Below are 57671 nucleotides of genomic sequence, written 5' to 3'. Positions count from 1 at the left end.
AAATTCCCCGCTTCTTCCACCAGCCAGTCATGCACCGCGCGCACGCCCGGATGGCTCAGCGCACCCGGCGCATAGAGCAGCACGTAGCGCTTGTGATTGGGCACCGCCAGGCCAAACGGCACGATCAGCGTCCCCCGTTCCAACTCATCGTTAAGCAGCGTTCGCCGCGCGATCGCTACGCCCATGCCAGCAATCGCTGCTTCGATGGTCAGGTGATTGCGGTTGAAGGTGTGCCCACGCCGTACGTCCGCGCCTTCGAAGCCGATGGCGTTGAGGTAAAACTCCCATTCCGCGTATTCGTAACTGCCGCGCCAGGCGGTGATGTCGTGCAACAACGCAAAGTGCATCAAGTCTGCCGGCCCGTGCAGCGGCGGACGCCCTCGCAACAGGCTCGGGGCGCATACCGGGAATATCTGTTCGTCGAGCAAGGTTGTGGATAACAACCCAGGATAGCTGCCATCGTTCAGATCGATCGCCAGGTCGAAATCCCCCTCGTGCAACGGCACGCTGCTGTCCTCCGCCACCAGGCGCAATTGAATGTCCGGGAAGCGCTGCTGCAAACGTGGTAAACGCGGGGTCAGCCATTTGCTCAGAAACGAGGGAATCGAACGCACCCGCAAAATCCCGCTGATCATTCCTGCATCCAGCCGTCGCAATTCCGCATCGATGCTGCCGTAGGCCTCGTTGACGGTGATGGCCAGGCGTTGGCCTTCGGCGCTCAATTCCACGCCACGGGCGCGACGATGGAACAGGCGAAAACCCAGCCGTTCCTCCAGTTGACGAATTTGCTGACTGACCGCACCCGGGGTGATGTGCAGTTCTTCGGCGCAACGGGTAAAGGATAAGTGCCGCGCGGCACAGGAAAACACGTGCAGCCAGACGTAAGTCTGGGCGTGCAATTGACGACTCATCGTTTAGTCCCGCTAAAGGCTGTCTTAGGAAATTTCGTTGGTCACGTAGGACCTAGGTAGGCAGTATCGCCGACATTGCGCTTGGCCTACAAAAATGGCGGCGATTTCTCTTCCATTGCTTGTATAGGCTTTAGCATGGCTATCAGTGTTTTCGATCTCTTCAAAGTCGGCATCGGTCCGTCCAGTTCCCACACCGTTGGCCCGATGCGTGCCGCGGCGACCTTCGCCCAAGCCCTGATCGATCAAGCTTTGCTGGATGACGTACGGCGGGTAGAAATCCGGCTTTACGGTTCGCTTTCAGCCACCGGCGTCGGCCATGCCACCGACCGCGCCTGTGTCATGGGCTTGATGGGTGAATGGCCGGACAGCATCGATCCGAGCAGCATCGATTCGCGCATCCAGCACCTGCGGGAAACCGGCAAGTTGTCCCTGGCCGGCAAAGCGACCATCGCCTTCAACTGGCAGCACGATCTCCTGCTGCTCAACGAGAGCCTGCCCTACCACCCGAACGCCATGTCCCTGACAGCCTTGGGCGAAACCGGTGAGCTGTTCGAGCAGACGTACTACTCGGTAGGTGGTGGTTTCATCATCGAAGCGGCCGAAGCCGAGTCCGGCATTGCACCGGCCAGCGACGTCGTGCTGCCGTACGATTTCTCCAGCGCCGCCGAATTGCTCAAGCTCTGCAACCAGCACGGTCTGCGGGTTTGCGAGCTGATGATGGCCAATGAATTGGCCTGGCGCAGCGAAGCCGAAATCCGTCAGGGCCTGCTGCACATCTGGTCGGTGATGCGCGAGTGTGTCGAGCAAGGCTTGCGTCACGAAGGCATCCTGCCCGGCGGCCTGAATGTTCCGCGCCGCGCCGCGAAATTGCACCGCAGCCTGTTGGAAATCGGCAAACCGAACGTCATCACCTCCACCCTGTCGGCCATGGAGTGGGTCAACCTGTTCGCCCTCGCCGTGAACGAAGAAAACGCGGCGGGCGGACGGATGGTTACCGCGCCTACAAACGGGGCGGCGGGGATCATTCCGGCGGTGCTGCACTACTACATGAAATTCAACCCGGACGCGTCGGACGATGACGTCGTGGCGTTCTTTTTGGGCGCGGCCGCTGTAGGCATTCTCTGCAAGAAAAACGCCTCGATCTCCGGTGCCGAAGTCGGCTGCCAGGGCGAAGTCGGTTCGGCCTGTGCCATGGCTGCGGCCGGTTTGGCCGACGTGCTCGGAGCCACCCCGGAGCAATTGGCAAACGCCGCCGAGATCGGCCTGGAACACAACCTCGGCCTGACCTGCGACCCGGTCGGCGGCCTGGTACAAGTGCCGTGCATCGAGCGCAACGCGATTGCCGCGGTGAAGGCGATCAACGCCACGCAAATGGCCCTGCGCGGCGACGGCAAACACTTCATTTCCCTGGACCGGGTGATCCGTACCATGCGCGATACCGGCGCCGACATGCACGACAAATACAAAGAAACTTCACGGGGCGGCCTGGCTGTCAGCTGGGTGGAGTGCTGAGGAGCATTTCCTGACCGTCCGCAACACGTGAGCCCGAGTAAAAATAATAACGAGGCAAAAACGATGACCGAAATACGTACACCTGCTGCCGATAATCCCGTTGTAGACCTCACACGCAATAACGAAATAACCCACAAAGGCTGGAGTAAACACGACACCACCTGGATGCTTGGCCTCTATGGCACAGCGATTGGCGTCGGCACGCTGTTCCTGCCGATCAACGCCGGCGTGGGTGGTTTCTGGCCGCTGCTGATCCTGGCCGTGCTGGCGTTTCCGATGACATTCTTTGCCCACCGCGGCCTGACGCGTTTCGTGCTGTCCGGCCGCTCCGGGGACATCGCCGAAGTGGTGGAAGAACACTTCGGCATCGGTGCCGGCAAACTGATCACACAGCTGTATTCTTTGCGATTTTCCCGATTCTGCTGGTGTACAGCGTAGCGCTGACCAACACCCTGAGCAGCCTCATGGAACACCAGTTGCAGATGACGCCGCCGCGTCACTGCGCTGTTCATGATCCTCAGTTGCCGGGCCGTGGCGACCTTCAACCCGAGCATCCCGGGCATGATCGAAACCCTCGGCGGGCCGATCATCGCGTGCCTGTTGTTCCTGATGCCGATGTACGCCATCCGTCGCGTGCCAGCCTTGCGCCAGTACTCGGGCCAGGCCTCGAACGTGTTTGTGGTGCTGGTCGGTTTGGTTGCACTGTCTGCGATCATCTATTCATTTATGCCCTGAAACGGGCAGGCAAAAAGAAGGCGGGCCTGATTGCCAGGCCTGAGTGCCCGCCGTTTTTTTGCCGTGTTTATTGGGAGACAGTTTTTCCGGCATGCCCCTTGCTATCTCCCTTACGCGGCACGGATGAAATCACATGAACATGGAAGGCCGGTGGTCTGGTGTTGCGAACTAATCCCGATCATGGCCGTCAACAACTGCACGTTCAATCAGGCGGTGACGCATTATGGACAACCCTTTTCAGATCATTACCGATGCCTTTGCAGCGGATTATCAAATCAACCTGAGCATCCAGGGCCTGGACGGCAGCATCATGCTGACCCTCTCCAAAAGTGGCCGCGCGGTGGCCAAACGAATGATCAGCGCCGAACAACGCAATGACCCCAAGCGCCTCAAACGCCTGGTGCAAAGCATTCAGTTCGGCATCGCCATCGAACAGGGTCAATGCGCCGTGGCCATCCTCGAAGCCATGACCGATGGCGACAACCGTAAGCTGCCGCCACCTGTCAAAGCCCGGCCCCGACCTGAAATCGGACTTTAAAGCTCGCCCTTCTCCACTTCGGGATGCTCACCGGAACCCGCACCGATCTTGCGCTGCGGGTGTTCGATCTTCACCGAAGGAAATTGCGACGAGGCGTAACGCACCACCAGAATCGAAAACGCCAGCAGCAGAATCCCGCCGCACAGGTAGATGATCCCCAGGTCCGGCGGATTGTGGTGCGAGACGTTGGAGATCAGCAGTCGCGTCAGCGCGGTGATCGCCACGTAGATCAGGAACCGCACCGGCATGTGGTTGGTCTTGAAGTAAATCCCGACCATCGCCCCCAGTTCCAGGTAGATGAACAGCAACAGGATGTCATCGATCTTGATGTCGCCCTGTTCCAGCATCCCGAGAAACTCCATGACCGCCGCCCAGGCAGTCACCGCACCGATGGCGAACAGCGCCAGGTAGTGGAACGTCTCGACGAACAGGTTGCCCAGGGACTCGGCCAGTTGATGCACGTTCTGCCGCAGGTTCTCGGCCCAGTTGATTTTCACGATGATGGTTCCTTAGCTCGGTTCGAGCGGATGATGCGGGTTGGACGTGACGGTTGTTCTGCATGCAGAAAAAAGGCCAGAGGTTACGTGCCACATGATGGCGAGGTGCTTTAAAACACGCTCCGTGGCGTTTGGTCGCACCCGTCCCGTTCACCTGACAAACCCCGAATCCGGTCTACATTAAAAAGCCACTACCCAAAGCGCAGGGATTCGCTTATCCTTTTCGCTGTATATAGATACAGTAGTCGAAACAGACAACCAATGTGAAGGCATGTGAGGTGGTGAATGGCCGTCGAAGTGGTATACCGCAGCAGCCGAGATCTGGAGCGCTTGTTCATGGATAAAGCCGAAGCTGACCGTCATGACAAAATGCTCGAACTGGCTGAATTGCTGGCTGAAGTGTTGCAAAAAGCCGTTCCGTCCCTGACCGAACAGCAAGTGGAAGAAGCCGGGATCTACATGGCGAAAAATCGCGATGTGTTCGCCAAGGCATTCAAGAGCCAGCCGGACGCACTGTCCGAACTGCTGAATGTGCCAGCCGAAGTTGCTGAACCTGTTGCAGTCGCCGAACCTGTTGAAGAGCCCCCCGCTGAGCCGACCAAGCCAGCCAAAGCCGCCAAGACACCAAAGTAAGCAACGCCCGAATTGAATAGGCCCTGAGTCCAATGGCTCAGGGCCTTTTTCATGCCTGTAGGAAACCTGAGGAGTGGCAAGTGCGTAGTTAACTTCCCCCTGACGGTCTCACTGCTTATTTCAGTCAATCAGTGACGCAATAACCTACGCAGCGGAACCCCGTCCTTCAGTACGGGTGATTTGATAACGATGTAACTGAAGTATTTGGATATACCAATGTTCTTGTCCAGCAGGCCTTCGATCACTTCCTGATAATGCTGGATGCTGCAGGTCATGAAACGCACCAGGTAATCGTAGCCGCCGCTGATCAAGTGACACTCGAGCACCTCATCGACCAGACGGATATTGGATTCGAACTTGGCGAAGTCCTCCCGCTTGTGGTCGCTGAGTGTGATCTCGGTGAATACCGTGACCGAGTCGGTGATCTTGGCAAGATTGAGATGGGCTCTATATCCGGAAATATAGCCGGCCGCTTCAAGTCGCTTGACCCGTTGCAAGCATGGGCTGGACGACAGACCCACGGCATCGGCCAGACTGACGTTGGTCATTCGGCCGTCTTTTTGAAGTTCAACCAGGATACTGATATCAATTCGGTCTAGTTTAATTAAACCTTCCATCACGTACCTCTTGATTGCCATTCAGATAGACAGTGGTTTTAGCAAAGTCAGCGTCGCAAAGATAGCTGATGCTGAGCGACCAGATCGGCCATGCTCTTAATGCAAAAATCCGCGGGGCATTGATGAGTATAATTCCCATGGCCACGACAGATCAGGCACAAACCAGCCGATTCTGGCGGCTCGTCAGGAGGCCCGGAGACCTGCAGAATATCCTTCGGCTCCAGGTTGTTGGCCAGCAACCAGGCGCTGTCCTCCAATGGTTTGCTGGCTCGGGAAAACAGGTCTTCGGGCACAATCCCCAAACGCTCACAGAGTTGCTCGCGATCCTCGGCATCACGATCGCAGTACACCAGCAGCCGATAGAACTTGCGCAGATACAACATGGCGCCGGGCGCATCCTCGAACAGCGACCAGTTGCCCACCGAACGGGCGAAGCTCATGCCCTCTTCCCAACTGGCCTTGAGCCCAAAACGCTCTGCCAACTGACGATGGGCGAAGCACAACAAACCACTGAAACCCAGCTCGGAAAAACGTGGATAGAGCGTATGCACCGCATCGTTGAACTCGGCTAATACCTCTTCCTTGCCCAACGTGCCCAGACGGTTTTCGAGCAACGGTTGCAGTGCCGTCCAGATGCCGGAATCCCGATCGACCAGGACTTCATCGCAATCGATCAGCAGTGCACGATAATCAGTCAGGTACATGGTGTGTAGCCTCCCCTCCATGCGTTCCAAACACCTCGGTCAGCGCCTTGCTACGTTGCGCCAACCGAGGCCTGAGATCAATTCAACACGCGTAACAATGCGGCTTCAAGAATCGCCAGCGCTTCGTCGATCTGATCCTCTTCGGTTACCAGAGGCGCAAGGAAGCGCAGCACATTGCGGTACACGCCACATTTGATCACCAACAGCCCGCCAACCCTGGCCTGATCGATCAGTTGTTGGGTGAGTTCGGCATCGGGGCTGCGAGCCTCATCGTCCTTGATCAGTTCGATCGCCAGCATGAAACCGGTGCCGCGTACGTCACCAATACGAGAGTGACGTGCCTGCAAACGCAACAGGCCCTGGCGCAGCCGCTCGCCCAGTACCTCACCACGCACAAGCAACTGCTCCTGCTCGTAGGTTTCGATCACCGCCAACGCGGCTGCGCAAGCCAGGGCGTTACCGCCGTAAGTACCGCCGAGACCACCGGGTAACGGCGCATCCATGATGTGTGCACGCCCCACCACGCCCGATATCGGCAAACCACCGGCCAGGCTCTTGGCGACGGTGACCAGATCCGGCTGAATGCCAGCGTGCTGGAAGCCGAACCATTTGCCGGTGCGGCCGAAGCCAGTCTGAATCTCATCGCAAATGAGCACAATGCCATGTTGCTCGGTCAGCGCCCGCAGCGCCTGGAGAAACTCCGGCGGCGCGGACAGGAAGCCGCCATCGCCTTGCACCGGCTCGATGATGATTGCCGCTACTCGGTCCGGAGCGACTTGGGTCGCCAGCAATTCGTTCAGGGCTTGCAGCGCCATCTCGCTGCTGAAGCCACGATAAGCATTAGGGTATGGGGTATGGAAGACCTCGGGAGCGAAGGGCCCGAAGTTCTGTTTGTAGGGTTGGCTCATGCCGGTCAAGGTCGTACCGAGCAAGGTGCGCCCATGGAAACCGCCACGAAAGGAGATGACCGCTGGACGATTGGTGTGCGCGCGGGCGATCTTCACCGCGTTCTCCACCGCCTCTGCACCGGAGGTAAACAGCGCCGCCTTGTAGGCTTCGCGACCACCGACCAATTCGCACAATCGCTGGACCAGGTCGAGATAGGGTTTGTAGGCCACGACCTGGAAGCAAGCATGGCTGATCTTTTGCAATTGGGCTTGCACTGCCGCGACCACTTTCGGGTGATTGTGGCCAATGTTCAACACGCCGATGCCGCCGACGAAGTCCAGGTAACGTGTCCCATCCACGTCCCAGACCTCGGAACCCTGGGCCCGGTCGATGACCAGCGGGTGTGCCGTGACCAAACCCCGTGGCACGAATTGATCGCGCTGACGGAGCAAACTCGGGGTTTCTTCGACTTTACTGTTCATGGCATCTCCCATAGTGAGCCTGGCAACCGGAAAGCGGCTGCGATGTGCTCCACAGGTTAAGCTTTCGACGCAATTGTCTAAGCCGAACTTGGCCTCTGAGAAATTCGGATCGACTGTTTTCACCCCGGCAAACAGCAGATTCCTTCAACCCATGGCCTGCCCCATGGAATCTGCCGACATGTGCTCCATACAACGCAGCGTAATGCGTTTACGCAGAATCTTTCGACATATCCTGCTCTGCCACTCGGGCATGCTTGATGCTCCCTATTTAATGCGAGAAGTTACCCATGGCCCTGCTCTATAAAGCTGACCCGGTGCGCGGCGAACACTGGAAGCGCCTATTCGCCGAGCACGCTCCAGATATCGAATGGCGTGCCTGGCCGGACATCGGCGATCCGAAGGATATTCGCTACCTGGCGGCCTGGCAGGCGCCGGACGATCTTGAAACCTTGTTGCCAAACCTGCAGGTACTGTTCGCCTTGTCGGCCGGAGTCGATCAACTCGACCTTGACCGCTTGCCAACGACCCTGCCGGTGGTACGTTTACTAGACCCGGGCATCACTCGGGGCATGTGCGAATACGCCAGTTTTGCGGTACTGACCCTGCACCGGGACATGCTCCGTTATCGCCAGCAACAAATGGCTCGGTGCTGGCAGGCTCACCCGCTGCAACCGGCCGCCAAACGTCGAGTGGGCGTGATGGGGCTCGGCACACAGGCTCAACAGATTCTGGCCACGTTGCAGACCTTTGGCTTCGCCTTGTCGGGCTGGGCACGCAGCGAGCATCGCATCGCCGGGGTGGACTGCTTTGCGGGTGCAGAGCAGCTGCCAGCCTTCCTCGGCCAGTGCGACATAGTGCTTTGCGTCCTGCCATTGACCGAGCAGACGAAAGGAATTCTCAACCGTCAGTTGTTCCAGCACCTGCCCAAAGGCGCCGCCTTGGTCAACATGGGCCGGGGTGGGCATCTGGTAGAAGAGGATCTGCTTGAAGCCCTGGCCAGCGGCCAGCTCAGCGCGGCGGTGCTCGACGTACTGGAACAGGAGCCGGCGGCGCCGGATCATCCCTTCTGGCAACACCCGCAGATATTGCTGACACCACATATCGCTGCGATGACCCAGCCAGAAAGCGCGTTTGGCGTGTTGCTGGAAAATATCCGCCGACATCAACGCGGTGAGTCAATGCTTGGCCAGGTTGACCGCAAACGAAATTACTAACCCGCGGTTGTCGAATGCGACAGCAACCACACCCTCGCGCGCCAGATTTGCCATTCGTAAACAAGCAAACCTGGCGCGATACGCGATACAAGGCAGACCTGATTTCCAACTCGTTTCGCAGATTTGCCATGCCTTCTTCCTGAAAAAAGCAGTCGATAGTTGCTGCTGACCTTACCCCCCGTTTGAGCAATAACTGCGGCCCATGAAGTCGCAACTTATGCAATCTACCGAATTGATTGCAGCCCATTGTCAGGCCTCGCCATAGCTGCGATACAGCCACCGCTGTGTGCAGCCCGGCCGTGTTCTTCTTCCGGTTTGCTTCGCAGAATTTCACTTGAGCTGCCGTAAGAGCGTTGCCTGCCGTGCAGGCAACGAAATACTAATAAGATCAAATGGGGTAAGCGATGAACTTCGCAAAACAAAGCTCTCTCTCCCTGGCTGTCATTGCCGCCACCGCGCAATTGGCAATAGCGGGTCAGCAACAGCAAGCCAACGGCTTCATCGAAGACAGCAGCCTCGGGCTGCTCAACCGTAATTTCTATATGAACCGCGACTTTCGCAATGGCGGCAGCAACAGCCAGGGGATCAACGGCTCCAAGCCGTCCAGCGAGCGCAACGGCTATCGCGAGGAGTGGGCACAGGGCGCCATGCTCAACTTCGCCTCCGGTTTCACCCAGGGCACCATTGGCTTTGGCACCGATGCCTTCGCCTACGGCGGGGTCAAGCTGGACACCGGACGCGGCCGGGCTGGCAACGGCCTGTTGCCGATCAGCAACAACCGCACGGCAGATGCCGACGTGCCAGACGCCTACGGCGAGATCGGCGGCGCAGTGAAGATGCGCATTTCCTCCACTGTGCTGAAGTACGGCGAACAACGCCCGACCGCGCCGGTATTCGCCACCGGCGACAACCGCTTGCTGCCGGAAACCGCTACCGGCTTTCAGCTGACGAGCAACGAGTTCGATGCCTTATCCTTCGAGGGCGGCCACTTCACCGCATTCAACAATCGCAATTCGACCAACTCCAATGACGGCTTGTTCACCACCTACGGAGGGACCGAAGCCGACAGCGTCGACTTCATCGGCGGCACCTATAAAATCAACGAAAACCTCAGCCTGAAGGCGTACACCAGTGAGGCCGTGAATGTCTGGCATCAGCACTTCGCCAGTGCCTCCTATACGATTCCCCTGGCTGACAAGCAGTCGCTGAATTTTGGTTTGACGGCCTATAAGACCAAGGACCAAGGTGACGCCCGTGCCGGCAAACTGGACACCACGAGCTGGTCGGCCAAGGCGGCCTATTCCATCGGCGCCCATAAGGTCACCCTGGCCTACCAGAAGATCGATGGCGACGAGTATTTCGACTACATCGGTGTGGACTCGATCTGGCTGGCCAACTCGGTTCAGTACTCCGACTTCAACGCCCCCAACGAGCGCTCCATCCAAGCTCGTTATGACCTGAACATGGCTACGTTCGGCATACCAGGGCTGAGCTTCATGGCCCGCTATGTCAAAGGCGATCAAATCGATGGCACCAGGGCCGATCCGAACGGGGCCTACGCCAACAAGGTGGGTGACGACCAGAAGGAGTGGGAACGCGATCTGGAAGCCAAATACGTGGTCCAGGAAGGGACCGCCAAGGACTTGTCCTTCCGCCTGCGCCAGGCCACCCACCGCGCGTCCTCATTCGAGAGTGATATCGACGAGGTCCGTCTGATCATCGAGTACCCGCTGAGCATTCTGTAACGGTTGTTCCCGGCCGGTTCTGCTCGTGGACCCCGCGCCGGTTTTCTTGAAGGCCTGCTCCTCGCTCCCTTTGCCTCGAGGCGCCCATCCGGGCGCCTTTTTTTTCAGCAATATCACCTTCAGGAGTGCCTTTCGCTTTGACCTGTATCCTGAAACCCAACCCAGTATTTGCTGCTGATCCGGCTTCTCATTTGAGCAGTAACTGTGGCCTGCAGAGCCGTCGCTGACGGAATCTGCCGAATCAATTGGAGACTCTTGTCAGGCCTCGTCGCAGGTGAGATACCAGCACTTTCAGCGGAAAAAATCCGACCGATTACGCTCTCTATCAATGGAGACCTGCCATGTCCATCTCGCAACGCCCTGCGTATTTTTACCGCCCCATGACCTCGGCCGATGTGGCGTCGGCCCATGCCTTGTCCGTGCAGTTGAAGTGGCCCCACCGCCTGGAAGACTGGGCCATGTTGCAGCGCATCGCGCAGGGTTTTGTCGTAGAAGACGAAGGCCGCCTGATCGGTACCGCGTTCAGCTGTGCGCAGGGACATTACGCCACCATCGGCCTGGTGATCGTCAGTGATGAGTACCAGGGCCAGGGCATAGGTCGCAAGCTGATGGAACTGGCACTTGAGGCGTGCGGATCGCGTACCGCCATGCTCAATGCAACGCTGGCCGGTGCCCCACTTTATGCCAGCCAGGGGTTCATTGACTTTGGACATATTCAACAACATCAGGGACACGCGCTGGTTCCTGCACCGAATGACCTGGCCGCTGGTGAGCGCTGCCGCCCGCTGACCGACGCCGATCGCAGCAACCAAATCGAACTGGCCAACGCCGGCAGCGGCCTGGACAGGCACGCCGTGCTCAATGATTTATTCGATTGTGTCGAACACTCGGTCGGTATCGAGCGCGATGGTCAGTTGCGCGCCTTCGCCATGCTGCGCCCATTCGGCCGTGGTCGCTGCATCGGCCCGGTCATCGCAGAAAACCCGGAGCAGGCCAAGCACTTGATCGCGGTCTTGTTGGCCCGGGTACCAGACGCATTCGTACGCATGGATATACCGTCCGACAGCGGTCTGGCCCCTTGGCTGGAAGAGGCCGGGCTGAAGAAGGTCGACACCGTCGCACAAATGGCTCGCGGTACCCCACCGCAGGCTATCGGCGCAGTGCGCCAGTTTGCTCTGGTGACTCAGGCGATCGGCTGACCCCACACACAGATACATCCAAACGCTACACGACGCATTTTCCTGGAGAAACACGTTCATGCTAGAGCCCACTGCAGTGCTGTTGGCACACGCCGACGGCAGTCCCGTTCTAACAAAATTTACCCCCGGTTCGTTGGGGGCTAACGATCCTTTCGACAGGCGCTTGGCTTATGTCGGGCCGGATGACATCGCTGCCGGTGTGGTCCAGGCGAGCGGACAATTCAGCGTCGATGAATATCCCTACAGCGAAATGATCGTGGTTCACGCCGGACGTGTCACCCTGCAAAGCCAGGATGGCACGCTTCAGTTAAATCCCGGTGACAGCGCAGTGATCGCCCGTGGTACGTCGCTTCAGGTCGATGCTCAACCCGACTCTCTCTGGGCATTCTGCGCGGATACCCAGCTCGTTGAAGAGCGCCATCCCGGGCTCACGGCGCTCCCCCCGCTCACCCTGCTCTCACCTTCTGCGGCACCGGACGCAGAAATTCTGCTAAGCCCGGCTCCGCAATGTCGCTCGCACAATGTGTTTGTCGAAGAAGCGACCAACCTGCGTATCGGCGTCTGGGACTCGACGCCCTATACCCGCAAGGCCAGGCCACACATGCTGCATGAGCTGATGAACCTGCTCGAAGGCAGCGTCACCCTCCAGGTGGCGGACGGAACCCATCTGACGGTCAACACTGGCGATACGGTGTTCGTGCCCCGAGGCGCCCCATGCGCGTGGACTAGCAGCGTCTATGTGCGCAAGTTTTACGTCGTTAAATAACTCGAACTGCGTTAGCGCCGGCAGATGGATTTGTCCTCCGCCGGCCCCACCGCCCAATTGATCAATCATTTGATACGGAGTACAGATAATGGGATTAGGTAGCTTCAGTACCGGAAAAATCCTGATCATCCTGTTGATCGTGATCATGCTGTTCGGAACCAGGCGCTTGAGAGGCTTGGGGTCGGATCTCGGCGAAACGATCAGAGGATTTCGCAAATCCATAGGCGACGATAAGCCCGTCACTGATGAGCCCAAGGACACGTGAAGTCCGGCAGACCTAGATGCCATCACCCGGGGAGTACAAGGGGTTAACCAAATCATAACTTTTCGCCAGGCGTTCGATGCTGCCATCACGCTCCAGCTCCGCCAGAACCTTATCGAGGAGCTGCATGAATTTTGGCTTGTAAGGGTAAGCCGAGGCATTGAGCCGGGTATAACCCAGGTACGCCGCCTCACCGGAGAGCCAAGGTCCCTCGACTAGCCAGCTGAGATCATTCCGGGCAAAGACCCCCTCGCGCTGCATCTGATCAAGCTCCCATTGGACCGAAAGGCGGTCATTGATATAGACATCTATTCGCCCGTGATAGAGCCTGGCCAGGTTGGTACGGTTGTCATTGGCATAACTTTGCTTCAGTGCGCCTGTGGCCAGCATGTTTTTGTAGTCCTGGTCGTCAATGCTCATGAACCCTCTGTTCACGCCAATGTGAAGGTCGCCATAGGCGAGCGGGAAGCGTTCGATCGGCCGTTTTCGCGCCAGTTCGGAGCGCACGAAGACGACTACTTTTTCCTTCAGAATAGGCCGCGAGTAGTCCATCCAGGGCCGAGCGCCGGGTCGGTAGTAAGGTGGATAGAGCGCAAACGCACGACCGCTGGCCACTTCTGCCAGACCGCGTGCCCAAGGCACGGGACGAATATGCACGCGATAACCTGGCATGCGGGTAAAGGCGGTGCGCAGAATATCGGTGTAAAGCCCCTTGGCCTCATCCCCCTCGGCGTAGCTGTAGGGCGGGTAGCCAGCGTCGCAAAGAATGACCACGTCTATAGGGTCGCTCGCCCAACTCCTTGAGTGCAGCGCACACCCCAGTAAAACCATCAGCAACATCCGCATGCAAGGCTTCCTTCACATTCCGTTGATCCCCTCCGCTACCCCCTTCGCTATAAGGGAAGGGATGTTAAAAACGGGCGCGATAAACAAAAAAAAAGCCCGCAGTGTGAACGGGCTAAAAAGGGTGACACACAAGAATGAATAGAGCTTCCCAACCTACCGGTTGTGGCCTCGGCTCAAAGCGCCGCGGCGATTGCCATACCGACATCCTGGGTAGAGCCCTGCCCTCCTAGATCGGGAGTGATCGGCCCCTCGGAGATGACCTGCTCAATGGCCTTGAGAATGCCGTCATGGGCCGCGCGATAGCGCTCATCGCCATTGCCCAGGAAGTCCAGCATCAAGGCGCCGGACCAGATCATCGCAATCGGGTTCGCGATGTTCTGCCCATAGATGTCGGGGGCCGAACCATGGACCGGCTCGAACAGCGAGGGGAAGCGCCGCTCCGGATCGAGGTTGGCCGAGGGGGCGATGCCGATGGTCCCGGCGCAGGCAGGTCCTAGGTCGGACAGAATGTCGCCGAACAAATTCGACGCCACCACCACATCGAAACGATCGGGCTGGAGCACGAAGCGCGCACAGAGAATGTCGATGTGTTGCTTGTCCCAGCTGACCTGCGGGTACTGCTGGGCCATCAGCGCCGTGCGCTCGTCCCAGTAGGGCATGCTGATGGAAATGCCGTTGGACTTGGTCGCCGCGGTCAGACGTTTGCGCGGCCGGGTCTGGGCCAGGTCGAAGGCGAACTTGAGAATCCGATCTACGCCGCGCCGGGTGAACACCGACTCCTGCAGCACGAACTCATGCTCGGTGCCTTCGAACATCTTGCCGCCGACCGAGGAATACTCGCCTTCGGTGTTTTCCCGGATCACCACGAAATCGATGTCCCCGGCTTCGCGCCCGGCCAGCGGGCACGGCACGCCCGGAAACAGCCGCACCGGACGGATGTTCACATACTGGTCGAAGTCGCGGCGGAACTTGAGCAACGACCCCCACAGGGAAATATGGTCCGGCACCTTGTCCGGCCAGCCCACGGCGCCAAAGTAAATCGCGTCGAAGCCCTTGAGTTGTTCGAACCAGTCGGCGGGCATCATCTGCCCGTGTTCCAGGTAGTAGTCGCAGTGGGCCCAATCGAGCACTTCGATGCTCAAATCCAGTTGCCATTTCTTCGCGGCCTGCTCCAGTACCCGCAGCCCTTCCGGCAAGACTTCCTTGCCAATGCCATCGCCGGCAATCGCGGCGATTCTGAATGGTTTGCTCATCAATCGTGGCTCCTCAATCTCTGTTCAAACTGTGACCGGATCACAGCCCACCGATGTGGAAGGCTTTGACTTCAAGGTATTCATCCAGGCCGTACTTGCTGCCTTCGCGACCCAGGCCCGACTGCTTGATACCGCCGAATGGGGCGACTTCCATGGAAATGAGCCCGGTGTTGAGACCAATCATGCCGAACTCCAGCGCCTCGCCGAACCGCCATGAACGACGCAAGTCCTGGGTGAAGAAATAAGCGCCCAAGCCATAGGGCGTGGCATTGGCCAGGGTCAGTGCCTCTTCTTCACTGGTGAAGCGCATCAGTGGTGCGACCGGGCCGAAAGTTTCTTCGTTGGCCAGCAACATCCCGGCATGGGCCTCACCGAGCACCGTCGGTTGGACGAACTGGCTGTCGCCCTCGGGGATACCGCCACAAAGCAGACGGGCACCCTGGCTCAAGGCGTCGTCGATATGTCGGGCGACCTTGCTTACCGCTGCTGCATTGATCAGTGGGCCGATGGTGACATCCGCGTCCAGGCCATTGCCGACCTTGAGCTTGCCCACCTCCTCCACCAGGCGCTGGGCGAAGCGCTCGTAGATCCCGTCTTGCACCAGAATCCGGTTGGCGCAGACGCAGGTTTGTCCGGCGTTGCGGAACTTGCTTTGCATGATGCCGGCCACTGCCTGTTCCAGATCAGCGTCGTCGAACACAATGAACGGCGCGTTACCGCCAAGTTCCAGGCTCAAGCGCTTGATGTGTTCGGCGCTCTGGCGCATCAGCAGCCGACCGACAGCGGTGGAACCGGTGAAGGAAATCTTGCGCACCGTCGGGTTGCCGGTCAGTTCTTCGCCGATGCCGGCGGGCATGCCGGTCACTACGTTGAATACACCGGCCGGAATGCCGACGCGCTCGGCCAGCACCGCCAGCGCCAAGGCCGACAACGGGGTCAGATCCGAGGGTTTGACAATGACCGGGCACCCCGCGGCCAGAGCCGGCGCGCATTTACGGGTGATCATCGCGTTGGGGAAGTTCCACGGAGTGATCGCGGCACAGACGCCGACCGGCTGCTTGAGCGTGAGCAGCCGACGGTCGCCGCTGGGTGCCGGTATCGTCTCGCCGTAAACCCGGCGGGCTTCCTCGGCGAACCATTTGACGAAACTGGCGCCATAGCGGATCTCGCCTTTGGCTTCGTTGAGCGGCTTGCCCTGCTCGCAGGTCATGATCAACGCCAGGTCGTCGAGGTTATCGAGCATCGCTTGATACCAGCGTTCCAGCAGAGCGGCGCGCTCTGCTGCAGGGCGCGCCCGCCAGGCCGGCCAGGCCTGTTCGGCGGCCACGATGGCGCGGCGGGTTTCAATGCCTTGCAGGGCAGGAACCCGGGCCAGACATTCGCCGCTGGCCGGGTCTATGACGTCAAGGGTGGCAGCGTCATCGGCGCTGATCCACTGACCGTCGATGTAAGCGAGTTGTACCAGCAGGCTGGGGTCTTTCAGGCGATTCTTGAGCATGGTCGAGTCCTGTTCCGAGACAGCCTTCAGTCTATTGCGTCACCACAGGCGAGGATGCTGAAAGCGCCGTCCCAGCAGCCTTGAATGCTGAAAATCAGCATTCGACGGCAGGCTCTACTGTTGCTTTGTGATGACCATCGTCGCGGCTGGTTTTGGGTCCCCCGGTAACGAGACGCGGCCGGTCATCAAGCCTGGATCGAGCACGACGAGTCGCGGTCAGACGATAAAGTGCCTGACCATTCCATTGAGCTCACTGGCCAAGCCGGCGAGCTCCCGACTGGACGCCTGGCTCTGATTGGCTCCGGCCGAAGCCTGTTGGGAAACATCACGGATATTGAGCAGGTTGCGGTCCACCTCCCGGGCAACATGCGACTGCTCTTCAGTGGCACTTGCAATGTACAGATTGCGTTCATTGATCCGGGCGATGTCGGCGACAATGGCATTCAGTGCCGTGCCGGCCGTACGGGCGACCTCCAGGGCTTCGCGGGTTTTACCATTGCTGCTTTGCATCGCTTGCAGGGTACCCTGACTGCCTTTTTGCACTGCGCCGATGATGTTCTCGATCTGCCTGGTCGATTCCTGGGTTCGTTGCGCCAAGGCCCGGACCTCGTCGGCCACGACGGCGAAACCCCGTCCGCTTTCGCCCGCGCGAGCCGCCTCGATCGCGGCATTCAAGGCGAGCAGATTGGTTTGCTCGGCAACGCCGCGAATCACATCCAGCACCGAGCCGATATCCCCTATCTGGCCTGCCAGGACTTGCAAGGCCTGCGCGGTATCCCCCATATCCTCGGTCAACGATTCGATGGCATCGATTGTACGGCTGACGCTCTCCTGTCCCTGACGCGAGCGCTGGTCTGCTGTCTGGGAGACCTGCGAAGCCGAGGCGGCATTGCGCGCCACCTCTTCGATCGCGCAAGTCATTTCAGTGACCGCCGTGGCGGCCTGGTCGAGTTCGCCGCTCTGGCGTTGCAAACCAAGGGTGGCGTCATCGGTCACGGCACTCAATTGAGCAGACGTCGTGGCCAGCCGATCGGAAGAACTCAAAACCTGTCTGACCGTACGACGCAGATTCATCTGCATGTGCTCAAGCGCCTGCAGCAGGCGCGCCGCTTCATCCATGCCAACGATATCCAGTGGTTGGGTCAGGTCGCCCTTGGCGATACGCTCGGCGGCCGCCATGGCAATCGCCAACTGTTTAAGCAGACGCAGCACGATCAAGGTTGCCAAGGTCCCGCCGGCCAACAGCAGCGCCAACAAACCTGCCGACATCACGACCAGGTTTTGCCGGTTATTGTCGCGGCGTTTCAATAGTTCCTCATCGAGTGCCGTCAGCGCTGAGCGGCCGAGGGCATACAGGGCATCCACAGGTTCGTTGTAAGCGGTCAGGTAGTCGCCGACCGGGTAATTCAGCTTCAGCGCGTACAGGGCATCGGTAGGCTCGTTGTTCCCTGTGGGACTTACGCTGGCCGTGAAATCCAGGTCCATTTCGACGGCCGATACCAATTGCGCATTACTGAGTTCGAGCGCCCGCCGGATTTGCGGACCTAGCGCCGTTAGCGGCGCTTCCAGCAGCGCCTTGAGTTCCGGTTGGGCGGCAATCGCCTTGGTCAAGGCTCGTGTCGTCTTGTCAACGCTGCTCAGCGCTTGGGTGGCCAGCCCCCGCAGGGCACCTTGTTGCTCGGGCAGGATCCGGCTCTGCGCCAGATACAGGCCGCCGGCACCGCGCAACTGGCCTAACAACTCGGTGGCTTGCGGCAACTCGATCAGGGCACCCGCCATCAGCGAGTAAGTCCCCAAAACCGGATCCAGCGACAGTTTGAAGTGATCAAGCAGTGCATCCTCGATCAGCAGGAAGGCTGCGATCAACTGGCTATGCCGGGCCAGACTCTGCGGACCTTTTACAGTTACCTGGCCAACGTCGCCGGCCAGCTCGCGCCATTGTTGCTGCGCCTGCCGCCAGGCCGCCAGGATGTCGGGGTCGACCTCGGCCTCCTGTAATGAGCGCTCGGTTGCCTCGATGGCACTCTCCACTTCGGCCTGTTTGTCCAGACGCGCCTGGCCCAAGGCTAAACTGCCACCCAGCACGACGGATGACAAATCGCGATGCTGCTGCGTCAAGTGGACCAGCTGGAGCAACGCCTGCACCGGTTGTATGCCGCGCAGCTCCAGGTTCGTCTGGTCGTTATCCTGATACGCGTCGAGCACGTAGAGGGTAGTTGGAGTGGCAATCAGGGTCACGGCCAGCAAGCCGAGCAAGACGAACTTGCCAGAAAATGACAGGCGTTCAAGCACTTTCATGGGAGGACTCCGGAAGGGTTGCGAATGGCTGGCGGTTTTTCCCGGAGCACTAAAGCCGCATCGAGCCCAACAACCCTTGCAGGAAATGCTCGCCGGCTTCCATCTGGCTGATCTCGATGAACTCGTCAGGCTTGTGCGCCTGTTCAATGGAGCCCGGGCCGCAGACCACTACCGGCACGTCCAGACGCTGCTTGAATAACCCGCCTTCCGTACCGAACGAGACTTTGGCAGTGCCGGTGTCCGGTGCGGCGAAGCTTTTCAGAAAGCGCACCGCTTCGACGCTCGGGTGGGTATCGAGGCCCGGATAGACGTTCAGGGTTTCGATCTCGATATCCGCCACGCTGGACAGCTTTTTGGCTTCGCGCACGATCACTTCGGCACGCTCGCGCATCTGCTCCAGGAACTGATCCGGATCGTCCGCCGGCAAGTTACGCACTTCGAAATCGAGGGTGCACAGGTTCGGCACGATATTCAGTGCTTTGCCGCCGACAATCTGCCCGACATGCACGGTGCTGTAGGGCACGTCGTAATCGGCATCCCGGGCGCCCTGCTCTTGCAGTTGCTGCTGGCTCTGACGCAACGCGGCGATGAAATCGCAGGCCACGTGAATCGCATTGACCGAACGCGGTGCCAACGAGGAATGCGCCTCCAGGCCGCGACAGTAGGTGCGATAAGACCCCTTGCCCTTGTGCCCGAGCACGAACTGCATATGGGTGGGTTCGCCAATCACGCACAAAAATGGCCGCACCGGTGCCAGGTGCAACACATCCAGTAATCGTCGCACACCCACGCAGCCGATTTCTTCGTCATGGGACAGCGCCAGTTGCAACGGCCGGTTCAATGAATGATCGGCGGCGTCGAGCATGGCGTCGATCGCCAGTGCGACAAAGCCCTTCATGTCGCAACTGCCTCGGCCATAAATCCGACCGTCCTGCACCGTCGCCTGAAACGCCGGGAAGGTCCAGGCCTGCCCCGCTGCCGGCACCACATCGGTGTGCCCGGACAGCAGAATCCCCGGCACTTCCCGTGGACCGGTACTGGCGAACAGGTTGGCTTTCTTGCCGCTTTCATCCTTGACGATCAGCGACTCGATGCCCTTGGTCAGCAGCAGATCGCGCACGTACTCGATCAAGGCCATGTTCGACTCCGAAGAGACGGTGTCAAAGGCCATCAGGCGGTTGAGAATGTCCAGTACACGGGGCTTCATGAGGCCCTGCTCCTTTGCTCAGTTGTCCGTTGCTCGGCTGAAGACGCGAACCGGTTGATGGAAAACGGCAAAATCGAAGTGCTGGTGCTGCCGGTGCTGATCAGTTCGGCCATCACGTCGCCGACCCCCGGGCCGAGCTGGAAACCATGGCCGCAGAAACCGAAGGCATAGAACAAACCATCAACCGTACCGCTTGGCCCCATCACGGGCAGGGAATCAGGCAGGTAGCCTTCGATGCCGCTCCACACACGGATGATGTTCAGGTTGCCGACACCCGGCAGCAGACGACGCATCTGATCCAGCTGATTGAGAATGCTGCGCGGCTCGACATAGGCCCGGCGGTTGAGCATGTCCGGTTCACTGCGATAGCCGCCGCCGATGATGATGTTGCCGCGGGGTATCTGGCGGAAATAAATCAATTCTTCGGGAATTTTGGTGTACACGCCGATCACCGTCGGCAAGGCGTACGGCACCGGTTCGGTCACGGCCATTTGCGGGCCATGGGTTTCCAACGGCACGGGTTCGCCAAACTGCGCCGAAAGCTTTTGCCCCCAGGCGCCGGCAGTAATCAACAAACGCTCGGCGCTGAACTGGCGGCCGTCGGTGGTGCTGATGCTGAACTCGCCGCCGACCTTCTGCACCTCGGCCACTTCCGTGCGCTCTTCGATGCGCGCGCCGAGGCGACGTGCCGCCCGGGCAAACGCCGGTGCCGCCAGACGCGGGTTCGCATGGCCATCGTGGGGCGCATAAGAACCGCCCTTCACATCCGGCCCGAGGAAGGGGAAGCGCTCGTGCAAGGCCTTGCCCGTTATGATCTCCAAGTCAAGTTCACGGGCCTCGGGAGCGTCGGCGTAGGCTTGCAGCTCGGCGATCTCGTCTTCGCGGTAACACACCCGCATATGGCCGCTGGCGATGAATTCGAGGTCATCGTCGATCAGCTCCGGCAGACGCTTCCACAGCGCCCAGGAGCGGTTGGCCAATTCCAGCTGCCCGAGGTAACGCCCCTGGCGCCTCACGTTGCCGAAGTTCACCCCACTGGCGTACTGACCGATCTGGTCGCGCTCCAGCAAAATCACCGACTGCCCGCGCTGACGCAGGAAAAACGCCGCCGCCGTGCCCATCAGGCCGCCGCCGACAATGACGACATCGGCTTTGTGTAGCGTCATGGCGACACCTCCTCGGTGAGTATCGAAAGGGGTTTGACCGGTGCCTGACCTCGTTGTCGGCCGACCTGTTGCACACTAATGCCCGCCGCGGCAGCAATCACCTCAGCCCCGGCCTGGGAGCAATAACGCCCCTGGCAGCGGCCCATGCCGACCCGGCTGAAGGCCTTGGCCCGATTGACTTCACAGGCACCCTTTTCACTGACGGTACGGCGCAACTCGCCGGCCGTGATCATTTCGCAGCGGCAGACGACGGCAGTGTCCGGCAAGGCTTTGGCTTGCGCCGCAGGCCAGGGAAACGCCTGTGCCAGACCAAGACGAAACTCATCCATCACCGCCAGCGCGTGCCGTTGTTCGTCGCGCAACCCGACGTTCACCGGTTGCTGCAGATCCTCCAGCAACGCCATGGCTGCCAGTCTCCCGGCACACTCGGCGGCATCGGCACCGCGAATCTTCGAACCGTCACCGGCGGCATACACACCGCTGACTGAGGTCCGACCGTCTTCATCGGTGGCCAGCCACCACTGGCTGGACGCCTCGTCAAAGCGCATACGGCAACCGGCCAGGTCGGCCAATTGGGTTTCCGGGCGCAAGTGGTAACCCAGCGCCACGGCATCGCAATCCACCGTCAAGGTGTCACCGCGCGCCGTGCGCACCCGCACCCCGCTGACACCGCTGGCCGCATCGCCCAGCACTTGCAGCGGCGAAATGCCCAGATGCACCGGGATCTTCGCCTTATACAGCTGCGCCAGCAGTTTCATTCCAGTGAACAGCAATCCAGGGCGCGCCAGCAGTTTGGGCAAGGCACCGATGCGCTTGCTCAAAGGGGAAGTGTCGAGCACTGCCGCGACCTTGGCGCCAGCCTTGACGTATTGGCTGGCGACCAGATACAGCAACGGCCCGCTGCCCATGAACACCACGCGGTGGCCGATGGAAACCGCCTGAGACTTGAGCGCAATCTGCGCTCCGCCGAGGCTATAGGTACCCGCCAACTGCCAGCCTTCAACCGGCATCAAGCGGTCGGTCGCGCCGGCACACAGGATCAGTGCGTCGTAATCCACTGTCGAGTGTTTGCCTTGGCTGACGCAGCACAATTGCCCCGGTGTCAGGTTCCACACCAGCGTGTCCGGACGGTAGTCGATCTGCCCGCGCAAACGGTCGAAGCTCTGGTGCAGGTCTTTGGCCTTGTCGGCTTCAGTGCCATACAGGGTGGCGTAATCCCGGGTGAACCCTTGCGGCTGCCGACGGTAGATCTGCCCGCCATCGCGGCGATTTTCGTCGATCAGGATCGGCTTGAAGCCAGCGGCGACCAAGGTTTCGGCACAACGTGTGCCCGCCGGCCCGGCGCCGACGATAACGACTCGATGAGTGCTCAGCCGCGCAGTGGCCATATCGCCTCCGGTTGTGTGGTGACAATATCCAGCCCTTCCCGGACCTCATTGGAACAGGCGCGTAGACGCTCACCGCTGCGGGTCCAGACCCAGCAATCCTGGCAGGCGCCCATCAGGCAGAAACCGGCGCGGCGGCCCGGATCGAACTCCGATTGGCGCAATGCCGAACCCTGGGTCAACAACGCGACCATCAGCGTATCGCCCTGCAGTGCCTCAATGGGCGCGCCATCTACTTTCAGTTTGACGGTTGGCCGGCCCTGTTCGGCCAGCCTTACGAAACGCCCGTTCATGCATAGGCTCCCACAGTCATGCTGTTTGAATCCTGCTGAGTTTTCAGCAACTCGGCACTGTCGTGGTGGCAAAGGACTTCACTGCCGCCAACAATCGTCCGACGGGGCGCAGGGACGCGATTGCACAGACCGTCGACTCGCACCGGGCAACGATTGAGGAAGGTGCACAGCCCTGGCACATCGGCCTTGGCCCCGATCGGCGGCAGCGTGCCGCAGGTTGTTGTTCCGCAAGCTTCCAGCCAGCCCTGGCGCAACTCCGGCACCGAATGGATCAACAGGTCGGTATAGGGATGGAACGGTGCCTGGGCGTACGATTGCCGAGTACCGGCCTGAATCTTGTGGCCGCTGTACATCACCACAATGTCGTCGCACAGCGCCCGCACGGTGGAGATGTCATGGCTGATGAACAGGTACGACACGCCCAGTTGCTGACGCAGGTCGCGCAACAGTTCGAGAATCGCCGCACCGACCACGGTATCCAGCGCCGAGGTCACTTCATCGCAGAGAATCAGATCCGGCTTGGCTGCCAGGGCCCGCGCCAGGTTGACCCGTTGCTTTTGCCCGCCGGACAGTTCGTTCGGACGACGGTCAGCCAGGTTCCGTGGCAGGCGCACCAGGTCCAGCAGTTCATCGATACGCTGACGCAGTGCGGCGCCCTTGAGACCGAAATACATCTTCAGCGGTCGGCTCAGGATGGTGCTGACGCTGTGCATCGGGTTGAGCGCCGTGTCGGCATTCTGGAAGACCATTTGAATGCGTCGGAACTGCTCGTCGGTGCGCGACGACAGGCTGCCGCCCAAGGGCTGGCCATCGAAGGTCAACCCGCCGAGGGCCGGTGCCAACAATCCGGCCACCACTCGCGCCAGGGTCGACTTGCCGGAACCCGACTCACCGATCACGCCGATGGCCTGGCCTCTGCGAACCGTCAGGTCGATGTCTTCCAGCACGCGAATGGCCGGCATGCCTTGCGCGTTCTTGTTGCCGTAACCGGCGGTCAGCCCCTGGATGGTCAGCAGCGGCGTCTCTTCGGCGATGCCGCAAGGCGGGCGGATCGTCGTGTCCGGCCGCGCCGCCGCCAGCAGGCTGCGGGTGTATTCATGGGACGGACCATCGAGCAAAGGTCCGGTGGCGCTCTGTTCGAAGATCTGGCCGCCATTGAGCACCACGATCTGGTCAGCCATCTGCGCCACTACCGCCAGGTCGTGGGACACATAGACCGCCGTCGCCCCACGTTCACGGACCACCCGTTTGAAGGCGCGCAGCACATCGATCTGGGTGGTCACATCAAGCGCCGTCGTCGGCTCGTCGAGCACCACCAGCAATGGATCGCTGATCAGCGCCATGGCCGCCATCACCCGTTGCAGTTGCCCGCCGGAGACTTGATGGGGGTAGCGTTGGCCAATGTGATCGGGGTCAGGCAGGGCCAGGTCGCGGAACAACTCGATAGCCTTGGCCTCAAGCACGGCCTGGCTGCCCAGACCATGAATCAACGCGCCCTCCACCACCTGGTCGATGAGTCTTTTCGCCGGATTGAACGCCGCGGCGGCGCTCTGGGCGATATACGACACCCGGTTGCCCCGCAGGCCTTGCAGTTCGCTTTCGCTCAACGCCAGCATGTCGTGCTCGCCGATTTGCACCACGCCGCCAGCCAGTCGACAACCGCGCCGGGCGTATCCGAGCAACGCCAGGGCAATGGTGGTCTTGCCGGAGCCGGACTCACCGATCAACGCCAGCACTTCACCTTTTTGCAGGGAAAAGCTCACGCCCTTGACGATTTCCACCTCACCGAGTTCGCCACAGGCGACCACTCGCAGGTCCTGAACTCGTATCAATTCACTCATTTCAATGACCTCCCGAACGTCGACTACGTCGCGAAGACAGCCGGTCGATAAACAGATTCACACCGATGGTCAGGGTGCCGATGGCCAAGGCCGGAATCACGATGGCCGGCGCGCCCTGGTTGAGGCCGCCGATGTTCTCGCGCACCAGCGACCCGAGGTCGGCATCCGGCGGTTGCACACCCAGGCCCAGGAAGCTCATGCCGCTGAGCAACAACACGATGAAACCGAAGCGCAGCCCCAGGTCTGCCAGCACCGGGTTGAGCATATTCGGCAGAATCTCCACGCAAGCCACATACAACCGGCGCTCGCCACGGGTACGGGCTACCTGCACGTACTCCAGCGCTTCAATGTTCACCGCCATGCTGCGAGCGATGCGGAAGGCGCCCGGGGTGAAGCTCAATACCGCCGTGCAGATCAGCAAGGTGACCGAGGAGCCAAAAGCCGAGACCATGATCAGCGCCAGCATCTTGCTGGGGATCGAAATGAAAGCGTCCATCAAGCGACTGATCAGTTCATCCAGCCACTTCGGTGACACCACCGACAACAAGGCACAACTAGTTCCCAGACTGCTGGCCAACACCGCGGCCACCAACGCCAGGCCGACGGTGAATCGTGCGCCGACGAGGATCCGGCTGAGCATGTCGCGGCCCAGGTAATCGGTGCCGAACGGGTAAGCCGCGCTCAGGTTGTCGAAAACATTATCAGAGACCACTTCCCCCACTGGATGGGGTGCCAGCCATGGGCCGAAGATGGCCACCAGCAACCAGATCACACACATCGCAGCGCCGATCAGGCCGAGCCAGGACGATCCATGGGAAACCTTGCCCAGCGCCAATTTGGTAGTAGCCGGCGATTTCACAATGAGATTGTTCATTGATTTCTCAGCCTCGGATTGGAAAGAATCGCGCACAGGTCGGCAATCAGCACCAACGTCAAATACGCCGTACAAAACAACATGGTGCAGGCTTGAACCAGTGCCATGTCGCGGTTGGTCACGGCATCGACCATCAGGCTGGCGATGCCGGGGTAGTTGAAGATCGTTTCAACGATCACCACCCCGCCCAACAGGTAGGACAGGCTCAGGGCGATGGCATTGGCAATCGGCCCGATGGCATTGGGCAAGGCATGGCGCAGGACGATCCGCATCTTGCTCACGCCTTTGAGCCGGGCCATTTCCACGTAAGGACTGTCGAGCTGATCGATCACCGCCGCCCGGGTCATGCGCGCCATTTGCGCGACAATCACGCAGCACAGCGTCATCACCGGCAACGCGTAAGTGCGCATGAATTGCCAGGGTGACGTGATGTCACTGGCGTAGGACAGCGCCGATAACCAGCCCAGGTTCACCGCGAAAATCAGCACCGCCAGGGTTGCGACCAGAAACTCCGGCACCGCCACCATGGTCAAGGTGAAAAAGCTGAGGACACTGTCGATGCGCCCGCCCCGGCCCATGGCTGAACCGATACCGAGGATCAGCGCTACCGGCACTGACACCAGCGCCGTGGCGGCCGCCAGCATCAGGGTGTTGGGCAGCCGACCGGCCATCAACTCGCTGACCGGCATGGCATTGGACACAGACAGCCCCATGTCACCGCTGAGCAGGCTCATCAACCAGTGCAGGTAACGCAACACACCGGGCTGATCCAGCCCCATTTTCAGGCGCAAGGCCGCCACTTGTTCCGGCGTGGCGAACTGCCCCAGAGACTGTTGCGCCGCGTCTCCCGGCAGCACCGCCGTGATGGCGAAAACCACCATGGACACAATCAACAAGGTCACGATCGCCGCGCCCAGGCGCCGGCCGATCAACCACAGTGTGTTGCTATTCATCACCCTACCCTCATGCAATATCGCTGCAGCAAAAACCTATCTTTCATCACGCGTCCAGCCAGATCTGCTCGGCGAACATGTAACCCATGAATCCGCCCAGGGGATTGGTGCCATAGCCTTTGACGCGCTGGTCGGCGCCATCGATGTTGCTGATGAACACCGGCACGCCGATACCGCCGTGCTCATGCACCAGGGTTTGCATGTCTGCGTACATCTTGCCGCGCTTGACCTCGTCGGTTTCACCTCGGGCTTGTACCAACAGTTGGTCGAACTGTTCGTTTTTCCAGCCGGACTCATTCCAGGGTGCTGTCGACTGGAAGAACTGCGAGAAAAGCATGTCGGCATTGGGCCGCGGGTTGATGTTGCCGAAGCTCAGCGGATGCTTCGCCCAGTGGTTGGACCAGTAGCCATCGCTCGGCAGACGGTTGACGTCGAGCTTGAGCCCCGCCTCTTTGGCTGACTGCTGCAGCAGCACGGCGATGTCCACAGAACCGGTTGCGGCTGGCGAGCACATCAGCGGCATGCTGATGCTTTCCATGCCGGCCTTTTTGAGCAGGAACTTGGCTTTTTCCGGGTCGTAGGCACGTTGTGGCAGGTCGGCGTTGTAGAAGCGCGCACCCGGGGCGATCGGGTGATCGTTGCCGACCCTGGCGAAGCCACGGAATATCGCCGACTTGATCTGTTCCCGATCGAGCAGCAATTTCATGGCTTCGGTGAACTCCGGACTTTTGCCCGGCAACTGGTCCTGGCGGATGATCAGGTCGGTGTAGTTACCCGACGGCGAGTCCACGACCCGATGCTTGGTGCTGGCCTTGATGCGGACCGTTGAGCGCGGGTTTACCTCGTTGACGATTTGTACGTCGCCCGAGAGCAGGGCGTTGATCCGTGACGGCTCGTCGGCAATGGCGATGAATTCGATCTCGTCCAGATACGGCAAGCCGGGTTTCCAGTAATTGGTATTGCGCACACCAATCGAACGCACCCCGGGCTTGAACTCCTTGGCCTTGAACGGACCGGTACCGATGCCCTGGCTGAAATCGCTCGTACCCTCGGGAACGATCAGCATGTGGGAGATGGCAAGAACGGACGGCAGTTCAGCATTTGGACCGCTCAGTTGTATCTGCACTTCGTGGGTGCCGGTGGCTTTGACTTCGGCGAACTGCGACGCCAGCGGCAGGACCTTGGAACCGGTGATCGGATCCTTGTGCCGCAACAGAGAAAACACCACGTCGGCGGCTGTCAGAGCCTTGCCGTTATGGAAGGTCACTTCCTTGCGCAGGGTAATCACCCAGAGCGTGGCGTCAGTGCTCTCGATGCGCTCGGCCAGCTCCAGTTGCGGCACCATATGGCTGTCGAAACGCATCAGGCCGTTGTAGAACATGAAATGGCGCACGTAGTCGGTAGACGACGAACCTTTGGCTGGATCCAGGGTGTCGGCGGTGGAACTGGACGAGCCGGCGACGCGGATACGACCGCCGGGTTTGCCTTTGCCAGGGCTTGCGGCTTCCTCGGCAAACAGCTTGCCGGCGGCGCCGAACAGGCTGCTGGCGCCTACTGCGGCCACCCCTGCCAATCCCAGCATTTGCAATGCATTGCGGCGTGACATGCCGCGATTGAGCCCTTCGAAAACACGCAGACTTTCTTCACCGGTGATCAACTGGGAGTCGATATTTTTTTTATTGTCAGTCATGTCAGTCCTACCTTTCGCAAATGAGAAGGCTCGAGTGCTGGCGATTACGCGCAGCGCGATTGAAACGTAAAGCAAAACACCATGAACTCAGTGTAGGTAGTCCTGCAGGCGGTAATACGCACCTACCAGAGGCAGGAACCAGGGCTTGCCGAAATGCCCGGGAATCGCTGGCCAGTCGAGTTCGCGCCACGGATTGGCCTCGACCTTGCCGGCCATGACCTCGGCCATGACCTGTCCCATGTGCACGGACATCTGCACCCCATGACCGCTGTAACCCATGGAGTAATAAACCCCTCCATGCTGGCCGGCCCGGGGCAACCGATCGGAGGTCATATCCACCAACCCACCCCAGCAATAGTCGATCTTCACGCCAGCCAACTGCGGGAACATCTGGACCATCGCCGCTTGCAACACTTTGCCGCTCTTGGCGTCGGAAACGCTGTCGGACATGGCAAACCGCGCACGACCGCCAAATATCAAGCGGTTGTCCGGCGTCAGGCGGAAGTAGTTACCGATCATGCGGCTGGTGACATAGGAACGCCGTGCCGGTAGCAAGCTGTCGATCAGGGCCGTCGGTAGCACCTGCGTGGCGATCACGAAACTGCCCACCGGCACAATCCGCCGCCGATACCAGCCCAATCCGCCCTGCTGACACGTGCCTGTGGCCAGCAGAACCTGTTTGGCGTGCAGAGAGCCCTTGGTGGTGTTGACCTGATAGCCGCCGGCACTGGCTTTCCAGTCCGTCACCGACACGCCTTCGAAGATCGACGCGCCGCGACGTGCTGCCGCTTCAGCCAGACCGACACCGAAGCGTCCGACGTGCATCTGCACGCCGTTGCGCTGCAACAGAGCGCCATGGAACTGGGCCGAGTTGACTTCAGCACGGGCCTCTTGCGCAGACAGCAACTCGACCTCGGCATCGACCTCTCGCCGAATCAATTCGCAGGTGCGCGCCAGGCCTTCGTAATGCATCGGTTTGGCGGCCAGCTTGAGCTTGCCATTGCGTTTCAAGTCGCAGGCAATCTGCTCCTGCTCCACCAGCGAGACGACACTCTGCACGGCGCTTTCATAGGCCTGGTAATAGGCTCGCGCTTTATCAGCGCCGAGGCTGGCACTCAGTGCCGCGTAGTCCTGGGCAACGCCGGTGCTGCAGTGACCACCATTGCGCCCCGAAGCCTCGCCAATCACCCGCCCCGCTTCCAGCACCACCACACTGGCCCCCTTCAAGGCCAGGGCCCGGGCCGCCGCCAGGCCGGTGAGGCCACCACCAACGATGGCCACATCGACCTGCCCGGGCAACGCACCGAGCTGAGCACCGGTGAACACCGGTGCGGTATCGAGCCAATAGGACTCACTGCCCATTTCTAACCCCTTTTGCCTTGAAGAGAGCCCTGAGACTCAGAGACCGACCAACCCGGCCAAACCACCGATATCCGGGATCTGGTGGTAGCTGTAGCAGGCGTTTCCAGGCTGTTCATGACCACGCGCGACGAATGCTTTGTTTTTGATCTTCATGTCGTCGGCCGGCATCAGGTCGTAACGGAAGCTCGAAGACACATGCAGAACGTCCTCCGGCCCGCAGCCGAGGTTATCGAGCATGAACTCGAAGGCAGCCAGGCGCGGCTTGTAGGCCTGGGCTTGCTGGGCAGTGAAGACTTTATGGAAAGGCGCGCCGAGCTTGTCGACGTTGGACATGATCTGCTCGTCCATCGCGTTGGAGAAAATTACCAGCGGGATCTTGTCGGCGATTTTCGCCAGGCCGGCCGGTACGTCGGCATGCGGACCCCACGTCGGTACGGCATCGTAATAGAGCTGGCCTTCGCCTTTGTACTCGATGCCCCAACGCTTGCAGACCCGCGCCAGAGAGGTCTTGATAATCTCATCATACGGCCGCCAGTCACCCATCACCTGATCCAGACGATAGGCGGAGAAGTCCTTGACGAACTGATCCATTTGCCCGGCTGGAACACGATCGGCGAACAGTTCGCGCGTCATGTTTCCCATCTGGAAGTTGGTCAACGTGCCATAGCAGTCGAAGGTAATAAACTTGGGTCGAAGAAAGCTCATGAGTGCAGTCCTGGATAATTGTTGATGTCATGGTGGGGCAAGCAATTACTCCGTTCGGGAAGCATCGGGGTAACGCCGCATCACGGATTTATTACAACACCACAAGACCATGCATAAACCGCTAAATGGGCAGGCTGCTTGGTACAAACCACCGTTTTTCAGGGCTCGCTCAGCAGACTGTGCGGGATGCTCCAGACTCGGGCGCGCGCCCCCCTGTTTCTGCACCTTTGCGGGCAGTTATGGTGCGATGACACGCCACGCACAACGCAATATGCGGCAGGAATCTACGACTGTCGGAGCGAGAACGGGCGCTCTCCTGAGGACGCCCCCGCTGATTGTGCTGCGAGGGAGAGGCAAGGCCATCGACCGGCTGCATCTATCAACGACATGCGTAGTGCAACATCTATATATATGCATCGCTTCCCCCGTCACCAAGGTCTGCAAGAGGCTTTATCAGACGGCTTACCAACGTAAACGGGGTCAAGTTACGTTGATGCAAAGTTAGCCTGGCAGATACAGCAGATTATCCTTTGCAAACATAAAGAACGGCACATTTTGTCTGGCCTGCTTTGTTAGCTTATTAAGAAGACACGGCATAGCCACGTGCTGGTGATTGCCCCCCAAAGACAGCCCGCCCTCTGCTGCTCGCAGTGCCTGTTACCGCTCTAAGGGAGCCAGTTGGATGACCACACAATCTTCGAATAGCTACAGCGTTGATTCGCAAACGTCTCACCAGTTTTATATCAATGGCTGTTGGTCTGCTCCGGTTAGCCCGGCGAGTTTGCCGGTGGTCAATCCGGCAAGCGAAGACGTTGTTGCGCAGGTCGCGCGAGGGTCTGCCGAGGATGTTGATCGGGCGGTATCTGCGGCCCGTGCCGCGTTTGCTGGCTGGGCTGCCACCCCGGCAGCATCGCGTGCGCTTATCCTTGGAAAAATCCATGATCTGATCCTTGAGCGAAAAGAGCTTCTTGCGCAGGCGATCTCTCTCGAAATGGGCGCTGCCATCGGTTTCGCACGGGCAATGCAAGTGCCCCTCGCAGCCGAACACGTTCGGGTCGCACGTGATCTCCTGTCCACCTATCGTTTCCAAACGGTTGAAGGCAGCACTGCGATTGAACGCGAACCCATAGGCGTCTGCGGTCTCATCACTCCGTGGAACTGGCCGCTTTATCAAATCACCGCGAAAGTCGCCCCGGCGATTGCTGCCGGATGCACAGTGGTCTTGAAACCGAGCGAACTGTCGCCTCTGAGCGCCCTGCTTTTTGCGCAACTGGTGCATGACGCGGGTCTCCCACCGGGCGTTTTCAACCTGGTGAACGGCAGTGGTCCCGAGGTCGGCGCAGCCATCGCTGCGCATCCCGACATCGATATGATTTCAATCACCGGCTCAAACCGCGCGGGTGCCCTGGTCGCACAGGCGGCCGCCCATACGGTGAAGCGCGTCACGCAAGAGCTGGGAGGCAAGTCCCCGAACGTCCTGCTTCCTGACGCAGACTTCACCAAAGCCGTTGCGCTGGGAGTGATGTCTGCGTTCCGCAACGTCGGGCAATCATGCAGCGCCCCCACAAGAATGATCGTTCCAAAGGACAAGCTGGCGCAGGTTGAATCGCTGGCGGCCGCAACCGCCAATGCGATCATCGTGGGCGACCCACAATCGGAAGATACGGTACTCGGCCCCATTGCCAACGAGGCCCAGTTCAATCGCGTGCAAGCAATGATCGAGGCGGGTCTGAATGAGGGCGCAAAACTCATTTGCGGTGGACCGGGACGCGTAGAGGGTTATGAAAAGGGCTACTACACCCGACCGACTGTTTTCTCCGAGGTGGATTCGGCAATGCGGATCGCCCAGGAAGAAATTTTTGGTCCAGTGCTGTGCATCATTCCCTATGAGACTATCGATGAGGCGGTCGCTATCGCAAACGACACGGTGTACGGGCTGGGCGCTCATGTTCAGTCTCAGAACCTTGATCTTGCACGGGCCGTTGCCTCTCGTATCCGCTCAGGACAAGTGCATCTGAATTATCCCGCCTGGGATCCAATGGCACCATTCGGCGGCTATAAGCGATCCGGTAACGGCCGTGAGTATGGTATCTACGGCTTTGAGGAGTACCTGGAAACCAAAGCAATCATTGGATTTGGCTGATCGCCGCGCCCTAATTGAATAGACCCTGAGCCCAATGGCTCAGGGCCTTTTTCATGCCCGCAAAACATCAGGCCTCGGGTTGTTCCAGCGCCGTCACCAGCGCCTTGAAGAACCGCGCCGCCTCACCGCCGGTGACCACGCGGTGATCGAAAGTCAGGGACAGCGGCAGGATCGGATGCACCGCCACCGCGCCCTCGACCGCCACCGGTTCATCGCGGATCGCCCCGGCGGCGAGGATCGCCACCTGTGGCGGCACCACCACCGGGTTGGCGTAGCGGCCGAACAAGGTGCCGAAGTTCGACAAGGTCAGGGTCGCGCCCATCATTTCCTGAGGCGGAATCGAACGCGCCTGCACATCGGCGCGCAGGCGCATCACACCGTCTCTCAAGTCCGCCGACGTGCGATGGCCGACATCGCGCAGCACTGGCACGAACAAGCCGTCAGGCGTATCCACGGCAATGCCCAGGTCGAGCCGTTCATGTTGTTTGAGCGACTGGGTTTTGCCGTCGAAGGCGCTGTTAAGCACTGGCTCCACCGCGCAGGCCGCCGCCATGGCCTTGGCCAGACGTATCAGCGGTTCTCGCGCTTGCCCCCAACGATGCAGATCGGCATCACCGAAAATCGTCACCGGCACCACTTCGGCATGGGACCTGGCCATGTTCAGCGCCATGCTGCGGCGCACACCGCGCAGCTTCTCACCGCCAAAGCGCTCACGTTCCGTCTGGGCGGCATTTTCCACATCGCTGCGGGTGATCTGGCCGTCCTGACCGGAGCCGACCAAGGCGCTCAGTTCAACGCCCAGTTGTCGCGCCAATTGACGCACCGCCGGCGTGGCGCGGTTCGCCAGGTGCTCACGGGTCGAAGGCGCGGCGCCGATAAAAAACGCATCGTCCTGATGTGTGCCGCCGCCCTCGAGCCGTCCGACCACGGTGCCCGCATCCGCTTCGCCTTCATAACCGAGCAAAGGCTCGCCTACATGCAGGATGTCGCCCTCGCCGCCGAAGGTTTTCGCCACCACGCCATCGTAGGGCGCGGGAATGTCCACCAGCGCCTTGGCGGTTTCCACCGACACCAGCAATTGATCAGCCTTGACGGTATCGCCGACCTTGACGTGCCAACGGACGATTTCCGCCTCCTGCAAGCCTTCGCCCAGATCCGGCAGTTTGAAATATTTCATCGCAACCTCCTCGGCCTCTGGCGTTTCTTCAGGGCTTCTTCAGGCGTGGCGCAGCACGGTGTCACAGGCATGAAGAATGTCTTCGACGCCGGGCATGTACAGCGATTCCAGTCGATACAGCGGCGGCGGGATGTCCGGCGCGGTGACTCGCTGGATCGGCGCCTGTAATTCCAGCAACACCCGTTCGTAGAGGCTCGCGGCGATCTCCGCACCGACCCCGCAGGAGCGCGGCGCCTCATGCACGATCACGCAGCGACCGGTCTTGCGTACCGAAGCCTCCATCGTGTCGAGGTCCAGCGGTTTGATGCTGGCGACATCGATCACTTCCGCCGAGACGCCTTGCTCAGCCAGTTGCGTGGCGGCTTGCAGGGTTTCCATCACACTGGCGCCCCAGCTGATCAAGGTGATGTCGCTGCCTTCGCGCAGGGTGAAACAGGTGTCCAGCGGCAGGCGTTTACCGTCATCGAGCAGCGGTTGCGGGTTCATGCGATAGAGTCGGGTCGGTTCGAGAAAGATCACCGGGTCCGGGTCGTCGATGGCCGCGAGCAACAAACCATAGGCCCGGGCCGGCGAGGACGGGATCACCACCCGCAACCCCGGAATGTGCGCGAACAGTGCTTCGGTGCTTTCGCTGTGATGCTCCGGCGCGCGAATCCCCGCGCCCATCGGCGAGCGCAGCACCATCGGGCAGGTGAGCCGTCCGCGGGTGCGGTTGCGCATGCGGCTGGCATGGGATACCAGGTGTTCCATGGTGGCGTAGATGAACCCCATGAACTGGATTTCCACCACCGGTTTCAAGCCTTGGGCCGCCATGCCCACCACCAGCCCGCCGAGCATGGTTTCGGCCAGTGGCGAGTCGATCACCCGCTTGAAGCCAAAGCTGTCACGCAATCCGAGCGTCGCGCGAAAAACCCCACCGTTCACCCCGACGTCTTCACCGAGGACGATGACGTTCTCGTCTTCGCGCATGGCCCGATGCAACGCCAGATTCACCGCTTCCAGCAGCGTCACCTTGCCGTTACTCATCGCTCGAACCTCCACGGCGCGCTACCCGTTCAAGGAACTCTTCGCGCTGCTCGGCCAAGGCTGGCGGCCACTGGGCGTAGACATGATCGATCACCGATTCCGGCGCCTGCAGGCCCGCCGCTTCGAAGTTATCCACAGCCTCCTGCACCAGACCCTGGCACTCGCTGATCAGCGCCTGCTCGCGGCTTTCGTCCCACACGCCCTGCCCGGCCATGAACCGTTGCAGGCGTTTGATCGGTTCTTCGAGCCAGGCCTGCTTGACCTCGTCCGCCGAGCGGTAGCGCGTGGCGTCGTCGGCGGTGGTGTGATCGCCGAGGCGATAGCTCAGGCATTCGAGCAACACCGGGCCTTTGCCGTGACGCGCCCGTTCGAGGGCCGCTTGCACGCGGTCATACACGGCGAGGATGTCGTTGCCGTCCACTTGCTCGCCGTGGAAGCCGGCGCCAATGGCTTTCTGCGCCAAGGTGGGCGCGCCGCACTGAATTCGCCGGGGTACCGAGATCGCCCATTGGTTATTGTTGACCATGAACACCACCGGCAACTGCCAGGCGCCCGCGACATTGAGGGCCTCGAGAAAGTCCCCTTTGCTGGTTCCGCCGTCGCCGCAGGTAGTGACGGCGACCCGATGCTCGCCGCGGATCTTGAATGCGCTGGCAACACCGCAGGCATGCAGGGCCTGGGTGGCGATCGGCACACAGATCGGGAAATCCTGCGCCACCGCCGGGTCGACGAAGTCGCTGCCACGCTCATCACCGCCCCAATACAGGAGAATTTCTTCCATGCGCACGCCACGCATCAACTGCACGGCGGTGTCGCGGTAATACGGAATCAGCACATCTTCGGCGTGCATCAAACTGCCGACCGCAACGCCAATGGCTTCCTGGCCCAGGGTCGGCGCATAGGTGCCGATACGCCCGGTGCGTTGCAGAGCGACTGCTTTCTGGTCAAAAAGGCGGGTCAGGACCATCTGCCGATACAGGCGCGTCAACAGATTGAAGTCGTCGGCCCAGGCAGGAAGATCGCAGAGCGCCTGGCCGTCAGGGGATAAAAAACGGGTGTAGGGCAGCTCGACCTTGTGAAGCATCACAGGGCTCCTGGCACGCGGGGTCGGCGTGCAATGGTCAGCCCCCACGCTTGTGGCGCAGGGTTTGGGGAGCGAGTTGGCCGGATAGGCACTCGCTCCTTTATCGATTCAAACTGTTCACTCGTGCTGCATCACCGGTACAGCACTTTCTCCGCCAACTCATCCGCGACCCTGGCCGGGGAACGTTTCTCTGCCTGGGCATGGGCAAAGACTTCGGTCAGCCGAGAACTGATTTTCGACAGGTGCGCGGTGATGGTCGTCAGTTCTTCCCCGCGATGTTTGAGCGACACGTAGATCAGCCCGCCGGCGTTGATCACGTAATCCGGCGCATACAAAATGCCCCGGCGTTCCAGCTGATCGGCGACTTCCAGATGGGTCAGTTGGTTGTTCGCCGAACCGGCGACCGCCGAGCAACGCAATTGCGTCACGCTGGTCCTGTTAAGCACACCGCCCAGGCCGCAAGGCGCGAGAATGTCGCAAGGGGTGCTGAGCAGCGCTTCGTTGGCGATCGGATGAGCGCCCAACTGCTCCATGGCCAGTTGCACTTTGCCTTGATCGATGTCGCTGACCAACAGCTCGGCGCCGGCAGCGTGCAGCTGTTCGGCCAAGGCGTACCCGACGTTGCCCAAGCCTTGAATGGCAACGCGCAGGCCTTCGAGATTATCGCTGCCCAGGCGGGCCATGGCGGTGCTGCGAATGCCAGCAAACACGCCCATGGCGGCATGTGGCGCAGGGTCGCCCGCGGCGGTGGTGCTGGTGACGAATTGAGTGTGTTGAGCGATGCAATCCATGTCCGCCACCGAGGTGCCGGCGTCGATGGCGGTAATGTAGCGACCGTCGAGCTGATTGATCCAGCGCCCGAACGCTTCGAACACTGCGGCGCGGTTTTCCACATGGGCCGGGCGAATAATCACCGCAACACCACCGCCCTGAGCCAGACCGGCCAGGGCCGCCTTGTAACTCATGCCTTGGGCCAGGCGCACAGCATCCTCGATCGCGGATTCATCGCTGGGGTAGGCAAGGTAACGACACCCGCCCAAGGCTGGCCCCAGACGGCTGTTATGGATGGCAATCACCGCCTTCAACCCGGTGACCGGATCGACGCTCAGGTGCAGCGATTCAAGGCGAGTGCTTTGCATGAGAGCGAACATCGTAGGGCTCCCGAATCACTTCTTGTAGTCGCCAGTATAGGCTTGTGCACAAAAATTGCAGAAACGCGCCGGAATAAGCGGCGCCGCTTTAGAGGCTTTCGGACATAACCTGTTACCGCCTGTGTTCGGTACTGGACGAATGCGCGCGACGGGGCTAAAACGAGGCATTCCCCGGAGATTTTGATGACCCCGCGCCAACGCTTTTTCGACTGTCTGCAACGATCACCGCCCGCGCTGTTCGAGGCGGCGCTGTGGATTGCCGCCGAACATGATAAAGAGCTGAATCCCGAAACTGTGCTGACGGACTTCAAAGACTTGCAACAGCGGGTCAGCTACGGGTTGCCGATGCTACCGGTGAATGAATTGGCGCAACCATTGTTGCGGCGGATGAATGACCTGGGGTTCGCCCAGGACGACTTCACGCCCTTGCGCCCGCAAGTGGCATTGCTCCATAAAGTGCTGGAACGCCGCAGGGGCCAGCCGCTGACGCTGGGCCTGATTGCGCTGGAACTGGCCAGAAGGCTGGAAATTCCCCTGGTCGGGGTCAACTTCCCCGGGCATTTCCTGCTGCGGGTGCAAGGCGCCGATCATTTGCTCGACCCGTGTGGCGGACGCCGACTGTACCCCAACGATTGTCGTGAACTGCTGCAACGTCAGTACGGGCCGAACATGAAGCTCAGCGCCGAGCATTTGCAGACCGCCGAACCTGCGCAGATGCTGCAACGGTTGTCGCGCAACCTGCGCCAGTTGCACCTCACGAACGATGACTACATCAACGCCCTGGTCGACGCTGAACGAGTGCTGGAACTGGGCAACGCCAGCGCCTCCGACTACCTGGCCCGGGCCAGCCTCTATCAACGGCTGGACTGCCCGAATGCCGAGCGATTTGACCTGGAACACGCACTGCTGCTCTGTGACGATCCGATCCAGCGGATTCGCCTGACTGAACGGCTGGGGCACCTACCGCCAAACGCCATCGTCCATTGATCACCGCCCTTTGTAGGACCGTGTACGGTTTTACGGAGTGTCGGGCTGATTCGCCGGATGCGCCTTGATGAAGGCTGGATGTGTCGCCGCCAGCGCCGCCACTCGACGAATTCGCGGGTAAGCATCCAGTGAAATACTGAAACGCTCGGCCGCATACAGCTGCGGGATCAGATAGACATCCGCCAGCCCCGGCTGATCGCCAAAGCAATATCCGCTGTCACCAATCAACTGCTCCACCGTCACCAACCCTTGATTGATCCAGTGACCGATCCACTCGACCACTTGCGGTTCGTCGTGCCCCCACTGCCGCAGTTTATTGAGCACGCTGACGTTGTGCAGCGGATGCACATCGCAACCGATCACCGCCGCCACGCCACGCTCGTGAGCACGGGCGGCGAGGTCTTTGGACAGCAGCGGCACCTGTGGATAACGTTCCTCCAGGTACTCGATGATCGCCGGTGACTGGATCAGCAATTCACCTTCGTCGGTGCGCAAGGCCGGCACCCGGCCTTGCGGGTTGATGCCCAGGTACGCCGGCTGGCGATGTTCGCCACCCTGCGGCGCGATCAGGTTGACCGGCAGTGCCTGGTAATCCAGCCCCTTCAACGCCAGCGCAATGCGCACCCGGTAAGACGAGGTCGAACGGTAATAGGTATAGAGTTCCATGAGCCGATCCTCTTAGCGCGCCGGCAGCACTTTGCCGCGGCATTCGCCAAAGCCGATGGAAGCAAAACCCTCACGGCTGCAACGTGCCCGCAGGATGACTTCGTCGCCATCCTCGAGGAATTTACGCACCTCGCCCGAGGCCAGTTCGATCGGCTTTTTACCGCCCTCGGTGATTTCCAGCAGGCTGCCGAATTGACCGTTTTCAGGGCCCGACAGCGTGCCCGAACCGAACAGATCACCGGCCTGCAACTGGCAGCCGTTGACGCTGTGGTGCGCCACCATTTGCGCCACGGTCCAGTACATGTGTTGGGTATTGCTGAGGGTCAGGCGATGGGCCGGCAGATTCTGTTCGCGCATCGCTTCGGTCAACAGCAACACTTCGAGTTCGATGTCGAAGGCACCGGCGGCCTGATCGCGTTTGTCGAACAGGTACGGCAGCGGCTGCGGATCGCCTTCAGGGCGTGCAGGCTGCGCACGACGGAACGGCTCCAGCGCTTCGGCCGTCACCACCCACGGCGAAATGCTGGTGATGAAACTCTTGGACAGGAACGGCCCCAGCGGCTGGTATTCCCAGGCCTGGATATCCCGCGCCGACCAGTCGTTGAGCAGGCAGAAACCGGCGATGTGATCGGCGGCGTCACCGATGGCGATGGCGTCGCCCATGGCGTTGCCCGGACCGATCCAGATGCCCAGTTCCAGTTCGTAGTCCAGGCGCGCGCATGGGCCAAACGTCGGCTCGGTCTGGCCGGCCGGCAAGGTCTGGCCTTTCGGACGTCGTACGTCGGTGCCGGATGGGCGAATGGTGGAGGCGCGGCCGTGATAACCGATTGGCACGTACTTGTAGTTCGGCAGCAGCGGGTTGTCCGGGCGGAACAGTTTGCCGACATTCTGCGCGTGCTCGATGCCGACGTAGAAGTCGGTGTAGTCGTTGATCTTCGCCGGCAGGTGCATCTCGCAATCCGCTGCCAGCGGCAGCAGTTTTGCGCCTTGGGCTTCGATCTTGCCGTGCAGGGTGCTGCCTTCCTTGAACAACTCGATCAAGCGTTCCCGCAAGGCGATGCGTGCCTCGCGACCCAGCTCGAAAAACGCATTCAACTGGCCGCCACGGGTGGCTTCGACAGCGGTCCGCGCGGCTCCGTCGTCGAACAGCCCGGCATCGAGTGCTGCTCCCAGATCAAAGATATGGTCGCCGATCGCCACGCCACTGCGCGGCGCTCCGCCCTTCACGCTGAACACGCCCAACGGCAGGTTTTGCAGCGGGAAATCCGCGTGGCCGTTGGCGGAGGCAACCCAGCTACGAGTGATGGAAGTCTGAGTCATGGGTTATCTCCGGGTCGGGTCGAAAGTGGCGGGCAGCGTGGCCCAGCAGGCGTCGTAATCGTTTTGCAGTTGCGGACAATCCAGGGCGAATCGGCTCGGGCGCAGCACCTGGCTGGTCTCGAACATGAAAGCCATGGTGTTGTCGATTTTAGCCGGCGCCAGTTCAGCGTTGATCGCCTTGGTGCAAGTTTCGCCGTCGGGACCGTGGGCGCTCATGCAGCTGTGCAGCGAGGCGCCGCCCGGCACGAAACCTTCGGCCTTGGCGTCGTACTCGCCCTTGATCAGGCCCATGTATTCATTCATCAGGTTGCGGTGGAACCATGGCGGACGGAAGGTTTTCTCGGCCACCATCCAGCGTGGCGGGAAGATCACGAAGTCGAGGTTGGCCAGACCGTGCACGCTGGTGGGCGAGGTCAGGACGGTGAAAATCGACGGATCCGGGTGATCGAAACTGACGGTGCCAATGGTGTTGAAACGGCGCAGGTCATATTTGTAGGGCACGTTGTTGCCGTGCCAGGCGACCACGTTCAGCGGCGAATGATCGAGCTCGCAACCCCACAACTGGCCGAGGAATTTCTGCACCAAGGTGGTCGGTTGCTGGAGGTTTTCGTAATGGGCCACTGGGGTCAGGAAGTCTCGCGGGTTGGCCAGGCCGTTGCTGCCGATTGGCCCCAGATCCGGCAGGCGCAACGGTGCGCCGTGGTTTTCGGCGACGTAGCCGCGGGCTTGCGGGTCGAGCAGTTCGACACGAAATTTCAGCCCGCGCGGCAGGACGGCGATTTCCAGCGGTTCCAGCTCCAGCACACCCAGTTCGGTGGCGATGCGCAGGCGGCCCAGTTCCGGCACCAGCAGCAATTCGCCGTCGGCGTTGAAGAACACGCGTTCCATGGAACGGTTGGCGCGGTAGTTGTAAATGCTGATCCCGGCCGGTTTATCCGCGCCGGAGTTGGCGGCCATGCTCACCAACCCGTCGATGAAATCGGTGGGCTCGGCAGGAATATCCAAGGGGTTCCAGCGCAGGCGATTGGGGGTCACTTCACCCAACGGACCACCGGCCAGTTGCCGATCCAGTTTAACGAATGCCGGGTGATTGGCCGACGGCTGGATGCGGTACATCCAGGTCCGGCGTGCTTCGCTGCGGGCCATGGTGAACGCAGTGCCGGAGAACAGCTCGGTGTACAAGCCATAAGGCGCTTTTTGCGGAGAATTCTGGCCGACAGGCAGTGCACCGGGCAACGCTTCGCTGCTGAATTCGTTGCCAAAGCCTGACTGATAAGCCAGCGCTGGCGCCGTTGAATCGAGGTTCATGGAGCCTCCTGAACGGGAGTAGGCAATGGCCGCTCGCTCTGCTGAAGAGGTCTTGGCACGCCTGGGTTATTTTTATCGTAATTCAATTACGCATAACGTAATTTGATTGGTATTGACCGTCAAGCTATAAAGACGCCCATTCGTCCCGGGATCACACCGCCTCCATGACCAGCGAAAGCAACGGTAAACAGAAAGTCCGCTCGGCCGAGGTCGGCACCGACATCCTCAAGGCGCTTGCCGAGCTGTCGCCCTCAACCTCGTTGTCGCGTCTGGCCGAACACGTACAGATGCCTGCCAGCAAGGTTCACCGCTATTTACAGGCGCTGATCGCCAGCGGTTTTGCCGAGCAGAACACCGCCACCAATCACTACGGCCTGGGCCGTGAAGCGCTGCGGGTCGGCCTCGCTGCCCTGAACAGTATGGACGTGCTGAAAGTCGCCGCTCTGCCTCTGGCCGAGTTGCGTGATGAGCTGAACGAAACCTGTTTTCTGGCGGTGTGGGGCAATCAGGGCGCGACCGTGGTGCACATCGAGCCGGCAGTGCGGGCAGTGACGGTGGTCACGCAATTGGGCTCGGTGTTGCCATTGCTCAGCTCATCGACGGGGCTGGTGTTCGGTGCCTACCTGCCGCATCGGGAAACCGATGAATTGCGCGAGCAGGAAATCACCGTCGATGCCCATCCGCTGGCCAATGAAAAAGCCTACGCGGCGTTGTGCGAACAGATCCGCGAACGCGGTCTGCATCATGTGCACGGTTTGCTGATGCCCGGCGTGGACGCCTTGTCGGCACCGGTGTTCAATGCCCTCGGACAGATCGCTGCGGTGTTGACCATCGTCGGCCCGACGTCGTTGTTTCATGCTGACGAAAACGGCCCGGCGGCGCAGCGTTTATTGGCTGCGACGCGGGCCGTGAGTTGGCGGATGGGGTATCAGCCTGAGTAACGGCTGACCCGGCAGGATCAGCCTGTGATTCGGGTTTCACTGTCCTGGATCGAATACGCGGACGTGACCGCCGTTACATACTCGATGCCCATTGGAACCCCAGTCACGGTCGACACAATCTCGGAAATATCCTTGACTCGCGACAGCAAGCCCACTGCCGACACAGAGACACCAGCACCTGCAATCTGGCCTGCATAAAAGGTGATGACGCTTCTCCAGGCCGAAGCAAAATGAGCATTGGCGGAACGTTCATCGCCCTCACTATAGGCAATCAATCCTTGAACGATCGAGCGCGTGATCTTCAGGACGCTCGCCACGAGACCAACAGGTGGAACAAACAGGGAGACAACGTCAACAACCAGTTCGGTAATGATTGCCACATCGCGCCAGAAGGCTTCCCCTGCGCTCGTTGTCTGGTAATCGACATCCTCGATAAGACGCCAGACCATTCTGTCGTATTCGGAGTTGAAGTGAGACACCGGTGCGCTGCCCCGTAGCATTGGGGCTGGCAATGCAGACCCGTTCGCGGTCTCTCGGCAAGCGTCGACATAACGTTGGATGACGCCCCGATCCTTCAACTTGGCAAGGCCAACGACATGTTCGCCAAGTGCGTAACTTTTCAGCCCCTGGGTCAGCGTACCGATCGGACGGAACGCCAACCCATCCGCAGCTTTGGGTATGTAAATCAAATATTCGAATTTCCCTGCCACTTCGCGACCGAAAACATAAGCCCCTTCTATACGCTTACCCTCCAGCACCAGCTCAGAGACACCCGTGCCCGGTGGATTTGCACTCCAGAACAGTCCGGTGTTGAGACGCTGCTCGCGATCCAGATCTTCGATTAACCCCTTCAACCATTGAAAGTGCTCGCTGGACAGAGAACCCTGCATTTTTTGTGTCAGTGCCGCCCTGAGCATTTCATTTTGCTTGGCCTTGCAATAAAGCTTGGCCTTGAGATCGTATGAAGGCGTCTCCAGGAAATTCAGTTTTAAATAGCTCTCGTATTGTTCACCCGGCAACAAATCAATCAGCGCGTTGATGGTAGATGCATCCAATCGTCCCAAAGAGGTGTTATCCAGGGACTGGAAGGTGGCTGTTCTACTTATATCTCTGAGCTTTTCAAGGAATGAACCACCCGGGACGACATAGGGAAACAACTTCTCAAATGTTGGAACATCGCTGCGCCAAAGCTCCCACTGAATGAACAGGTTCGTGAGCGTCATCCAGTCATGCCCCTGCAACTTGACGGTCACTCGATCCGGATCGATTTCAGGATGAGCACCGGATCGACGCAGGTAATCGTTCAATGCTTTCATCACCAGGTTTCGGGAAAACCCGGCAAACGACTCAATGTTCAGCGGTTCTTTGGACACCTCGTGGATGGCTTTCAAGTCTGTGTTCAGCCTTGTGAACAGTTCACGGTCCTGAGCGCCAGCCTTCCTGTACCAGTCGGGCGTCACCACCTTTTCCTCGGCGATTTCCCAGACGATGATGTGCTCGATGGCCCCCATCAATGGACCGTTTTCCGTAGCGGATGTCCATTGCACCAGGCTCACCCCGTCCCACCACCACGGTTCGAACACTGGCCTCGGATCATCCAGAGACAGATAGTCCTTGATGAACTCCGGGCGATTCCCACTGAAAGCCTGCCCGATCAAATACTCCCGATCCCCTTTTTCATAACCCCACTTGATGAACTGACGCTTCAAAGCGGTCAGATCAGGGAACTCATACCATTCCTGGCCAGCGGGTGCACCGGGGGCATAGAGCACATGCATCGAACGATCAGGCGTTGCCCCCCGGGCACGATAGACAATCATGTCTTTGAAGGGTCGGTAATATTTGCGGAAAGCAACACCGGATGCCTCCATCGCAGGGTCGCCAAACAGATAACGCTGAACGATGTCCTGTGCTTTCGGGCTGATGTGCTTTTGAACAATCGCAGCGAAGTTACTGAGCGCGACCTGCCTTCCCAGAACTTCTCGCATCGCCTCTTTAACGTGCGGCTCAAGGTAGCGGCTGTTTCGCTCACTGGCGTAACTCAAACGAAGATCGAACTGCTTGATGGCCTTTTCAACATTGGAGGCTGTCAGCCGTGGATTGTTATGAAAGGCTTCGAACCCGATCTCGAATCGACCCGCAGTATCATGCACCCCATACATGAACAACTGCGTCAGGGATTTGCGCTCGACATGCTCGATTGTCTTCGCCCCCATACGTACCGAGTGCTTCACCGACACCCGAATGGAATCGGGGTCAACGCGATTTTCATCACCGAGGGAAATATGTTCTTCCACGACGCGCCGAACATACTCTTGAAAGGAGGAAAGACCGCCCATCACCCCATGTAAAGCCACTTGGCTCTTGAGCAGTTCCTGTTCCAGCGAGACATAAATTTCCTGGTTCGTCAGGTAACTGTTCTTCAGCCATTGCGGCCAGGCATTTTTGGAAATCAATTGGATCAGTCTGGCCGTGCGTGCCTTTGCATCCTGGCTCAACTCATCCATGCGTTGAGCCGACTCAAGCGAACGAAGAATGTTTTGCACATTCGCGTCCGGGGCTTGGGTCCGACGAAGACAAGCGGCAATGTCGCTGCGTTGCTTATCGAACAGTGTCGAAATGAACGTCTCGAAGAGGTTGCCCTGAACATTCAAATAACGAACATCAGGAACACTTCGAACTTGCTCGGCGTCATCCAGTGAAACGCCTTTGAGCAACTGCGCGCGTTGGTCCCGATCGCCCAAGCGCTCTTGCAGGGTACGGTGCAGTGCCACCGACGTCTCGAATGTTTCCAGCCCCTTGGTCGACGTGTAAAGGATGACCGGATGATCGTTGCCTGGAAAAAGCTCGCCCTGGAATTGGCCATTCAGATGCATGACGAAACAGCAAGCCAGCGTTGCAAATCGCCCATCTTCCAGTTCCACCGAAACGCCATAAGCCGGGGCCTGTGCATTACCTTTGATAAAGCGCTCGAGACTGACTTCTACCTGCGGACTCAGCCCTCCCTCTTGCACCATCGCGCCCAACTCATGCCAGAAAAGCGCCGCATACAAGTCCTGCAGTCCGCTGCTGCGCGAGCCCAATGCACGGCCCTTGGCATCTGTGCCTCGAGCGGCGGCCCAGTATCGATCCAGAACTGCCGTGTATTTTTGCACCAGTGTCTTTAATACGGCGCCAATCAGCGTCCCGAGGGCCACCACATCCAGCCCCTCAACCTGGTCCTGTTCATCCGTGGAGTCGAGCCACTCATAAACACCGTATTGAGCCGCGTCGTAAACAGGTGGGCGCCCACGACTCAGGCATTCCATGAACACGTCCATCAACAAACCCGTCGGCTCTGGATGTTTGATGTCAGAACGACGACGGTTGATAAAGACCCTGCTGATGTAAACCTCCGGCAACAACTGCTGAAGTTCATTGAACAGGACATCCTGCAAAACCGCCTTGAACGACGGGATTTTTTTCAGCGCTTCACCAATAGAAGTTAAGGAATCATTAATATTGATCAAATTTTGCTGAGTTACTAGCGCTTGGACAGTCATATACATCTTCCATTAAATACACTTCAAAAACGAGGCCACCACATAACGCCTCAACCAGTGCAATTAACGTAATCCAAAAAACACCAGCAACAACACCTTGATATCTTTGCAAAGAATGAAAAAAACCAAACACAAGAACATCACAAAACAGACACACACCTTCATTAAAAATATATTAACCGCACAACCCCAGCATTCTCGCCCTCGCCACGGCATGCGTCCTGCGCTCAACCCCTAACTTTCCATGAATTCGTCGGACATGTGTTTTAACGGTATGCAATGAGATGAACAACTTATCGGCTATTTGTCGATTCGAATTTCCTGACGCAATCAACTCAAGCACTTCCAACTCCCTCAGGCTCAGTGGACTTTCATTAACATCCTTCTCAGAAAACGGCTCGTTATTATCGATAATGTGCAGCTCCGACAAGAACCCGGGACAACGCCTGTTCAACTGCGCCAACAACTGCTGCAAATTACAACGGCTCGCCTTCTGCTCGCCCTTTTCGAAAAACTGCCGGGCACTCTCCTGTTCGCCCACCATGAAGGCCGCCTCGGCCATCGCCAGCAGAAGCTCGGCTTCCAGGCTGACCATCCCGTTTGTTTGCGTGTGCTCAAGCAGGGTGGCGAGCCGAGCCAAGGGATCCTCCACCCGTTGCAGTTTGACCTCGGCCAGAATCAACAAATACTCAATCCGCGGAATCAACTCCAGTGTCGCCGGTGGGGCCTGCCGGGCCTGTGGCCCCCGATAGTGTCTGAGCACCCGACTCAACGCTTCACACACCAGTTCGGGACGCCCCTGTTGCAACCAGCACTGACTGCTGACCTGCAACAGAGCGCCACGGTAGACCGTGTCCGGAATCTGCCGCTGCTGCATCAATCGCTCGGCATCACGCAGGCGGACGAAGGCTTGGGCGTAGTCGCCCTGATTGGCCGCCAGTTGTGCCTGCCCGAGAAAACCGTACAGCGCACGCTTGTCTTGATTACGAACGCAGTCCTCCAACCCGGCCTGAAAAAAATCCGCTGCCCGTTCATCCAGTCCCTGACACAAGGCCAGTCGCCCGCGACGCAAGGCGATTCGCCCCAGTAGAGGCGCAGCGCGGTCAGATTGCTGGCAAAGCAGTTCATGAACATTGGCGAGCAGACTTTCAGCGCGCCCGGGGGCTCCACGTTGCTCCAGCAACTGCGCATGATCGAGTTCCATCAGCCCCTCGAACACCAACGAACCTTGTGCCCGCGCCACGCACAGCGCCTCGCGGTTATGGGCTTGCGCCATGTCGAGTTCGCCCCTGAGCAGTGCCTGTTGCGTCAGGCCGGACAAACACATCAGCCGTGCCGTCCAACAGTCGGGATCGAGTGAGTTCAACGCATCAAGAAAGTGCCCGCGAGAAGTCTCCATGTGCCCCTGCAAATGCAGTAACCAACCCTGCAGGGCCTGCCAACGGGCAATCAATCGCCGCTCGAGCATCGCCGAGGGCTGAGGCATGAAATGCGCCAAACGAACGATGCAGGTGCTCGCCTGTTCGAAACGTCCGGCGAACAACAATGCGGCGGTAATCAATCCCACCAGCTGCGGGCTGCACAGCGTCAGTTCCTCGCCTTGTTGCTCATGCAAACGCAACAACAGCACCACCGTCTGCTCCTCGAACAACTGCTCGAAACTGAAATGCTGCAACAGGCTGACCGCCACTTCGTACTCCTCGGCGAGCAATGCCTGTTCGAAGGCCGATTTCCAGTCCTGCTCGGCGCAAAACCACTGGCAGGCACGCCGATGCCAGGAGCGTCCCGCCGGCCAGGGCTCATCGCGCAGCAACTGGGTGAATGGGGTGAAAATCTGCAGCCAGTCGGTGGAGTCCCGCCAGGGCTCGATAAAACAGCCCAGCGCTTGCAAGGTCCTCAGGTACTGCGCACCCTCCCCGGCCCCGAACAGGTGATCGCATAGCCGGGCATTGAAGCGTGGCAAGTGGGCCAGCACGCGCCAGGCCTCGCTCAACTCTGGCGTCAGCGAGCTGAACAACTCGTGCTCCAGGTAATCGAGCAAGGTGTCCGCCCGCCCCTGGGGTTTGTCCTGGCGCGACCAGTCGCATTTCTGCAGCAGCGCAATGCGCACACCGGCACACCAGCCGCCGGTACGCTGGACGATCCGACTGGCCACCTTGCTCGCCTGATCCGGTACCCAGGGGCGCAACAGCTGCTCGACTTCATCCGAGGTAAAAGCCAGCGAAGCACTCTCGCACTCGTACAACTCATCATCGAGCAACAGCCGAGGCCAGTTGCATGGCGGCCGGCGACGGGCGCCCAGCCACCAGGTCAGCATCGGACTGCCGATCGCCAACATGCGATCCAATAGCGAGTCCAGCTCCGGGTTCGGCAGCCGGCAATAGTCATCGAGAAACAGCCAGGTCGGCGCCTGCAATCGCGCCAGATAGCTCAGCAATCCGCTTTCATCCGATGAAGCCAGCCCCAGCATCTGTGCCAGACGATGACGAAAATCGGCCGCGCTCGACGCCTCGCCGGACAAGGGCAACCAATGCACCCGGCACTGGGTTGGCGCCTGCAAAAAACACTCGGCGAGCAGCGCACTCTTGCCACTGCCGGCGGGGGCGCAGAGCAATTTCACCCGTGCCGTGGAGGCCAGTAACGGCTCGGTCAGGCGAGCCCGCGACAGGTGATGCGAGGACAGGCGAGGCAGGAATCCAGAACGGTCCGGACACGGAGACATGGCGGTCATTGCGGCGTGCCTTTTTATAATTGTCCGACAACCCTAACCCTCTCCAACCCGCTTGTTGAGAGGTATTCAGCACGCTGATTGGCGCCCATAAAAAAGGCGACCCGCAGGTCGCCTCTCGTGATTGCCAATGTATCAAAACCCTTACCGGACACCCTCGGCGCGCAGGGCCGACGGTGTGTAGTCGGCAGCCTTGGCCTCGAAGCCGAATTCGAAACTGCGCTTCTCTTCGTTCTTCATTCCCAGGGCAATGTATCGACCGGCAATGATGTCGTAGAGCGCCTCGAGGGTGTAGGCCGGCGTCTGGTGATCGTAGTAATACTGGGCATGACCTTCGCCCACCCGCCACAGTTGACCGCGACCGTCGTAATGATCCGCCAACGCCACTTGCCAGCTGTCTTCGTCGAGGTACATATGGCGTTTGGCGTAGATGTGCCGCTCGCTTGGCTTGACCGTGCCGACCACTTCCCAGACCCGGTGCAACTCGTAGCGGGTCAAGTCCTGGTTGATGTGCCCGGCCTTCACCACGTCATCGTACTTGAGGCTCGGCGAGTCGAGTTTGTAGCTGTTGTAGGGGATGTACATTTCCTTTTTGCCGATCAGTTTCCAGTCGTAGCGATCGGGTGCGCCGGAGAACATGTCGAAGTTGTCCGAGGTGCGCAGACCGTCAGCTGCAGTGCCCGGCCCGTCGTAGGCCACTTGCGGCGCGCGACGTACCCGACGTTGACCGGCGTTGTAGATCCACGCCAGACGCGGCTCTTTCACCTGGTCGAGGGTTTCGTGCACCAGCAGCACGTTCCCCGCCAGCCGCGCCGGCGCGGTCACCGACTGCTTGAAGAAGGTCAGCACGTTGGCGGCTTTGTCCGGGTCCAGGTCCTTCATCAGTTGCGGTACGGCGATTTCTTCCTCGAAGCGGATCGACGTGTAGCTGCCGTTGGTCTGCGGGGTCACCTGGGTGATGATGCGTCGCTGATTACCGCCGTGGTAACGGGTGACGTGGTTCCACAACACCTCGACGCCGTTCTTCGGAATCGGGAACGCGTAGTAGCGGTTGCCGGTGAAATTGGCCAGGCCGTTACCGTCGTTGATGCTGGTCACGTTCAGCGCGCTGCGCTTGGCCGACTCGTAGATTTCCGGCGGCAGGGCGACGGTACGATGGGTCGGGTAGACCGGAATTTTGTAGGTTTCCGGGTAGCGCTTAAACATCGCCACCTGACCATCCGAGAGCTTGTCCTTGTACTTGTCGACGGTTGCGGCGGTGATGGTGAACAGCGGTTTTTCACTGGCGAACGGGTCGGCCAGAAAGCCTTTGCTATCGACCGCGCCAGCGTTTTTCGGGATGCCGCCGGTCCAGGCCGGGATCGAACCATCGGCGTTACCGGCCTTCTCGGCGCCCAGCGGCGTGAGGGTGGCACCGAGCTTGTTGGCTTCTTCCGGCGAGACCGCCGCCATCACGTTGGCGGCCAGCAGGCTCAGGGCCAGGGCGCCGCATTGCAGAATCATCTTGCGCATTGAAATCATCCTTCTCAGCCAGATCAGAAGTTCACGCCGAAGCTCAGCGCCAGGAAATCGCGGTCTTCCAGGGTGTTGTAGTCACCGCCGAAGAAGTCGGTGTAACTGAGGCTCGCGGTATAGGTGTTGCGGTAGTCGGCATCGACACCGACGCTGACCGCCTTGGCGCCTTCGTTGAACAACCCGTTGGGGCCGTAGCCGGCGACGTCATGGGACCAGGACAGGTTGGGTTTGAGGTTGATCCCGCCGATCACGTTGGCGTAATCGAGGATCGCCCGGGCACGGTAGCCCCAGGAGGTCGAGGTGACGAAGCCGTCGGTATCGCCGCCGAAACCGTACTGGCCGTAGACCGAATCACGGCCGTAACGCAGCTTGGTCTTGGACTCCAGACCACCGACCCGCACCACCGCTGCTTCACCGACCAGGGTCAGACGTTGGGCGCCCAGCACTTGATCGAAGAAGTGCGTCAGGGTGCTTTGGACCTGGGTAATTTCCTTGCGGCGATAACCGGTGTTGTTGGCACCGGCCGTGGTGGCGATAGGCGATGCGGCGCCGCCAGCGATCGGGTTAAGCAACGCCAGGGTCAGGTCGGTGGTGTTGAGTTGCACCGGAGCGTTGGGCCGGTAGCTGATTTCGCCGGTCCAGGCAGTACCGGTGGGCAAGGTGGTGGAGAAACTCGCGCCGTACAGGCGAATGTCTTCCGGGTATTCGAGGTAGTACTGGCCGCGCCCGAGCATCACGCTTCGGGCCAGGCCCGCACCGCTGCCGGCAGCCAGACTGTTGGCAACACTGACCATGCCCGGCAGGCTGGCCAGTGTCGACAGCCCGGCGGTGGTGGTGCCGACGGTCGGTGTGCGACTGTGGTAATTCATGAAGTAGAGGCCGTATTCGGTGTCGTCACCGAGCCAGCGCAAGGCCGTGCCCCACTGTCCCGAATCCCGGGCATCGCGGTCACCGCCGCGAGGAATGACCACGCCCTCGCGGGTGACCTGGATAGGTTGGCCGAAGGCTGCCGCCAGCGGCGCCAACGGGGCGATCGCCGGGCTGCCGACGGTGTAACCGGTGGTGCAACCATCCGCCGCCACGTCTCCGCCGAAAAAGGTGCCGCAATTGTCGAGAACGGTCTGATCCCACTCCAGTTGGTAGAAACCTTCCACTGTGAGCTGATCGGTCAGGCCTTGGGTGGCGAACAGCATGTTCACCGGAATCAGGCCTTCCTTGATCTCCGCGCCGGGGCGGCGGAAGGCGGAAACGTCCACTGGGTTGATGCTGTTGATCGAGTTGCCGATGAAAGTACTTTCACCCCAACTGACCACCTGCTTGCCGGCACGCACGGTGCCCGGAAGATTGGCGATGGAATAGTTGTGATAGACGAACGCATCGAGGATCTGCGCACCGGAAGACTTGGAGCCTTCCTTGCGACCGCTGTCGCTGATCTGTTTGAACTCGCGGTCTTCATCCTTGAGCTCGAAGTCGTACCAGTACTTGCCACGGACGAACACGCCGGTGTCGCCGTACTTCAATTCGAGGTCGTGGATGCCTTTGAAAATCTTGGAGAAGGTTTCGCCTTTCTTGAAGTTCAGGCGTCCGTCATCACCGGTCGAAGCCTGGCCAGTCCCGCCATTGACGGTGCCCACCAGCGACTTGTCTGCATCGCGCATGCCCCAGCTCGCGCCGACGGACAACGAGGAATCGAACTGCCCCTCGATTTCGCCGATGTTGAATGAAACCGCCTGCGCCTGGGCACAGCAACCCAAGGCCACCGCAGCGGCCAGCGCTTGCGGTTTGAAGATGGCGCGCATTGTTGTTTTTGTCATGCGTCTTCCCCGGTGAGTGACAGAAGGCCCCACCCTACTGCCGGACGCCGGGAGCGATAAGCGCACCAAGGAGGTATTCGCGGTGTACCTCCAAAGGATGAATGCCTGCATGGGGCGGGGTTTTGCGCGGAGTATGGATGGGCTGGATGAAGGGTTATCAGCGGGGCGCATGAGGCGGGTGAGTCGGGTCGTGTAGCAGCCGGAGACTGTTGCCCATACTGCAACAGTGCATGTCTGGAATCGCTATTTTTCCTTTGTGCTCAAGCGCTTATTCTTACCGGGCTTTCACGGCAAACGGCCTGAAAGCGCGCAACGATGGGGAGGATAGACCCACCCCATTGGCGACAGAATCCAGATGATTTGAAGCGCTATTTTCGACTCATCGCCCTGTGTTCACTGACGTTGATTCATTGCTCCTTGATCTACGTCTTGCTTTGGCCGCTGCGTTTGCAGCGGCCTTTTTTATGGGCGATGGGTTTTCAGGCAGGGAGTAATCGGGAGGAGATGACGGGACTCAGGTAAGCCCCGCCAGATGTCACGCAATCAGAGGGAATACTTCTGCAAATTCCCCATCATTTCCTTCAGCGCCTCAATATTGTCCTTCGGATGCGCCGCGCCTTCGAAATCACAAATCTGCTGCCAATGCGCCGCCACATCCTCCGGCGAGAAACCGACCCGCGGATCGAACCCGGCGCCCAGGCTGCGTTCCCAGCGCACCTTGCCCATCCAGCCGCCACCCACTTCGAATAGGCCAGACGTTTCCTGGCAATGCTCGCTGGCCAGGTACACCACCAGCGGGCTGACCAGTTCCGGTTTGAGTTGTTCGAACATCTGTGGCGGGATCAGGCCTTCGGTCATGCGGGTGCCGCCGGTGGGGGCGATGGCGTTGACCAGGATGTTGTTCTTGCGGCCTTCGATGGCCAGTGTGCGGGTCAGGCCGTAGAGGCCGAGTTTGGCCATGCCGTAGTTGGACTGACCGAAGTTGCCATAGATGCCCGAAGTCGACGCGGTGAAGATCACGCGGCCATAGTTTTGCTCACGCATGTGTGGCCAGGCGGCGCGGGTGACCTTGTAGGCGCCTTCGACGTGAACGCGGTAAACCAGGTCCCAGTCACTGTCGTCCATTTTGTGAAAGGTCTTGTCGCGCAGGATACCGGCGTTGTTCACCACGACATCGACGCGGCCGAACGTGTCGAGGGCATTCTGGACGATTTTGTCACCGTCGGTGACGGAGTCATGGTTAGCCTCGGCGGTGCCACCCGCTTCGCGAATTTGCGCCACCACTCGATCGGCAGCCGACGCATTGGCGCCTTCACCTTGAGCCGAGCCGCCGAGATCATTGACCAGCACTTTGGCGCCCTGTCTTGCGAACAGCAATGCGTGCGCCCGCCCCAAGCCGCCGCCCGCACCCGTGACAATCACGACTTTATCTTCGAAGCGCACAGACTCATTCATGGGGAACTCCAGCAGGCCAGGGGGACAATGGGTACGAGTGTCAGGCACAGGGCTGCCAGTCACAATGAACACGGGGGCGGCTGAATGGTGCGCGATAAGGCAGCGGGATAGTCAGGAACACGCCAACTTGAGCGGCGGTGCAACCCGCCGGTCGCGAAACTCCAGATAGTGTTTGAGCACCTGCGCCGGCGCTTCAATTTGCGGGTAATGGCCGATCTCGGGCAGCAGGACGGTGTCCGGGGCGGGAATCAGTTGCCGATAGCGCGCCACCATGTGCGCGCCGGAAACCGGATCGACCTCGCCATTGATGAATCGCAGCGGCACTTCGCCGCGCTGCATGGCGCTGACCCAACGCTCACGCTGGACCCGCCGTTGCGGGATATAACCGATCAACTTGTGCATGATCCGCTGCCCGTGATTGCTGTCGACCAGGCTCCAGAAATCATCCAGTTCACTTTCAGTGGGCCGGGTCTGCGGACCGAAAATCTGCTTGAAACTCTTCACCAGAGCGTCCCGGGAAAAAACCAATCCGATCATCCAGCCCAAGGGGCTAAGCAGGAGTTTTTGCATCAACACCGGGCGATGGGTTTCGGGAAACAATCCACCATTGAGGAACACGCAGCTGGCGATATGAGCGCGCGCTTCGTAGTGCCGCGCCAAGAGTTCCTGGGCCACGCTGTCGCCATAATCGTGTGCCAACACATGCAGCGGTTGCTCAATGCTCAGATGCGCCAGTAACGCCTGCTGCAGATCGGCCTGTTCCAGCAGGCTGTAGTTGTGGTTCACCGGTTTGGCCGAATCGCCGAAGCCGAGCATGTCGCAGGCAATCACCCGATAGCGCTGCGCCAGCGGCTGCCACAGGTAATGCCAGTCCCAACTGGCGGTCGGGAAGCCATGGATCAGCAACAGCGGCTCGCCCTGCCCCGCGGCCCAATAGCGGATGGTCTGACCGTGGAAGACGAACGTCTGACTGCGTTTGCGCCAGACACACAAAGGAATCTCGGCGAGGCCCATTTAGAGTTTGTAACCCGGGTCTTGTTTATCGAGTTTGCGCAGCAGCGCCGGCCAGGCCAGCGCACCACCCATCCCTTGAGCACTTTTGGTGACGCCGGCGATCATCGCCTTGGCGCCCGCCAGAATCTGCGGTTTGATGGCGATCAGCTCCACGCCACCGTTCTGCGCCAGCACCTGAATCTCGGTGCCCGACACCTTGGCCGAGATGTGCGTGAAGATCAGATCGTCCCGGCCGTGCAAGGCGACCAGGCGATAACAGGCAGCCAGATCGACCCGGGTCTGCCACTCGGCGGTACTGACTTTATCCTGGAGACTGTGTGGCGACGGGACGGGGGCTACGCTCACGGCAAGGATCTCTTTTTATTGTTCTGGGTTCTTATTGTTCACTGACGTTACAGCAGTCTAGTCAGCCCCCGGAGTTCGGCCAGTTGCATTGGCAGCCAGCTTGGTGACCGAACGAGTCAGCGCGCGGGTGAGCCTGGATCCATGTCAGCGCACTGCCGCCAATAAAGGCCGGTCAGCCCCGCAGAACGCTGACCAGGTCCGCCAGCCACGGCTCGGCGTCGGTTTCCGGCGTTACGGTTTCGCTGGCATCAAGACGCAGCATCGGCAGGACTTCGCGCACGCCCAGTTCGCCGAACAACTCACGCATTTGCTCACCGCCGCCGCAGAACGTATCGCCATAACTGGAGTCGCCCAGCCCGATAACGGCACCCGGCAAGCCACGCCAGGCGGCGGGCAATTGATCGCGGATCATCGAATACAGCGGTTGCAGGTTGTCCGGCAACTCGCCCATGCCCGTGGTCGAGGTCACCGCCAGAAATGCTTCCGGGCCAAAGGCCTGTACATCGGCGAGGGTCGCGCGTGGGTTGTGCCAGGTTTGAAAACCGGCGGTGTTCAAAATGCTCGCAGCGTGGCGGGCGACTTCTTCAGCCGTGCCGTACACCGAGCCGGAAAGGATGGCGACTTTCATCAATCTGTTCCTGAAGCTGAGTAAAAGGCCGGGATATTAACAGCACGGCCTTCATTGATCTTTTAGAATGCAGAGGCTGAACCTGCCATGTTCAAATCGACGAACGGCTCAAACCAATCTGCGAATTAATGGTCATTTACTACAATCACCGATGACTTTGTAATTATTCCTTTCGAGCAAATCATGCAGCGCGACGCACTCCTGACCCAGGATGAGCTGGATTTTATCCAGAACATGCAACACAACCCGCAGCTCAATGTGCGGGATGCGACGTCCAGTCTGCTGGTCAATGGCGGTTCGCAGATTCGTGATTTGCTCACGCGCCTGGCCGCTCATGAGCAAGTCACCATCCAGGCCACTTTCGAAAATCAGCAAATGACCTTCCCGCTGCACCTGGTGGAAGATGAATTTCACGCCATGCATCTACGCCTCGGCGTCCCCAGCATTTACGAAGACGGGCCGATGATCCGGCCATGGCGCCTGGCGCTCGAAGAGCCGGTTGCGCTGGAAAATGCCAAGGGGCAACCCGGCACGATGTGGGTGCACGAAATATCGTTCAAAGGGGTTTTGCTGGAAGTTCGCAACAAGACCAAGGCACCCAAGCATTTCGCGTTGTGGTTCAGCCCTTCAGGCTACGAGCGGATTGCGTTGCGCGGCACCTTCGAGCGTGAAACCGAACAGGGTTTCTACGCCTACGAGTTGAGCCAGAGCGACAAGGATGAAACCGAACGTCTGCGTCAGTACATCCTTCAGCAGCATCGCCTGACTCACCCCGCACTGCATACCTGATCTCAGGTATCCAGGTTTCCCGCCAGGAACTGTTTCAGACGCTGGCGCATCAACGATCCCTCGTTTCCCAGGCAACCAATCGACGACCCGGCCAGGCTCTCCTGCGCCAAGTCCGACGCATCCCCGGCCAGCAATAGCTGACAATCCAGGCTCATGGCCAGGCGTTTCAAACGCCGTGGCAGCTCGGAGGCAGGCACGTGATTGGAAAACAACACCAGCACATCTGGCTTGCTTCTCTGACAGACCAGCGTCAGTTCATCGAATGGCTGGCCGACAGTCAACATCCGGATATTGGTCTCGGTGCCGCCGAGCAGTAACGCCGCGACCAACAATTCGAGCTCATGGCACTGACAGTCCAAAGCGCTGAGCAGCACGCGGCGTGTTTGCGCGGAGCGCATCAGCAATAGACGTTTCGATACTCGAGAACGTAAAAAGGCATCCAGGAACAGCCACTCGCTGGTCAGGCCGAACGTCTCCTGGCGCTGCAACAATTGCTTCCAGAGCGGAATCAGAATGTCTTGAAACACCACGGTCTGGGAGTAACTGGAAAAGATCTGTCCATAGATTCTCTCCAGTTGAATGTCGTCAAAAGCACTGACGGCAGCCTGGACCTGCTCTTGCCATTGCGCGCAGTCAACCTGCAACCGTTCGTCGGAGATGATCGGCGGTTCGGTCTTGCTGAGTATTTTTCCAACCTTGCTGACGGCAACACCGCGCTCGATCCAGCCAAGGATGCTGCGAACTCGCTCGATATCGGTCATCGAATACAAACGGTGCCCACTTTCGGTGCGCGTGGGCAGTATCAGACCGTAGCGTCGCTCCCATGCTCTTAGCGTGACTGGATTGACCCCCGTCAGACGCGCTACCTCACGAATCGGAAACAGGTCTTCTCGAATCAGGGAGGTACTGGAGGGTAAGCCAGGCGCAATGTCGGTTTGCACAGGCATCATAGATCAACGTCCATGTATGAATTCGGACACATTTTAACTCTCCTGCCCCGGCAGTATTCAACACATCGTTGAACTAATTAGCACTGACGTCCCAGACATAATCAGGAATAATCCTTGCTTGTCCCAAGATGCAGCCCACCACCCCGGCGCTGCGTCTGGCGAAGCTCTTATCCGGAGCGACGCGTTTGTCATTGGAGATACACAATGTCTACTTCCCCCGTCACGCTGATGGTTGCGCGTCGCGTCGCCGATGGGCGCTATCAGGACCTGATGGCCTGGTTGCGCGAAGGCGAACAATTGGCCACCGACTTCCCCGGCTATCTCGGCTCCGGCGTGCTCGCTCCGCCACCCGACGATGATGAATTCCAGATTATCTTCCGCTTCGCCGACGAGCAGACCATGCACGCCTGGGAGCATTCCGCGTCGCGTACTGCCTGGCTGGGCCGCGGCAGCGATCTGTTTGCCCATCCTTCAGAGCATCGGGTCAGAGGCATCGATGGCTGGTTCGGTGCGGTCGGGCAACGTCCCCCGCGCTGGAAACAGGCCGTGGCCATCTGGCTGGCGTTCTTTCCGGTGTCCCTGCTGTTCAACTTCGTGCTGGGGCCGCTGCTGGCTGAAACAAGTTTGCTGACCCGCGTGTTCGTCAGCACCCTGTGCCTGACGCCACTGATGGTTTATTTCTTCATTCCACTGTCGACCCATCTGCTGGCCGGATGGCTGAACACCGCACCGCAACGATCGTTGCCCGCTGAGCCTTCCACTCAAAATCGTTAAAAGATCGCAGGCTGCGCCAGCTCCTACACAAGCGCCAATGTCCCGCGTCCCTGTAGGAGCTGGCGTAGCCTGCGATCTTTTCGGGACAAGGCACGGCTTGTCGCTGGTATAGTTTTGCGACAACCGCGACGCGAGCCGTTCATGACCTCTTCCGCAGCCCCCATCCTCATCACCGGTGCCGGCCAACGTGTCGGCCTGCACTGTGCGCAGCGTTTGCTCGAAGACGGCCATCCGGTCATT

Annotated in this window: 48 protein-coding genes and 2 pseudogenes (2 of these 50 running past the window's edge); 15 read left to right on the top strand and 35 right to left on the bottom strand. The window is 59.8% G+C overall.

Annotation, left to right across the window (positions count from 1 at the left end; all coding sequences use genetic code 11):
• Positions 1 to 911, bottom strand: the 5' portion of a protein-coding gene (locus HCU66_RS13100; RefSeq protein ID WP_205888883.1) for a LysR substrate-binding domain-containing protein. 37 nt of this gene lie to the left of the window's left edge; only the first 911 of its 948 coding nucleotides appear in the window; it begins with the start codon at positions 909 to 911; its stop codon lies beyond the left edge, outside the window.
• A gap of 135 nt (positions 912 to 1046) precedes the next feature.
• Between HCU66_RS13100 and HCU66_RS13095 the strand changes: the two genes are divergently transcribed.
• The 3 genes and pseudogenes from HCU66_RS13095 (at position 1047) to HCU66_RS13085 (ending at position 3696) form a co-directional block, all read left to right on the top strand.
• Positions 1047 to 2423: an L-serine ammonia-lyase gene (locus HCU66_RS13095; RefSeq protein ID WP_205888882.1), complete on the top strand. Its 1377-nt coding sequence runs from the start codon at positions 1047 to 1049 to the stop codon at positions 2421 to 2423.
• A gap of 63 nt (positions 2424 to 2486) precedes the next feature.
• A pseudogene (locus tag HCU66_RS13090) lies at positions 2487 to 3158 on the top strand (SLC5/6 family protein).
• Positions 3159 to 3381: 223 nt separating this feature from the next.
• Positions 3382 to 3696, top strand: a complete 315-nt coding sequence (locus HCU66_RS13085; RefSeq protein WP_205888881.1) for a DUF3509 domain-containing protein — start codon at positions 3382 to 3384, stop codon at positions 3694 to 3696.
• On the opposite strand, the gene HCU66_RS13080 is transcribed toward HCU66_RS13085, so the two are convergent.
• The gene (locus tag HCU66_RS13080; protein ID WP_205888880.1) at positions 3693 to 4193 is read right to left on the bottom strand and encodes a phosphate-starvation-inducible PsiE family protein; all 501 of its coding nucleotides are present in this window, start codon (positions 4191 to 4193) and stop codon (positions 3693 to 3695) included. The two genes, HCU66_RS13085 and HCU66_RS13080, sit on opposite strands and share 4 nt — an antisense overlap.
• Positions 4194 to 4478: 285 nt before the next feature.
• On the opposite strand from HCU66_RS13080, the pseudogene HCU66_RS13075 reads away from it, so the two are divergent.
• A pseudogene (locus HCU66_RS13075) lies at positions 4479 to 4718 on the top strand (YebG family protein); the annotation flags it as partial.
• Between the two features lie 236 nt (positions 4719 to 4954).
• Here the strand turns inward: HCU66_RS13075 and HCU66_RS13070 are convergent.
• The 3 genes from HCU66_RS13070 to gabT form a co-directional block, all read right to left on the bottom strand.
• Positions 4955 to 5443, bottom strand: coding sequence for an Lrp/AsnC family transcriptional regulator (locus HCU66_RS13070; protein WP_205888878.1), 489 nt, complete (start codon positions 5441 to 5443; stop codon positions 4955 to 4957).
• A gap of 47 nt (positions 5444 to 5490) precedes the next feature.
• The gene (locus HCU66_RS13065) at positions 5491 to 6147 is read right to left on the bottom strand and encodes an HAD family hydrolase (RefSeq protein ID WP_205888877.1); all 657 of its coding nucleotides are present in this window, start codon (positions 6145 to 6147) and stop codon (positions 5491 to 5493) included.
• Positions 6148 to 6224: 77 nt separating this feature from the next.
• Positions 6225 to 7517, bottom strand: a complete 1293-nt coding sequence (gene gabT, locus HCU66_RS13060; RefSeq protein ID WP_205888876.1) for a 4-aminobutyrate--2-oxoglutarate transaminase — start codon at positions 7515 to 7517, stop codon at positions 6225 to 6227.
• A gap of 287 nt (positions 7518 to 7804) precedes the next feature.
• Here gabT and HCU66_RS13055 point away from each other — a divergent pair, with 287 nt between their 5' ends.
• The 5 genes from HCU66_RS13055 (at position 7805) to tatA (ending at position 12706) form a co-directional block, all read left to right on the top strand.
• On the top strand, positions 7805 to 8731 hold the full coding sequence (locus tag HCU66_RS13055) for a 2-hydroxyacid dehydrogenase (RefSeq protein WP_205888875.1): 927 nt from the start codon (positions 7805 to 7807) through the stop codon (positions 8729 to 8731).
• A gap of 404 nt (positions 8732 to 9135) precedes the next feature.
• The gene (locus HCU66_RS13050) at positions 9136 to 10476 is read left to right on the top strand and encodes an OprD family porin (protein WP_205888874.1); all 1341 of its coding nucleotides are present in this window, start codon (positions 9136 to 9138) and stop codon (positions 10474 to 10476) included.
• A 341-nt stretch (positions 10477 to 10817) separates the two neighbouring features.
• On the top strand, positions 10818 to 11675 hold the full coding sequence (locus tag HCU66_RS13045) for a GNAT family N-acetyltransferase (protein WP_205888873.1): 858 nt from the start codon (positions 10818 to 10820) through the stop codon (positions 11673 to 11675).
• 58 nt (positions 11676 to 11733) lie between these two features.
• Positions 11734 to 12441 carry a cupin domain-containing protein gene (locus HCU66_RS13040; protein ID WP_205888872.1) on the top strand — a complete coding sequence of 236 codons (708 nt, stop codon included), beginning with the start codon at positions 11734 to 11736 and terminating at the stop codon, positions 12439 to 12441.
• Between the two features lie 88 nt (positions 12442 to 12529).
• Positions 12530 to 12706 carry a twin-arginine translocase TatA/TatE family subunit gene (gene tatA, locus HCU66_RS13035; protein ID WP_205888871.1) on the top strand — a complete coding sequence of 59 codons (177 nt, stop codon included), beginning with the start codon at positions 12530 to 12532 and terminating at the stop codon, positions 12704 to 12706.
• A 12-nt stretch (positions 12707 to 12718) separates the two neighbouring features.
• Here the strand turns inward: tatA and HCU66_RS13030 are convergent, their stop codons facing one another.
• From HCU66_RS13030 to HCU66_RS12965, 14 genes are all read right to left on the bottom strand, one after another.
• Complete coding sequence (locus tag HCU66_RS13030) at positions 12719 to 13549, bottom strand: substrate-binding periplasmic protein (RefSeq protein ID WP_205888870.1); 831 nt, start codon at positions 13547 to 13549, stop codon at positions 12719 to 12721.
• Positions 13550 to 13722: 173 nt separating this feature from the next.
• Positions 13723 to 14802 (bottom strand): tartrate dehydrogenase, encoded by a 1080-nt coding sequence (locus HCU66_RS13025; RefSeq protein WP_205888869.1) that lies wholly within the window; start codon positions 14800 to 14802, stop codon positions 13723 to 13725.
• 40 nt (positions 14803 to 14842) lie between these two features.
• Entirely contained in the window at positions 14843 to 16300 is a 1458-nt protein-coding gene (locus tag HCU66_RS13020; protein WP_205888868.1) for an NAD-dependent succinate-semialdehyde dehydrogenase, read from the bottom strand.
• 216 nt (positions 16301 to 16516) lie between these two features.
• On the bottom strand, positions 16517 to 18598 hold the full coding sequence (locus HCU66_RS27685; RefSeq protein ID WP_205888867.1) for a methyl-accepting chemotaxis protein: 2082 nt from the start codon (positions 18596 to 18598) through the stop codon (positions 16517 to 16519).
• A gap of 49 nt (positions 18599 to 18647) precedes the next feature.
• Positions 18648 to 19805, bottom strand: coding sequence for an acetylornithine deacetylase (argE, locus tag HCU66_RS13010; RefSeq protein ID WP_205888866.1), 1158 nt, complete (start codon positions 19803 to 19805; stop codon positions 18648 to 18650).
• Entirely contained in the window at positions 19802 to 20971 is a 1170-nt protein-coding gene (locus tag HCU66_RS13005) for an NAD(P)/FAD-dependent oxidoreductase (protein ID WP_205888865.1), read from the bottom strand. Before HCU66_RS13005 ends, argE begins: the two co-directional genes overlap by 4 nt.
• Complete coding sequence (locus HCU66_RS13000; RefSeq protein WP_205888864.1) at positions 20968 to 22359, bottom strand: FAD/NAD(P)-dependent oxidoreductase; 1392 nt, start codon at positions 22357 to 22359, stop codon at positions 20968 to 20970. The genes HCU66_RS13005 and HCU66_RS13000 overlap by 4 nt, the downstream gene beginning before the upstream one ends.
• The gene (locus tag HCU66_RS12995) at positions 22341 to 22649 is read right to left on the bottom strand and encodes a (2Fe-2S)-binding protein (RefSeq protein WP_205888863.1); all 309 of its coding nucleotides are present in this window, start codon (positions 22647 to 22649) and stop codon (positions 22341 to 22343) included. Before HCU66_RS12995 ends, HCU66_RS13000 begins: the two co-directional genes overlap by 19 nt.
• A complete protein-coding gene (locus HCU66_RS12990; RefSeq protein ID WP_205888862.1) occupies positions 22646 to 24490 on the bottom strand; it encodes an ABC transporter ATP-binding protein in 1845 nt (614 codons plus the stop codon). Before HCU66_RS12990 ends, HCU66_RS12995 begins: the two co-directional genes overlap by 4 nt.
• A gap of 1 nt (position 24491) precedes the next feature.
• The gene (locus HCU66_RS12985) at positions 24492 to 25364 is read right to left on the bottom strand and encodes an ABC transporter permease (protein WP_205888861.1); all 873 of its coding nucleotides are present in this window, start codon (positions 25362 to 25364) and stop codon (positions 24492 to 24494) included.
• Positions 25361 to 26317, bottom strand: a complete 957-nt coding sequence (locus HCU66_RS12980) for an ABC transporter permease (protein ID WP_205888860.1) — start codon at positions 26315 to 26317, stop codon at positions 25361 to 25363. Before HCU66_RS12980 ends, HCU66_RS12985 begins: the two co-directional genes overlap by 4 nt.
• 46 nt (positions 26318 to 26363) lie before the next feature.
• Positions 26364 to 28007 (bottom strand): ABC transporter substrate-binding protein, encoded by a 1644-nt coding sequence (locus tag HCU66_RS12975; protein ID WP_205888859.1) that lies wholly within the window; start codon positions 28005 to 28007, stop codon positions 26364 to 26366.
• A gap of 87 nt (positions 28008 to 28094) precedes the next feature.
• Entirely contained in the window at positions 28095 to 29369 is a 1275-nt protein-coding gene (locus tag HCU66_RS12970) for an NAD(P)/FAD-dependent oxidoreductase (RefSeq protein WP_205888858.1), read from the bottom strand.
• A gap of 36 nt (positions 29370 to 29405) precedes the next feature.
• Positions 29406 to 30074 carry a haloacid dehalogenase type II gene (locus HCU66_RS12965; RefSeq protein WP_205888857.1) on the bottom strand — a complete coding sequence of 223 codons (669 nt, stop codon included), beginning with the start codon at positions 30072 to 30074 and terminating at the stop codon, positions 29406 to 29408.
• 682 nt (positions 30075 to 30756) lie between these two features.
• On the opposite strand from HCU66_RS12965, the gene HCU66_RS12960 reads away from it, so the two are divergent.
• Positions 30757 to 32217, top strand: a complete 1461-nt coding sequence (locus HCU66_RS12960) for an aldehyde dehydrogenase family protein (protein ID WP_205888856.1) — start codon at positions 30757 to 30759, stop codon at positions 32215 to 32217.
• A gap of 67 nt (positions 32218 to 32284) precedes the next feature.
• On the opposite strand, the gene HCU66_RS12955 is transcribed toward HCU66_RS12960, so the two are convergent.
• From HCU66_RS12955 to HCU66_RS12940, 4 genes are all read right to left on the bottom strand, one after another.
• Entirely contained in the window at positions 32285 to 33394 is a 1110-nt protein-coding gene (locus tag HCU66_RS12955) for a dihydrolipoamide acetyltransferase family protein (RefSeq protein ID WP_205888855.1), read from the bottom strand.
• Positions 33395 to 33433: 39 nt separating this feature from the next.
• Positions 33434 to 34420: an alpha-ketoacid dehydrogenase subunit beta gene (locus HCU66_RS12950; protein WP_205888854.1), complete on the bottom strand. Its 987-nt coding sequence runs from the start codon at positions 34418 to 34420 to the stop codon at positions 33434 to 33436.
• On the bottom strand, positions 34413 to 35504 hold the full coding sequence (gene pdhA / locus HCU66_RS12945) for a pyruvate dehydrogenase (acetyl-transferring) E1 component subunit alpha (protein WP_205888853.1): 1092 nt from the start codon (positions 35502 to 35504) through the stop codon (positions 34413 to 34415). Before pdhA ends, HCU66_RS12950 begins: the two co-directional genes overlap by 8 nt.
• Positions 35505 to 35635: 131 nt before the next feature.
• Positions 35636 to 36655 (bottom strand): Glu/Leu/Phe/Val dehydrogenase family protein, encoded by a 1020-nt coding sequence (locus HCU66_RS12940; RefSeq protein ID WP_205888852.1) that lies wholly within the window; start codon positions 36653 to 36655, stop codon positions 35636 to 35638.
• A gap of 183 nt (positions 36656 to 36838) precedes the next feature.
• Between HCU66_RS12940 and HCU66_RS12935 the strand changes: the two genes are divergently transcribed.
• Positions 36839 to 37642, top strand: a complete 804-nt coding sequence (locus HCU66_RS12935; RefSeq protein WP_205888851.1) for a SirB1 family protein — start codon at positions 36839 to 36841, stop codon at positions 37640 to 37642.
• 30 nt (positions 37643 to 37672) lie between these two features.
• On the opposite strand, the gene maiA is transcribed toward HCU66_RS12935, so the two are convergent.
• From maiA to hmgA, 3 genes are read right to left on the bottom strand one after another with little or no spacing between them, the layout of a single operon-like run.
• The gene (gene maiA / locus HCU66_RS12930) at positions 37673 to 38308 is read right to left on the bottom strand and encodes a maleylacetoacetate isomerase (protein ID WP_205888850.1); all 636 of its coding nucleotides are present in this window, start codon (positions 38306 to 38308) and stop codon (positions 37673 to 37675) included.
• Between the two features lie 12 nt (positions 38309 to 38320).
• Positions 38321 to 39628, bottom strand: a complete 1308-nt coding sequence (gene fahA, locus HCU66_RS12925) for a fumarylacetoacetase (RefSeq protein WP_205888849.1) — start codon at positions 39626 to 39628, stop codon at positions 38321 to 38323.
• Positions 39629 to 39631: 3 nt separating this feature from the next.
• Positions 39632 to 40936: a homogentisate 1,2-dioxygenase gene (gene hmgA / locus HCU66_RS12920; RefSeq protein ID WP_205888848.1), complete on the bottom strand. Its 1305-nt coding sequence runs from the start codon at positions 40934 to 40936 to the stop codon at positions 39632 to 39634.
• 164 nt (positions 40937 to 41100) lie between these two features.
• On the opposite strand from hmgA, the gene HCU66_RS12915 reads away from it, so the two are divergent.
• Positions 41101 to 41877 (top strand): IclR family transcriptional regulator, encoded by a 777-nt coding sequence (locus HCU66_RS12915; RefSeq protein WP_205888847.1) that lies wholly within the window; start codon positions 41101 to 41103, stop codon positions 41875 to 41877.
• A gap of 17 nt (positions 41878 to 41894) precedes the next feature.
• Here the strand turns inward: HCU66_RS12915 and HCU66_RS12910 are convergent, their stop codons facing one another.
• The 8 genes from HCU66_RS12910 to HCU66_RS12875 all read right to left on the bottom strand — a co-directional run bounded on the left by HCU66_RS12910 (position 41895) and on the right by HCU66_RS12875 (position 54918).
• A complete protein-coding gene (locus HCU66_RS12910) occupies positions 41895 to 45419 on the bottom strand; it encodes a dermonecrotic toxin domain-containing protein (RefSeq protein ID WP_205888846.1) in 3525 nt (1174 codons plus the stop codon).
• Positions 45420 to 45594: 175 nt separating this feature from the next.
• On the bottom strand, positions 45595 to 48150 hold the full coding sequence (locus HCU66_RS12905) for a LuxR C-terminal-related transcriptional regulator (RefSeq protein WP_205888845.1): 2556 nt from the start codon (positions 48148 to 48150) through the stop codon (positions 45595 to 45597).
• 141 nt (positions 48151 to 48291) lie between these two features.
• Positions 48292 to 49659: a DUF1329 domain-containing protein gene (locus HCU66_RS12900; RefSeq protein WP_205888844.1), complete on the bottom strand. Its 1368-nt coding sequence runs from the start codon at positions 49657 to 49659 to the stop codon at positions 48292 to 48294.
• Positions 49660 to 49682: 23 nt separating this feature from the next.
• On the bottom strand, positions 49683 to 51476 hold the full coding sequence (locus tag HCU66_RS12895) for a DUF1302 domain-containing protein (protein WP_205888843.1): 1794 nt from the start codon (positions 51474 to 51476) through the stop codon (positions 49683 to 49685).
• A 543-nt stretch (positions 51477 to 52019) separates the two neighbouring features.
• Positions 52020 to 52931, bottom strand: a complete 912-nt coding sequence (locus HCU66_RS12890; protein ID WP_205888842.1) for an SDR family oxidoreductase — start codon at positions 52929 to 52931, stop codon at positions 52020 to 52022.
• Positions 52932 to 53042: 111 nt separating this feature from the next.
• A complete protein-coding gene (locus tag HCU66_RS12885; RefSeq protein WP_205888841.1) occupies positions 53043 to 53945 on the bottom strand; it encodes an alpha/beta fold hydrolase in 903 nt (300 codons plus the stop codon).
• Positions 53946 to 54290 carry a class II aldolase/adducin head domain-containing protein gene (locus tag HCU66_RS27505; RefSeq protein WP_205888840.1) on the bottom strand — a complete coding sequence of 115 codons (345 nt, stop codon included), beginning with the start codon at positions 54288 to 54290 and terminating at the stop codon, positions 53946 to 53948. It lies immediately after the preceding gene.
• A gap of 172 nt (positions 54291 to 54462) precedes the next feature.
• On the bottom strand, positions 54463 to 54918 hold the full coding sequence (locus HCU66_RS12875) for a flavodoxin (protein ID WP_205888839.1): 456 nt from the start codon (positions 54916 to 54918) through the stop codon (positions 54463 to 54465).
• Positions 54919 to 55101: 183 nt separating this feature from the next.
• Between HCU66_RS12875 and HCU66_RS12870 the strand changes: the two genes are divergently transcribed.
• Positions 55102 to 55707 (top strand): hypothetical protein, encoded by a 606-nt coding sequence (locus HCU66_RS12870; RefSeq protein ID WP_205888838.1) that lies wholly within the window; start codon positions 55102 to 55104, stop codon positions 55705 to 55707.
• A 2-nt stretch (positions 55708 to 55709) separates the two neighbouring features.
• Here the strand turns inward: HCU66_RS12870 and HCU66_RS12865 are convergent, their stop codons facing one another.
• Entirely contained in the window at positions 55710 to 56654 is a 945-nt protein-coding gene (locus tag HCU66_RS12865) for a MerR family transcriptional regulator (protein WP_205888892.1), read from the bottom strand.
• Positions 56655 to 56861: 207 nt separating this feature from the next.
• Here HCU66_RS12865 and HCU66_RS12860 point away from each other — a divergent pair, with 207 nt between their 5' ends.
• Complete coding sequence (locus HCU66_RS12860; RefSeq protein WP_205888837.1) at positions 56862 to 57431, top strand: antibiotic biosynthesis monooxygenase; 570 nt, start codon at positions 56862 to 56864, stop codon at positions 57429 to 57431.
• A 141-nt stretch (positions 57432 to 57572) separates the two neighbouring features.
• Positions 57573 to 57671, top strand: partial view of a dihydromonapterin reductase gene (folM, locus tag HCU66_RS12855; protein ID WP_205888836.1) — the beginning only. Its footprint extends 612 nt past the window's final position; 99 of the gene's 711 nt are visible here — the first part of the coding sequence; the start codon lies at positions 57573 to 57575; its stop codon lies beyond the right edge, outside the window.

Origin of the sequence: Pseudomonas frederiksbergensis (genome assembly GCF_017114915.1) — a bacterium.
In the GTDB taxonomy this organism is placed as follows: domain Bacteria; phylum Pseudomonadota; class Gammaproteobacteria; order Pseudomonadales; family Pseudomonadaceae; genus Aquipseudomonas; species Aquipseudomonas frederiksbergensis_I.
This window is presented reverse-complemented; position numbering and strand designations above follow the sequence as displayed.

Excerpts from the sequence above, each read along its gene's own strand:
- HCU66_RS13095 (WP_205888882.1), top strand. The coding sequence starts at position 1,047 with ATGGCTATCAGTGTTTTCGATCTCTTCAAAGTCGGCATCGGTCCGTCC.
- HCU66_RS13085 (WP_205888881.1), top strand. The coding sequence starts at position 3,382 with ATGGACAACCCTTTTCAGATCATTACCGATGCCTTTGCAGCGGATTAT.
- HCU66_RS13070 (WP_205888878.1), bottom strand. The coding sequence starts at position 5,443 with ATGGAAGGTTTAATTAAACTAGACCGAATTGATATCAGTATCCTGGTT.
- HCU66_RS13065 (WP_205888877.1), bottom strand. The coding sequence starts at position 6,147 with ATGTACCTGACTGATTATCGTGCACTGCTGATCGATTGCGATGAAGTC.
- gabT (WP_205888876.1), bottom strand. The coding sequence starts at position 7,517 with ATGAACAGTAAAGTCGAAGAAACCCCGAGTTTGCTCCGTCAGCGCGAT.
- HCU66_RS13055 (WP_205888875.1), top strand. The coding sequence starts at position 7,805 with ATGGCCCTGCTCTATAAAGCTGACCCGGTGCGCGGCGAACACTGGAAG.
- HCU66_RS13050 (WP_205888874.1), top strand. The coding sequence starts at position 9,136 with ATGAACTTCGCAAAACAAAGCTCTCTCTCCCTGGCTGTCATTGCCGCC.
- HCU66_RS13045 (WP_205888873.1), top strand. The coding sequence starts at position 10,818 with ATGTCCATCTCGCAACGCCCTGCGTATTTTTACCGCCCCATGACCTCG.
- HCU66_RS13040 (WP_205888872.1), top strand. The coding sequence starts at position 11,734 with ATGCTAGAGCCCACTGCAGTGCTGTTGGCACACGCCGACGGCAGTCCC.
- tatA (WP_205888871.1), top strand. The coding sequence starts at position 12,530 with ATGGGATTAGGTAGCTTCAGTACCGGAAAAATCCTGATCATCCTGTTG.
- HCU66_RS13030 (WP_205888870.1), bottom strand. The coding sequence starts at position 13,549 with ATGCGGATGTTGCTGATGGTTTTACTGGGGTGTGCGCTGCACTCAAGG.
- HCU66_RS13025 (WP_205888869.1), bottom strand. The coding sequence starts at position 14,802 with ATGAGCAAACCATTCAGAATCGCCGCGATTGCCGGCGATGGCATTGGC.
- HCU66_RS13020 (WP_205888868.1), bottom strand. The coding sequence starts at position 16,300 with ATGCTCAAGAATCGCCTGAAAGACCCCAGCCTGCTGGTACAACTCGCT.
- HCU66_RS27685 (WP_205888867.1), bottom strand. The coding sequence starts at position 18,598 with ATGAAAGTGCTTGAACGCCTGTCATTTTCTGGCAAGTTCGTCTTGCTC.
- argE (WP_205888866.1), bottom strand. The coding sequence starts at position 19,805 with ATGAAGCCCCGTGTACTGGACATTCTCAACCGCCTGATGGCCTTTGAC.
- HCU66_RS13005 (WP_205888865.1), bottom strand. The coding sequence starts at position 20,971 with ATGACGCTACACAAAGCCGATGTCGTCATTGTCGGCGGCGGCCTGATG.
- HCU66_RS13000 (WP_205888864.1), bottom strand. The coding sequence starts at position 22,359 with ATGGCCACTGCGCGGCTGAGCACTCATCGAGTCGTTATCGTCGGCGCC.
- HCU66_RS12995 (WP_205888863.1), bottom strand. The coding sequence starts at position 22,649 with ATGAACGGGCGTTTCGTAAGGCTGGCCGAACAGGGCCGGCCAACCGTC.
- HCU66_RS12990 (WP_205888862.1), bottom strand. The coding sequence starts at position 24,490 with ATGAGTGAATTGATACGAGTTCAGGACCTGCGAGTGGTCGCCTGTGGC.
- HCU66_RS12985 (WP_205888861.1), bottom strand. The coding sequence starts at position 25,364 with ATGAACAATCTCATTGTGAAATCGCCGGCTACTACCAAATTGGCGCTG.
- HCU66_RS12980 (WP_205888860.1), bottom strand. The coding sequence starts at position 26,317 with ATGAATAGCAACACACTGTGGTTGATCGGCCGGCGCCTGGGCGCGGCG.
- HCU66_RS12975 (WP_205888859.1), bottom strand. The coding sequence starts at position 28,007 with ATGACTGACAATAAAAAAAATATCGACTCCCAGTTGATCACCGGTGAA.
- HCU66_RS12970 (WP_205888858.1), bottom strand. The coding sequence starts at position 29,369 with ATGGGCAGTGAGTCCTATTGGCTCGATACCGCACCGGTGTTCACCGGT.
- HCU66_RS12965 (WP_205888857.1), bottom strand. The coding sequence starts at position 30,074 with ATGAGCTTTCTTCGACCCAAGTTTATTACCTTCGACTGCTATGGCACG.
- HCU66_RS12960 (WP_205888856.1), top strand. The coding sequence starts at position 30,757 with ATGACCACACAATCTTCGAATAGCTACAGCGTTGATTCGCAAACGTCT.
- HCU66_RS12955 (WP_205888855.1), bottom strand. The coding sequence starts at position 33,394 with ATGAAATATTTCAAACTGCCGGATCTGGGCGAAGGCTTGCAGGAGGCG.
- HCU66_RS12950 (WP_205888854.1), bottom strand. The coding sequence starts at position 34,420 with ATGAGTAACGGCAAGGTGACGCTGCTGGAAGCGGTGAATCTGGCGTTG.
- pdhA (WP_205888853.1), bottom strand. The coding sequence starts at position 35,504 with ATGCTTCACAAGGTCGAGCTGCCCTACACCCGTTTTTTATCCCCTGAC.
- HCU66_RS12940 (WP_205888852.1), bottom strand. The coding sequence starts at position 36,655 with ATGTTCGCTCTCATGCAAAGCACTCGCCTTGAATCGCTGCACCTGAGC.
- HCU66_RS12935 (WP_205888851.1), top strand. The coding sequence starts at position 36,839 with ATGACCCCGCGCCAACGCTTTTTCGACTGTCTGCAACGATCACCGCCC.
- maiA (WP_205888850.1), bottom strand. The coding sequence starts at position 38,308 with ATGGAACTCTATACCTATTACCGTTCGACCTCGTCTTACCGGGTGCGC.
- fahA (WP_205888849.1), bottom strand. The coding sequence starts at position 39,628 with ATGACTCAGACTTCCATCACTCGTAGCTGGGTTGCCTCCGCCAACGGC.
- hmgA (WP_205888848.1), bottom strand. The coding sequence starts at position 40,936 with ATGAACCTCGATTCAACGGCGCCAGCGCTGGCTTATCAGTCAGGCTTT.
- HCU66_RS12915 (WP_205888847.1), top strand. The coding sequence starts at position 41,101 with ATGACCAGCGAAAGCAACGGTAAACAGAAAGTCCGCTCGGCCGAGGTC.
- HCU66_RS12910 (WP_205888846.1), bottom strand. The coding sequence starts at position 45,419 with ATGACTGTCCAAGCGCTAGTAACTCAGCAAAATTTGATCAATATTAAT.
- HCU66_RS12905 (WP_205888845.1), bottom strand. The coding sequence starts at position 48,150 with ATGACCGCCATGTCTCCGTGTCCGGACCGTTCTGGATTCCTGCCTCGC.
- HCU66_RS12900 (WP_205888844.1), bottom strand. The coding sequence starts at position 49,659 with ATGCGCAAGATGATTCTGCAATGCGGCGCCCTGGCCCTGAGCCTGCTG.
- HCU66_RS12895 (WP_205888843.1), bottom strand. The coding sequence starts at position 51,476 with ATGACAAAAACAACAATGCGCGCCATCTTCAAACCGCAAGCGCTGGCC.
- HCU66_RS12890 (WP_205888842.1), bottom strand. The coding sequence starts at position 52,931 with ATGAATGAGTCTGTGCGCTTCGAAGATAAAGTCGTGATTGTCACGGGT.
- HCU66_RS12885 (WP_205888841.1), bottom strand. The coding sequence starts at position 53,945 with ATGGGCCTCGCCGAGATTCCTTTGTGTGTCTGGCGCAAACGCAGTCAG.
- HCU66_RS12875 (WP_205888839.1), bottom strand. The coding sequence starts at position 54,918 with ATGAAAGTCGCCATCCTTTCCGGCTCGGTGTACGGCACGGCTGAAGAA.
- HCU66_RS12870 (WP_205888838.1), top strand. The coding sequence starts at position 55,102 with ATGCAGCGCGACGCACTCCTGACCCAGGATGAGCTGGATTTTATCCAG.
- HCU66_RS12865 (WP_205888892.1), bottom strand. The coding sequence starts at position 56,654 with ATGCCTGTGCAAACCGACATTGCGCCTGGCTTACCCTCCAGTACCTCC.
- HCU66_RS12860 (WP_205888837.1), top strand. The coding sequence starts at position 56,862 with ATGTCTACTTCCCCCGTCACGCTGATGGTTGCGCGTCGCGTCGCCGAT.